The organism is Peribacillus glennii (genome assembly GCF_003429105.1).
GTDB classification, from domain to species: Bacteria; Bacillota; Bacilli; order Bacillales; family DSM-1321; genus Peribacillus; species Peribacillus glennii.
On record NZ_QVTD01000011.1, the window covers coordinates 115,075 to 171,740 of the forward strand.

Genomic DNA, 56,666 nt, shown 5'->3' on the forward strand with positions numbered 1-56,666 from the left:
GATTGATCGTCAATCTGATCCATCGCATACTTGATCATCGACATTAATATGGCAGCCGCCATCCCTTTTCCCGAGATGTCCGCGATGCCAAACCGGATTTGCTGGCCATTCGTTACTACATTATAGAAGTCACCGTTAAGCTTGCGGATCGGAACAGAGACTACGCCCAAATCGGTGCTTTCGGGCAAAGCAAGCTTTTGCACCTGTGTCAGCAATGTTTTTTGTACACGTGATGCGATGCTGAATTCAAGTTCTATTTGCGCATGCTCTTCTTTCATTTGTTCAAGCTTGAGTTTTTCCGTAATATCGGAAAACGTTACTACCGTACCAGTAATGATTCCCTGGTCATATAACGGGCTTACGGAATATTGAACGGGGATTTCCGTCCCGTCAGCCTGGTAAAAAATATCCATGTCCACAAATCGTGAAACACCATCGAGGCCGGTTTGTATAATCTTACATGTCTCCGGATTAAACTGTTCTATATCCCGTTTGCGATGAACAAGGAAATCCAGGTTTCCTGCTGAAATCTGATCCGGCTGATAGCCAAGGATTCTCCCCCCTGCCTTATTAAGAAACAGGATTTTGCCCTCAAGGTTCAACCCTAATATGCCTTCAGCAGCAGAATCAAGAATCAGCCTGTTTTGGTTGCTTAGCCTTTCAACCTGGGCCATATACCGCTTCCGGTCCGTTATATCCATGCATATCCCATACACGCCAACGATTTTATTGTCAACCATAATGGGCACATTTGCGACATTGACCTCTATTGCTTCGCCATTTTTGCGCAGGAGGGTCACATCATAATTTTGGGTTTTCCCAAGTGTGGCCTGTTCAAAAAACCAATCGGTATATTCAAGGTCATCAGGGTGAAGCAGCTCGGAATAATTCATTTGCAGCAATTCATCCTGTGTATAGCCTGTCATTGCTTCAAGCATCCGGTTTACCGACTTATAGTTTCCATGCAAATCAAAGGAGTAAACAGCAGAAGGGTTATAATCGAAAAGCGAGCGATAGCGCTGTTCGCTTTCTTTTAGCTGATTCTGCGCCCTTACTCTGTCCGAGATATCAAAGGCAATGCCATAGACGCCGACTATATCCCCTTCAACAATAATCGGGAGGTTTGAAACCTGTACAGGGCGGTGTTCTCCGCTTTTATCCACTAATGTTGTCTCGTAATGCTGGGGGGTTCCCTTCTTTGCCAGCTCAAAATGTTTTGCTGTTTTTGCTAAATCCTTGGGCGCTACGAATGGAACAAATGACATAGTCGGGATTTCTTCCTTCGAATAACCGGTTAACTTAAGGAAGTTTTCATTATGGCTTATAAAGTCGCCATCCATGTCAAAAGCAAAGACAGCAGCCGGGTTATAATCAAAAAGGGACCTGTACCATTGTTCATTTATCTTATATTTTTCCTCGATTTTTTTACGTTCCGTAATATCGCGTGAAACTGTAATCAACTCGGTAATTGTACTGCCGGTTTCATTCAGCAGAAAACGCCCGGTCGTTTCCATCCAGATATACTCGCCATTTTTACGTCTTATGCGATAAGTTAAATGGAATTCTTCTCTATTGTTTAAAGCCTGGTCATACTGTTCGTAAATAAAAGCGATGTCTTCCGGATGAAAATATTCGTATGGAGAATGCCCCAGAAGTTCCTCAGGGTTGAAGCCCAATAAACGTTTGGATGCCGGTGAAACATAAACATATTTCCCTTCTTCGGGACAGTGCAGGGCAATCATATCCAACGAGTTTTCAGAAAGAAGCCTGAATCGTTTTTCACTTTCCAGTATTTTATTTACGGTTTCTTTTTTTTCGGTTATATTTTTGGCGATTCCATAAACGCCGATTGTTTCATGTTCCTGGATAATTGGGATATATGTTACGGATGCAGTCCATATTTTCCCGTTTTTGTGTTTGAAAGTAATCTCATAGTCTTCCTTTGATCTTTGCCCAATATTCCGTAATATTGCAGCCCTGCTTTCAAACGAGCTTTTATCCATAATTTCTGCGGGCTCCAGGTGTATGAACTCTTCTTTCTCGTAACCGGTTAAATCCTTTATCGCAGAATTTGCATCTATATAATTGCCATCCAGGTCCATCACATAGATAGCGTCGGGATGGTTGTTGAATAATGAGAGGTGAGGTCCGTTCCCCAAAAATTCTTTCAGGTACTGTTTGTTTTCAATCATTTTAATCCTCAATTCCTTCTAATTTTTCTACATATATAAAGTATAACATGTGAAAGCTAAATAACTGCCTGCTCATCACTGATTTAATTAGGCAAAAAAGGGATATAGCTCGAAAAAATGTTATTTTCCATTACATTAATTTCTAATCCTTTTAAATAATAGAAGGGTACATATATTAATAATCACTATCCTTATATTATAATAAAATGACATATTATAAATTTTACCTTTTTTTCACAATAACGTGTAAAATGACGGTTTTTGCAGCGTAGGGGGTGTAACGATGGAGTATGGTATACATCCATTAGGCGATCATGCGATCATCATCGAACTGGGAAAAGATATTTACGAAGAAACGCAGCAAAAAGTCCAAGTGGTTTCTGCATTTCTGGATGAGCACCCTCCATGCTGGATGGTCGAATACATCCCGGCCTTTACTACAGTAACGGTTTTTTATGATCCGGTTTATTTCACAAATATCAATAAGGCAAAACTTCCTTATAACCAGGCCTGTGGGCAGCTTTCAGAAATGCTGGAAGGCCTTAAGGCAGGGAATGAAAAGGAACAGAGAGTGGTTGAAATACCTGTATGCTATGGGGGGGAGTTCGGCCCTGATCTTGAGCATGTTGCAACAATCAATGGGCTGACGGCTGAGGAAGTAATAAAAATCCATTCATCTGGTGATTATTTAGTGTACATGATTGGGTTTGCGCCCGGGTTTCCTTATGTTGGAGGCATGCCGGAAAACATTGCAGCGCCAAGGAGGGAATCCCCCCGATTAAAAATTCCTGCCAGATCAGTCGGCATTGCGGGTGAACAAACAGGAATCTACCCCATTGAAACACCCGGGGGCTGGCAATTAATCGGAAGGACTCCGCTGGAACTGTTCCAGCCTCAGGCAGAACCGCCAAGCCTTTTAAGGGCAGGAGACAAACTTAGGTTCAGGCCGATCAGCCATAAGGAATATTTAGAATGGGAGAATCACAAGGGATGATCACGATAATTAAGCCCGGCATCCTCACCAGCATTCAGGATTTGGGAAGGTACGGTTTTCAAAAATATGGGGTCATTGCGAGTGGCGCAATGGACCAGTCCGCCCATCGAATCGCCAATTTATTGGTCGGCAACGAAGAGAATGCAGCAACGCTCGAAATTACGTTGCTCGGGCCTGCAATTGCATTTAATGAAGACGCCCTTATTTCGATTTGCGGCGGTGACCTTTCTGCTACCATAAACGGGCAAGCTGTACGCAGGTGGCGGCCGGTTTTTGTGAGAGGCGGGAGCACTCTGAAATTTGGCCCGGGGAAGGCTGGCTGCAGGGCATATATTGCGGTAGCGGGAGGGTTTGACGTTCCCGTTGTCATGAACAGCAAATCAACCTATTTAAGGGCGGAAATCGGGGGTTTTTCCGGCCGGGCACTAAAAGAGGGAGATCAAATTGCTTGGAGTTCCCATGGGAATCTATCCGGAATAATGATCAAGCATTTAAAAAGTAATCTAAAAGATCATTTTTTCATGGAATGTGATTGGTCGGCAGCAGGTGATTTAATCGACTATACAAGCAGGCGTTCCATCCGGGTAATGGAAGGTCGACAATTCGAATTATTTACGAAAGGTAGCCAGGAAAAATTTTTTAGCGAGCCATTTACCGTTACTTCAGAATCAGACCGGATGGGCTATCGTTTAAAAGGTCCGCTGTTAACCATGGAAAAAGCGGAAGAAATGATTTCTGAAGCAGTGAGCTTCGGAACGATACAAGTACCGTCGGAGGGTAATCCGATCGTTTTGTTGGCGGATCGGCAAACGACCGGAGGATATCCTAAGATTGGCCAAATTGCAGCTGTTGATTTGCCATATCTTGCACAGGCCAAACCCGGGGATCGGGTTTATTTTACAAAAGTCACGCTTGATGAAGCCCAATCTCTGTATTTAGAACAGGAAACAAAGATAAAGCAGTTGAAAATAGGGGTTTCACTTAAGTTCAGATAGGAGGGAAATACGTTGCATAGAGTAGATATCAATTGTGATATGGGAGAGAGCTTCGGGACCTATATCATGGGCAGGGACGAAGAAGTCCTCGACTATATTACTTCCGCTAATATCGCATGCGGGTTTCATGCCGGCGATCCGGCGACAATGCGGAAAACGGTAAAACTGGCCCTCGAAAAGAATGTCGGGATTGGTGCTCACCCCGGACTTCAGGATTTAACCGGATTTGGGAGAAGGGAAATGCAAATATCCCCACAGGAAGCTTACGACCTTGTGGTTTATCAAATTGGGGCATTAAACGGTTTTGTAAAGGCAGAGGGGGGCCGGCTGCAGCACGTCAAGCCGCACGGTGCCCTTTTTAACATGGCTTCCAAAAGCGCGTCATTATCTGAAGCTATTGCCGAGGCTGTCTACAAGGTTGACCCTGACTTGATCCTTTTTGGATTGGCAGGGGGAGAGCTTGTAAAGGCAGGGAAGAAACTTGGCCTGCGTTCAGCAAGTGAAGTGTTTGCTGACCGGACTTATCAGGAAGATGGTACACTGACCTCCAGACTGGATTCCAATGCTCTTATACATAACCATGAAGAAGCTATAAGCCAGGTTATCAGGATGGTCATAGAAGGCAAAGTAACTTCCGTCCAGGGAGTGGATATCTCGATTGCTGCAGATACCGTGTGTATACATGGGGATGGGGAGAATGCATTGGATTTTGCCAAGTATATTTCCATAGCATTAAAAGAGGCAGGTATAACAATTGCTAAAATTGGTGACTTTTTAGGTAAAGGCTAAAGAAAATTTGGAGGAAATATGGAGAAAAACTCTAGATTAAGCATTTTGCTCGGAGCTGCTTTCCTGATGGCGACTTCTGCTATTGGACCCGGCTTTTTGACGCAGACAACCGTCTTTACCCAAGCACTTTTGGCAAGCTTTGGTTTTGTAATCTTGATTTCAATCATTATTGACATTGGGGCACAAATCAATATTTGGCGGATCATTGCGGTATCAGAAAAAAGGGCGCAGGATATTGCAAATGAGATGCTCCCCGGTTTAGGCACATTTTTAGCAATTCTAATTGTACTGGGTGGACTTGCTTTCAATATAGGAAATATTGCTGGAGCAGGCCTTGGAACAAATGTTTTATTCGGGATTTCCACGAAGATGGGTGCGTTATTAAGCGGAATTGTTGCGGTAGCCATATTCCTGGTTAAAGAAGCGGGAAAAGCAATGGACCGATTTGCCCAGCTGATGGGATTTGTCATGATTGGATTGACGATTTATGTAATGTTTAAGGCCCAGCCGCCTTATGGGGAAGCGCTTGTAAAAACTTTTATGCCGGACGAAATTGATCTGCTTGCGATTATCACGCTTGTCGGCGGAACGGTCGGAGGCTACATCACATTTGCCGGAGGGCACCGGTTGCTGGACGCAGGAATTAAAGGAAAAGCTGCAATTCCGGAAGTGACAAGGAGTGCAGTTAGTGCAATCGGGATTGCATCCATCATGCGGATTTTCCTCTTTTTAGCTGCGCTGGGCATTGTTATTCAAGGGGTTACGATCGATCCAGGAAATCCTCCTGCATCGGTCTTTAAGCATGCTGCCGGCAACTTTGGGTATAGGATCTTTGGGGTCGTCATGTGGGCAGCAGCTGTGACATCGGTTGTCGGTGCGGCTTATACATCTGTCTCATTTATCACAACATTAAGCAAAACCATCCATAAATATGAAAAATGGTTTATTGTCGGATTTATCACAGTGTCTACTTTGGTTTTTGTAGTAATTGGACAGCCTGTTAAAATATTAGTACTGGTGGGAGCATTAAACGGCCTGATCCTGCCGATTGCCTTAGGCGTCATGCTGGTGGCGGCGTATAAAAAAAGGATCGTAGGTGATTACAAGCATCCGCTATGGATGACATTGTTCGGCATTGTCATCGTCATAGCCATGAGCTATATGAGCATATACACCATCATGAAAGGCATTCCGAAATTATTTGGGTAGCTGGTAATGAGCCTCAGGAATGACGAAAAACCTCGTTCATCCGGTAAAAGTAAAAAGGCGTCCTCTCCTCAAAGGACGCCTTTTTGTGAATGATTAAATCGTCAATAATTCATAAACCGCATTCAGCTGTCTGGAGCGTTCATCATCCTTCTCTTGATTTGCATAGTCGATCGCTTCGGCCAATATGCTGTTTAAATAATACATTTCTTCCCCGCTTAAGCTTCTTACAAAGTATTCCTCTGTATCGTGGCCGGAATTGGTAAGCTTGCTGTATATTTCTTTGCCAAATTTACTTTCTGTATGCCCGGCCAATATTTCCCTGACATATAGTAAAGGCTGATTCATTTTCCTATCCCCTTCCTAAATAACATTTATCAAGTTGCTATTATTTTACCCGGAAAAACGTATTAGTATCTTGCCAGTAAAAATAACGGCCGCTCCACAATTGGGCGAATAACCGAAGCCGGAAAAAACATAATAAATGCGAAGGGCCATAAAACTGGGAGGGATTTTAAAATGTTTAACCAACAGGGACATTTACACGAAAATATGCATACAGGTTCAGTGCCGCAGCATTTCAATCACGGCGGCCATGAGGTATTGGATGTCAGGGAAACGCTTATGGGGTCTATAGCGGCCATGAACCAATACTCGGTATTGCGCCAATATGTCCGGGATCCGGAACTGCTTGACATCATGGATCGACAGTATGCTTTCATGCAGGAAGAATACAATATTACAGTGGACTGCTTCCAATCAGGACGGGATCCGTACAAGGAGACAGAAAGCTATGAAATGAACCAGGATAATGATTTCATTTATGGTTTAGAGGCCTCCCAGCCAGTCCATCCAATTCATTCCTCATCAGCAATGAATGAACAAACTGTGGCTGATTGCCTGAGGTCTTTACAGAAATCTTCTGCAATAATGAAAACCATGGCGGCTTTGGAATCGACAAACCCGGTCGTTCGCCGTGTGCTTGCTGATTCTGTACCAAACTGCGTGGAAATGGTGTATGAACTTTCCATTTACCAAAATAAACACCACTATTACCAAGTCCCGCAATTTACTGAACAGGATATGAGCCAAATGATGAATGAGTTTGCTCCAGCCCAAGCAATGCCAAACAACACATGGGGGCATTAATCCCCAAAACAATTTAATAAAAGAGGTGCAGAATGGTTAATTTGAATTTCGATAAATTCAATCGCATCCAAAAAAATCACAAATCACGTTATATCGGTGGCGATCAATCCCAGCAGCAGGGTGTGAACGACCATAAATATAACGATAACCAACATACGGACAAAAAACCTGGGGTAACCGGTCGGGATATTCCGTCCGGTAAAGAGTTTTAAATAAAATAGGTTTGATTTTTCAGTCAACATTTATGTTGGCTATTTTTTTGAGTTGAAATTTTACTTTTTAAGCGGATCTTTTAAAAGTTTTGAAATATCTCGTTGGAATATTCCGTGGGTATAGTATATAAACACAGGTAAAAATAAGGAAGGAGTTCCTAATATTAGTACACAAACGGTGTCTGTTCAACTATAAAAAGAAAAACTGGAGGGATAAAAATGAACAAGTGGGGAATTTCAGCGATTCTTTATCTGCTTTTAGTGATTGGAGGCTATACAGTATATTCCGAAGTGTTCCAAAACAATAAGGATAAATCAGCTGAAGCAAAAAATGCTGGGCATGGACATGAATCAGGTGCGAAGAAGGATTGAAGCCATGGTGAAGGCTCAGAGAATGACGCCCCTGGGCATGCTGATGGAGAGAAAAAAGAAAGCAGACATCAGCATGGTGATAATGATATATAAAAAAGTGAAGTAAAAACATTTTGAACTCGACACTACTGAGTTGGAACCAAATTTAGGAGCTATGGGCCATCTAGTCATTCTTGATGAAATGCGCAAAACTTTCTCCATGTCCATCCTGAAGGCGATGAAAAGTGGTGTCCGGGACCCAAATCGACCCATTCATGGTTGAGATCAAATAAGGGTCAAATAATTGAAGGCCCAATAACCCGACCGAGACCAGGGCACAAAGTTCCGGAAGAAAGCGTAATAATAAATTGGCATTTTTTAATATGAAACATAAATATTGCCTCCCTGGCTTTAAAATACCGAGTTGAAAGTAAAAAATTTTTGGTATGAAGACTACTTCCCTATCCTACACATTTATGCCTTTAGTTTCAGTGATATTTTGGAAAAAATTTATCAGCGAATATCAACGAGGTTTTTCCGGAACTCTCTTTTCGTCTGAATATGAAAAGTCTGATAAACTGGTGTTAAAAAACATGGGGGAAAACTATGGAGAATGAAGAGAAACAGAGTTATACAATAAGTAAAACGAAGCGAAATATCGCAATAGGGCTTGTCATTTTATCCACCATATTTTACTGCCTTATCCTGGTTATCCCGTTCCTGCCGTTTGCAGTGAAAACAAAGGTGATCATTTCTTCCGCTTTTGCTGTCATTGGGGAGATTACCTTTTGGATCGGCGGATTTATCTTAGGGAAAGAAATGGTAAGGAAGTATCGGAAAAAATTGAATCCTGCCAATTGGTTTAAAAAATAGAAAACTTTTTTCTGGTGAATTACATTGAAAAAAATTATGAAGTTAATATAGGGTTTGGTCATGATATGGAGATTGGAGTACCCGCAAACGGGCAATGCAGTGTAAGTGGACTGGTAATACATGATTTGTTCAAAGGTGAGACATTGAAAATGCCGCTACCGGATGGTTGGCATTTTAATAATAAAATAAAGCAGACGACATCAATTACTTCATTACAATTTCGGGGATTTTTGCTACTAGAATGTTCCCTAGATCATTCTGAAAACTAATACAAAGCAGTACGTTTATGTATATTACAGTGTACATTGGATAATTTGAGTCCGGGTGAAAGGTAAAATATAAAATTTAATTCTGCATAATGTTAATCGTACATACAAAAGGGAAAGAGTTAAAGTAAATGAAAAAGGGGGAGTAGCCATGAAATACAGGATTGAACGGGATACGATGGGGGAAGTGGAGGTCCCATACGAAAAGTATTGGGGGGCACAGACAGAAAGAAGCCGGCAAAATTTTAAAATCGGCAATGAAAAAATGCCGATCGAGCTGATCCGGGCTTTTGCCCATGTGAAGCAGGCTGCTTCGAAGGCCAATTATGAATTGGGAAGCCTTTCGGAGATGAAGCAAAAGGCAATTGAAAAAGTTTGCGGTGAAATTCTCAAAGGCGAACTTGACGGGCATTTTCCGCTTGTGGTCTGGCAGACGGGCAGCGGAACCCAAACCAATATGAATGTAAATGAAGTGATAGCAAATAAGGGGAACGAATGGCTGAAGGAGCAGGGAAGCAGGGAGATGCTCCATCCCAATGATGATGTCAATAAAGCTCAAAGCTCGAACGACTCCTTTCCAACTGCCATGCATATTGCCGCCTATATCGCCGTTACGGAGTCATTGCTACCGCAAGTTAAAGCGCTTAGAGATACATTTCTAGAAAAGGAAAATCAATTTGCTGATTTGGTGAAAATCGGTCGTACCCATCTCCAGGATGCCACGCCAATCACACTCGGCCAGGAAATTAGCGGCTGGAGGGCGATGCTGGATAAGGATTTCAAGATGATCCAGGAAAGCAGCAAGTATTTCTTAGATCTTGCAATCGGCGGTACAGCGGTGGGAACAGGGATAAACGCCCACAGGGAGTTTGGAGATAGGGCCGCGAAAGAAATTAGCAACGCTACAGGTCATGCATTCAAAGTTTCCGACAATACCTTCCATGCGCTGACCAGCCATGATGAAACCGTACATGTCCATGGGGCTTTAAAGGCGCTTGCTGCGGACTTAATGAAAATTGCCAATGACGTTAGATGGCTGGCAAGCGGTCCGCGAAGCGGGATCGGCGAAATTTCAATTCCGGCAAATGAACCGGGATCGAGTATTATGCCTGGCAAAGTAAACCCTACCCAAAGTGAGGCCTTGACGATGATTGCGGTCCAGGTTTTTGGCAATGATGCCACCATAAGTTTTGCCGCGAGCCAGGGAAACTTCGAGCTGAATGTATTTAAGCCCGTGATTATCTACAATTTCCTTCAATCTGTCAAGCTTCTTAGTGAGGGAATTCATTCTTTCAATGAAAACTGTGCAAAGGGAATTGAGGCCAATCAGGAGAAAATCGTGGAAAATGTCCACCGCTCTTTGATGCTGGTGACTGCCCTGAATCCTCATATCGGCTATGAAAAGGCAGCCGAAATTGCAAAACTGGCTTTCAAAGAAAACAGTACTCTTAAGGAAACCGCCCTAAAGTTAGGTTATGTCACTGAAGAGCAATTTGATGAATGGGTGAATCCGCAAAATATGGTAAATAGGAAATAAATAATCCCCTTCACAAGGTGTGGGGATACAAACTAAAGCTGCCATGAATTTTATTGTAAGGCAATCCGCTGTGGGTTGCTTTTTTTATTTAGTAAGATGAACGGGAACTTCACGGATGGCATAATCTATGTGGCTGTAAATTTGGTCGGCTTTATTTAACGGGCTAAATTCATTTATATCAGCCAATTCCCGGATTTTATGGGCGAATTCGAAAATTATGATTAAACTCTTAAGATGCTCCGAATTAAAACTTATATTTTCACTAACATCCATCCCAAATCAAAGAGCAACAGCCATCGACTGTTGCCCTCTGTATAGCATCATTTATGCACGGATCCGCACTTCTGTATCTTTATCAAAGAAGTGTGCCTTATTCATATCGAGAGCGAGCTGGAGAGTTTCACCTGGGTTGACGGTAGTACGTGCATCTACGCGCGCAATGAATTCCTGTCCGCCCATTGAAGAATAGAGCATGAACTCCGCGCCCATCAATTCAGCGACTTCGATATGGGCATCTATTTTTGTATCCTGCGAGTTTTCAAGGAACCCCGGCTCATCATGGAAATCTTCAGGACGGATGCCAAGGATGACTTCTTTGCCTACATAGCCTTGGCTGTGCAGCACCTTCATTTTTCCTTCTGGAACGGCAATAGTCTGGTCACCAATTTTAACCGTTCCATCTTGAAGCGTACCATAAAGGAAGTTCATGGCAGGTGAACCGATAAAACCGCCGACGAACACGTTTTCAGGCTTTTCATATACTTCCTTTGGTGCGCCGACCTGCTGGATGATGCCATCTTTCATGACAACAAGGCGTGTCGCCATTGTCATCGCTTCTGTCTGGTCGTGTGTTACATAAATCGTCGTTGTATTTAAACGTTTATGGAGCTTGGCGATTTCCGCGCGCATTTGGACACGGAGTTTGGCATCCAGGTTTGATAAAGGTTCGTCCATTAAGAATACTTTTGCATCACGGACGATTGCGCGGCCTAACGCAACACGCTGGCGCTGGCCGCCGGAAAGGGCTTTTGGCTTCCGGTCAAGGTATGCTTCCAGGCCGAGGATCTTCGCAGCCTCTTCAACGCGCCGCTTGATTTCATCTTTAGGCATCTTTCTGAGCTTCAAGCCGAATGCCATGTTGTCATAAACAGTCATATGTGGATAAAGCGCATAGTTTTGAAAAACCATTGCGATGTCGCGATCCTTAGGCGGCACATCATTTACGCACTTGCCATCGATATAGAAATCTCCTCTGGAAATATCCTCAAGCCCTGCGACCATCCGCAATGTTGTTGATTTACCGCAGCCGGAAGGCCCGACGAACACGATGAATTCTTTATCTTCAATTTTTAAGTTGAAATCTTCAACTGCTGTGACTTTATTATCGTAAATTTTATAGATATGATCCAATACCAATTCGGCCATCTCTAATGCCTCCTCAAGGTGAATTATCGATTCCTTATGAAAACATTGTATTAGATAAGCATGAAGATGCATATGTAAAGGGTGCACAAAAAAGTTAGCGTTCTGCTGTGCATGTTGCAAAAAAGTTATTTGTGCAACAGGATGATCAGGTAAGCAGTGAGGGCATGGCGAAAGGAACGGATATCCAGCCCCGTTTTTTCAGTAAATTTATCAATCCTGTACTGAAGGCTGTTGCGATGGATATAAAGTGCCTTGGATGCAGAGCTTGCATTTGAATTGTGTTCTACATAAATTTTTACGGTCTGAATCAATTCCTGGTCCTCCAGTGTTTCTCCAAGCAGTTGTTCCGCATACCATTCTTTATCGCCCGTTGATTGGCCCGTCAGAAATAGGAATGGAAATACTTCCGGCAAAGTACTTACTTTTAAATCGGGAAGGTGCAGTCTTGATTTGGCAAAACAATCACTCTCCATGGTGAAATGGTAGTGAAGCTGGTTGTTGACTGCATGGAAATTCCCTGAAAATATGTTCATTTTCACATAGAAATCTCCTTGCAGGGTACTAATGACAGGAATGAATTCATGGAGTCCCGGATTGTCATGTGTGTTTCCTTCGATTAAAACTCCAGTGAAATCGTTATTCCAGATCAAAAGTGTATCTTCGGGAACGAAGGATAAAAATGCTTCTTCGAACTCTTCATGTGGAAAGCCACCGCCGGATATCGTAAACTGAGTGAACCTGACTTGGTCCCAGCTTGTTAAGGGCAATTCCATGTGATCCTGATATAGGTAGTCGCTCCATTGTTTATTTGAAAAGGCAGTGTTTCGTTCATTCGGGGCTTCACCGGAAAACAATACTTGCAGCAGTTTGATTTCTTCTTGTGTTAAGTCGGTTTTAGGGATCCCAAGGCTGGTTCCATCATCGTCCTGAAACCAGATATACAGTTCAGGATTGCTGCAATCACCCTTATGAAAGACTGCGTCAGGAAATTTGTTTAAAAGATTTTTTAGCATAATCTGTCCTTTTATATGTCAAATGATTTACTTTTATTATAACCAAATAGCGATCGGGGAGAAAAATATGGGGATTGGTGAAAAAAAGTAACCTGCGCATGGAAGGTTACTTTTTTCATTTTATTTAAATGAAGTGAGCGGTACATCGAGGAGGGGATATTTTTCCCAATTGGTATCCTCGTAATGCCACCATTCATTGCTGATTGTTCTGAAACCATGTTTTTTCATGATGGATGTGAGGTAATCCATATTCTTTTTTGCCGTTTTATTCATGCCGGGGTTGTTTCTGTGCGCTCTTTTAGTGAAATCGTCAAAAGCTGATGGCATGAGGAGTTCTTTGCCTTTCCTGTCAACCAGGGTCAGATCGACGGCAGCACCGCGATTATGCCTTGAACCTTTAGAGGGATGGGCCACATAGCTTTTATTGGAGGCTGCATTATATAGGGTCCTCTGGGCCGAAAAGGGGCGGTAAGCATCCCACACCTTTATTCGGTATCCCTTTTTTGCTGCCTCATTATTGACTTTTACCAGCTTAGCCGCTGTTTCTTTTCTCAGTAATGGCACAGCTGCCGGGTAGATTTTCTTTTTTGTAAAGTTATTTTTTGTAGCGTAACGAAGGTCAATCACAATTGTTTTGTCAAGCTTTCGGATATCCACTAGTTTGCTTTTTTCCTTGCTTTTGATATAGCCGGCAGCAAAAATTTGTTCATAAGGGAGCAAACATAGCAGGAATGTAAGAAATAATATCAAATAAGATTTTTGTTTTGACATGGCCGCCTCCTCACGTGCGGATTTTTCCGCAACTAAAATAGTTTTTTGCAGCAAAGCTCAATTTTGTAGCAATTAAATTAAGTCTCGCAACAAACCTCTGTACTGTCGCAACTAAAAATAGGATTTTTCCACAAACCCCAGTAGTGTGGCAATAAAGTAAGGTTTGCCCAATAAACTTCCGTACCTCGCATACGTTTCGCAGCAAACTTGGCAGTTTTACAATATAATCATAGAGGTTATTACTCTTATAAGGAAGTATTTATTTCAAAAAGTGCCAAATTACTACATTTTTGGGGCTTGCTAAATAAATGCAGGATATATGATTTGAAATGTCGTGGAGGAGATGTAATGGGAAAGCTGTTGAGTTTTAGCCTAGAGTTAATCCGGATCGTGGTCCTTGGAGTAATTTTGCTCATTGGGTTAGCTGTGTTGGAACAATATATTTATGAAATGTTCGGAATCCAAAATATTTCATGGGGTTATGTACAGGCTGCCAACCTGATTCTGTTTTTTTTGATTTATCGAAGTAAGTGGCAGTTTTCCGGTTGGTTCAAGAGCAGAAAAAACACCAATCCATTGCCGCAAGGATTGGTGAAAGGGCTTATGATTATATCTATCTTATTATTGATTGCAGCGGCCGTATAGTTCGAAAGTGTGTTTGAGGCGTGTGCAACAACACGATTTTCGCCCGGAGTAAAACTGTTTCATTCATAAACATGGAACAGCATTAATTCATGTATCATGCTTTTAAGGCTGGATTCGTCCTCTGTATCAGGCTTTGTTCCACTCCATTCGATTTCCCCGCTTTTATGGTAAATTGCCTGGAAAGCCTGTTTTTTAAAATAGAAAGAAATCCTCCAGCCGGGAAGATTTTTGTCTTCGAATAATGGTTTCCACTGAAAGTGTGTGATCAAAACTAAGCCCCCTTTTTTCTCTCTACTTTTCAGTATAAAGGAAAAGGGGGATTTCTTGTACATGTAAAATCCTGATATGGGCGGCTGTTTTCATAGATTTTCATTGACAACCTCGCCGGAGCTCTGGAGGGATTGTTCTGCAAGGAAAACAGCATATTCCAGGCAAAGCTGCCTGGTCAGCACTTCAAATTCCCTAAGCTTCGGATGGGAGAAGATGGACCTGCCGGGTTTCGAGTTCGCTTCGAACATCCATACGTGCCCTTGTTTATCAAGTCCGAAATCAAAACCAATTTCGGCGATGACGCCATCTATCCTCCGGTCGATGCTTTTGCTTAAGATCAATGCTGCATTTGAAAGCTCCTCCTGTACAGTAACGGCCATGTCATTGTCAGGGAATAATTCCTCTATCGTCCTGACTTGCCCGCCACTGTTTACATGTGTGGTCACGCTTCCCGCCCCGGCAACCTTTGCGGCTATTGCGGTTACCTGCCAATCACCGTTATGGTTTTTATTGGTATGGACCCTGAAGTCGATTGGCCTCCTGTTTGATGTAATGAGGGCAATGCCTTGCTGAATGATCATATTGTGAAGCCGCTTATGCTTGAATATATGGTTGAAAAGATGTTCAAGGGAAGGAAACCTGGTTAATTTATTAATTTTTTGGTCGTCTTTATATCTGCAATAATAAACATTTTCATTTTTATCGTAGAGAATCTGGTGTATGCCGAGGCCGAGGCTGCCGTATATCGGTTTGATATAGACCTGGCGGAATTTAGACAGCAGCGTTTCGATTGCGGATAACGACCGGAAAGGATAGGTCTCGGGAAGATAAGGAACAGCATCATCTTCATCTGACAGACGTTCATGTATATCCCACTTATTAAAGAAACCGGGATTATACCATGGAATTGAATACTCATCCTGAAATCTGCGTTTTACTTCCTTGGGCCCTGTGCGGTTTTCGGTCCTGCGGTTCGGAAGCCGGTCATAGACCACATTCGGAAACGGAAAATCCCTTATATCCCATCGTTTGTTTCTGAAAATATATCCTTTTATTGTTTCTGTTTCCCAATCAATTTGGTGCTCCCCGAATAGGAAGGGAATGCATCCTGTCGTTTTATTAAGAGATAACAGTTTTGCAAAAAAGCTAGAGCGTTCCCCGACCGGTTTTTGCAAATTTGGGGTAATTCCGGACGTGAAAATTCCAACGAGTGGTCCGATATGGATACTGTCTTGATAAGTAAACAAATGAAGAGGTATGTCGCTTTCAGTAAATTGTATCGTTTCAGCCAAAGTCTGCGATAGAATTGCTTTTTCTTGATCATGCGGATTCTCTTTCATAATTGCGTTGCACGAATGCTGTCCGTACCAAATATGGTTAATGTTTTCCATTTCGCCGAATCCCCTGGGATAATAGAAAACATCTTCTTTTAAATCAGCAATTTCGACAGGGTAGGTTTTTTTCATTTAGTCACCAGCTTTCAGTAGTTCTCCCATCAGGAAAGTGGAATACAAAGAAGGGGCTTTATACAATGTATGCAGGTTTTCAGGATCAAGCCGTTCCATGATCTTTCTGCCAGGCTTTGAATTAATATCAAGAATCCAAACATCCCCTTTTTTATCGATTCCCAGATCAATTCCGAGCTCAAAAAGCCTATGAAACCTGGTTTCCAATTCATGGGGAAGGTGCTGGATGATATGTTCAATTGATTCCTGGATTTTATGCTGAAGCTGGGGGGAGAATTCGTTTAACATTTCATTAAAAGGGACAACTTCTGCTCCGGCGGCAAGGTTGGCAGTTATACAGTGTTTTCGGCCTATCCGGACACCCCGGATCCGTTCCTTCCACGCATTCGAGCTGTCTTTCTGTACCAGAATACGTACATCCCATGGTTCGTGCTGTACGTTTGACAGCTCAAGGAAACGCTGAGTCAAATAAGGGTAATGGGCGGTGAGGTAGCGGAGCCATTTATCAAGCTCTGTTTTCTTATCGAAAAGCCGTTCAAAGCCGCCTTCCTGTTTTGTCATACGGACGACCCATCCGTTTGCTTTACTCTCTATCAGATAAATCCCTGTTCCCCTCGAGCCGAACTCAGGCTTCAACATGATTTTACGGTCTGCGGCCAAATCCCGCCAGATATCTTCGGGGCTTGAAACTTTATTTACTGGAGGAAGAAACTCGATTAGCGTATCGACTTGTGTAAGGATTTGAAATACCTGATATTTTCCGGGAAGCCCATAGCCGAGGAATACCGTTTCTTTTTTTAGCCATTGAATTTTCTCATCGGATTGCCAGGTTAAACCGCGAAAATTACGATCATAAATCAAATCCGGAATTGGAATTTCCTTCGGTACCCATTGTCTTGACCGATAATCATATTCATCCCCGTAAACGGTTTTTTCCTGGATGTTTATTTGATCGGGACAAAACCTGAAGACTAAAATGCCAGCTTCTTCGGATGCCTGTGCAATCCTGGTGAAGTATAGTTCCTCAGCGTGAATTCGAGTTGCCATAATGCCTAGGGAGAGCAATTTAGCTTCCTTTCCGGCCAATTTTATTAAGGCCTTTTTATCATTTTATTTTGATATAGGGCATGCATATATCCAACGATTGCTTTAACGGAAGGGCGAAATTTATCATAGCTGCCTTGGTAAGCTTTTGAGGGCTTCGAATTGATCTCAATCAGCCATGGCTGCTTTTCAATGTCGAGCGCCACGTCGACCCCCAGTTCCCCAAAGATGCCGTTTCGGTGTTCCGATAAACAATTGGCTGATTGCAAGGCCAGCATACAAATCTGTTGAAACAGCCTCTTGGCCTCGATATGATCAAACGCAGAATGCAGAAATCCCAAACCATTTATCATTTCCGCGCCCCTGGACAGATTGGAAACAATATGCCCAGCATCGCCGATCCTTGCGACAACCGATGTAATTCTCCAGGCCTGTTTTTGGTTTTTATTCAGCAGGATCCGGAAGTCTACTTTTTTATTCTCGGTTTCAAGCAGGTCAATCGCATTTTGGACAATGTACGATTGTTTTTTTATATACTTTTTCAGGGCATTGAATAGTTCTAATGCATTTGAAAATAAATAGGTATCCTTGTTATTGGAAGAATGCTCCAACACCCATCCTTCGGCTGTTTTTGTTATCTTGCATATATTTCTTCCCTGGCTGCCGTTCGAGGGTTTCACATAAACAGCTTCATGGCTTACCAGGAAATTCGCGAAATCCTCTTCTTTCTGAAAAGGGATGGTTTTCGGCAAATACGGTAGCATCTGTTCATTTTCAATCAGGATTTCATGTACCTCCAGCTTAGAAAGGAAAGCGTCATTAAACATTGGAATTTCCATTGCATTCAAACGATCCAGATAGCGTTGGAAAACAGCAGATTTCTCCTTTGTTCGGGAATGGATCCTGTTATAGACTACGTCCGGGACTGGAAGGACAGTTTGTTCCCATTTTTCTCCTATAGGCAGATACCCATTTATTGCTGTTGTTTCTGTCTCCGACTGGAGCTGGTGCACATAAAAAGGAAGCCCTTTTTCTTGGCAAAAGGCCTGCATTTCCTGCAGGAATGGTTCCATTGAGCCAAATGGTTCTTCTGTTTTCCCGAAAGGGGTATCGGTTAGAACAGATAAAAATGGACCGATTGCAAGCTCTTTATTCTCCTTGCAATAGGTTATTTGAACGGGATAGGATAGTGCGGGTAATGATAAGTACTCTCCGGTATGCACAGAAAGGATGATCAAAGGCTGCTCAGCCGAAAACGGTCGCACCAGCAATGGAATCCGTTTTACACCTGCATTCAATATAATCTCTTCACCCGCCCGCATTTTCCATTTGGAAATCATTGATTGTTCTATTTGTATGGAAGGAGTTTCCTCCATTCCTGTTTCCTCGATTTTGATCAGCGCCTTGGCATTATAAACGTTCATATGCATTCCCCGTCCTGCGCTATGGTTGTAATATTTTTATCTTTGACTAGGATTAGATGGGCAAAAGCGGATATCTTATCGTATGTACGGCAGGTATGGAATGTGACAGATGGGACACCCCCTGAAAAAATGGTAAAGAACTTTTATGTTTCGGGATGCATATGGTGGGGATAAAGCGGAAAACGTTTAGGCAAAATGGCAATATTCCGCCGATTTATGTGTAAAGGTGTAATCAGGCACATGTTCTGTTATAGTTGAATGGAAAATTGATAAGGTGTAAGGAGGAAATAAAATGAACTCAAATCTATATAATACAGCATATGACATGGAAAGGGCCGTAAGGGGAAGCAAGGAATTTACAGAGTTGAAAAGCCTATATAATCAAGTAAACGTTGATCAGTCAGCAAGCAGGATGTTTGAGAATTTTCGCCAAATCCAGATGACTCTCCAGCAAAAGCAAATGAACGGGCAGGAAATCAGACCAGAGGAAGTTGAACAAGCGCAGAAAACCGTGGCCCTTGTCCAACAGCACCCGTTGATTTCAAGATTAATGGAAGCGGAACAAAGAATGAGCATGGTTATCGCGGAGCTTAACAAAATAATCATGAAGCCACTGGAAGAAATATATGGTGCGCCGGAACAACAATAAGCAACATTAGAAACACTGCCTAAAGGTGGTGTTTTTTTATTATCGGCTCGGGACCGATGAATTTCGGGCTGGACCAGATTATTCTCCGTTTGGCTGTTCTATCAAATCCAAAAGTTTCATAAAGATGAAATAGATACTACAGATGGGAGAGATCAGCATGGTCTACCGTATGCTTGCTGTCAATATTGACGGAACCCTGCTTCAATCAAATGGCCGTTTGAATAAATTGACTAAAGATGCGATTGAATATGTACATCAAAAGGACGTACATGTCGCACTTGTTACTTCCAGGAACTTTTATTCAGCCAAAAAGGTAGCGAAAGCATTGAAAATAAATCCGACCCTTGTAGCCCATCAAGGTGCTTTTGTTGGCACCTCCATCCAAAAACCGCTTTATGTGTCAAGAATATCGGAAAAACTTACTTTGGAAATCGTACAGATGCTTGAAAAGGTTGAATGCCAAATTCAACTTTCCCATGAAAAGTTTATCTTGGGCAATAGGGTCAACCTGCCGGAAAACTTGCTTGGCAGAGCGGTCTTGTTTATGAATGAACAAAATATCTTCTCGCAGCATTATGTCGATTCGCTAAGCGGAGAGCTGACAGAAAAGCCTGCAGCACCGCCCAAAATTGACGTTATGTTTAATAATGAAAAAGATAAAGAAGACCTGTACAAATTAATTGCCGATATGTTTCCGGAAGTATACCCTATCAGCCGGACGGGAAATCATTTAACCATTGTCGCAAAAGGGGAATCCAAATGGAATGGCCTGCTGTATCTGGCCAACCATCTAAAAATCAAGCCTGCGGAAATCGTTGCAATTGGGGATAGCCTGGATGATATCGAAATGATTAGGGAATCCGGGCTGGGTGTCGCAATGGGCAATGCACCGTTCGAACTCAAAAAAGCGGCAAAGTGGGTGACCCGCTCCAATGATGAACAAGGGGTTGCATATATGTTAAAAGAGTTTTTCCGGAGACAGCATCCAATTGCGTTTCTAGAAAAAATGAATATTTTAAAATGATAACTCTAGCCCTACCGGTCCATTTTCCGTTGGGGTTTTTTGATGGTTCGCAACATAAATTTACACTTATTGCCACAAACTATGACCATTCTAACTGAAAGGAATGGAGACGATGGATACGATTGATCCAAAGAATGCTAAAGCAGGCGATGAAGTATTTGTCATCTATAACAATCCACATACACCGACTGTTTCAAATGTCCGGCCAGCGGAAATTGTGCCACACCCGAAGGATCCTGATGCTTTGGCATTGTTTATAAATGACACATTCCATGTAATAGAGGATGACGATGCTTTATTTGCATCTGAAGCAGCTGCAGAACGGGCATTCCAAGAAATATATGATGAAGAGAAGTTTTAAGGTGAAACTCCAAGGCATGAGTCCGGAACAATACCGGACTCATGTTTTTGGAAGCTGACTAATATTTCTTTTTAACTTTTGGGCTTCAAATCAATGAGGGCCTGTTTTTTCAATGCTTATTTATTGATAACACGGGCCATTGCATGAATCTGGCCAAGGTGGTATGCCTCATGGTAAACAGCCATGTTGGCGAGTTCCCCAAAAGTCGACAGCCCTAAAAACGGCTTTTTTAACTCTTGCTGCAAACTGCTTGCAGGGATTTCCTTTAGCCGGGCAGCCTGTTCCTTTAGCTGTTCGGTCAGTTGCTCAAGTGATGGTACATCTCCCTGCCAGTCAGCAGGCTTTGTTCCATACCCAAATAAGGCAATGTAATTTTCTGGGATATTGCTAGATTTGTTGGGAAATCCAAACATGAACTGTTCTGTAGAGGTCAGTACATGGCCGATATGCCAGTGAATTGTATTATTGAATCCTTGAGGCTGGATATCAATAATTTCAGGGTTCAAACCGTTTAATTCCTTTAAGAAATTACTTCTTGTCAAATCGAATTGCTTGAATATAAGCTCACTCATTGTCATACATCCCCTCTCAATAATAGCAGTACCATTAAGTACTTCTATATGATTATAAAAAAACCTGCCAGGGACTTCCAACTATTAAGACTGTTTTCACTAATTCGATTGTTTCCAGTTTCACTAGTTAGTCTTTATAATTCGTAGTATAATACCGAAAGCTACATTAAAAAATCAAGCAGATAGGTGATTATTTTGCGTATTGAAATAAAAGGGCTGGAAGACGAGCGTTTTCACCGGCCACTTCAAAATATAGCCAACCTGTTTTTCGAAGAATCCGAAATTCTGCCGACTATTGGAGAGAAACCCGATTTACAGGTTGATTTTCATTGGGAAGCTTCAGAGACAGTGTTCGCCCGGGCTATGCTGCTCGTAAATGAATCGGGCAAAAAGTTTGAATCCAGCCAGGAGTTATGTGTTTCTCCTGAAATGAGTGAAAAAGAATTATTCAAACAAGTGAAACGGGCTGTATCCTATGTTTTTGTAAATGTACTCCAGGACATGACAGAAATTAATCAAAAATGGGGCATCTTGACAGGGGTCCGTCCGACAAAGCTTCTTCATCGGAAAGTTCAGCAAGGCATTCCTGCCAGCATTGCCCACAAACAACTGGCTGATGACTATATGATTTCCGAAGAAAAAGTAGAATTGATGCAAAAGGTCGTCGACCGCCAGTTAGCTGTTGTTCCTGACCTGTACTCCTTGAAAAATGAAGTAAGCATTTATATCGGAATCCCATTTTGCCCGACAAAATGCGCCTATTGTACGTTTCCGGCTTATGCGATAAACGGCAGGCAGGGTTCCGTGAATTCTTTCCTTGGGGGGCTTCATTATGAGATTCGGGAAATCGGCAAGTGGTTAAAGGAAAATGGTATAAACATCACTACAATCTATTATGGTGGGGGTACGCCTACAAGCATAACGGCCGAAGAAATGGATATGCTTTATGAGGAAATGTATGCTTCCTTCCCGAATGTTGAAAACGTAAGGGAAATCACGGTTGAAGCCGGCCGGCCGGACACAATTACCCCAGAAAAACTGGAGGTATTGTTAAAGTGGAATATTGACCGGATCAGCGTCAATCCGCAGTCATACATCCAGGACACCCTTAAGGCTATAGGCCGCCACCATACTGTAGAGGAAACAATAGATAAATTCCATCTGTCGCGAAGCATGGGAATGAATAACATTAATATGGATTTGATCATCGGGCTCCCTGGTGAGGAGCTGCCGGAATTCAGGACGACTCTGGAGGAAACAGAAAAGCTTATGCCGGAATCGCTCACGGTCCACACACTTTCATTTAAACGAGCCTCGGAAATGACAAGGAACAAACAAAAGTATAAAGTCGCTTCAAGGGAAGAAGTGGAGAAAATGATGAGTGCTGCCGAAGAGTGGACGGCCGCGCATGGTTACACTCCTTACTATTTGTACCGCCAGAAAAACATCCTGGGGAACCTGGAAAATGTAGGATACTCAATCCCCGGCCAAGAAAGCATTTATAACATAATGATCATGGAAGAACAGCAAACAATCATTGGATTGGGCTGTGGGGCATCAAGCAAATTTTTGCATCCGGTAACCGGAAAGATCATGCAATACGCAAACCCAAAGGATCCAAAATCATATAATGATAATTTTGAACACTATACACATAAGAAAATAGAAATACTTGGAGAGCTATTTACAAAAGAAAACTTCCAGCACTAAGCTTGGAAGTTTTCTTTTTCAACCGTTTTTAATTTAATGTGAGCGCTCTCGCAAAATAGGCATCGTACAGCAGCGGAATGAGCCGCCGGATTTAATGATCTCGGTAATATCCACTTCAATCACTTCATAACCGCGTTCCTTTAGCTTTTTATTCACATTTTTATTTACCGGAAGGCTTAACACCTTTTTATTGCCGATGGAAAGTACGTTGGTTCCAAGCGTGAATTGCTCTTCATCCGTCACTTCAATTAAGTTGTATCGCCCGGACAGGAATTCACGTTCATCCTTGCTGATCACGTCCGGGTAAATCAGGGCATCCTCAGAAGATAACACATTAAACACACAGTCCAGATGAAGATATTTTGCTTGGAACGGTACTGGGATCACCTTGAAATCCGGGAGCAATGTGTCCAGATGCCGGATCGATTCAATATGGGTACGGTTGCTAATGCCGACGAATACATGATCCCTGTCGATGATGACATCGCCGCCCTCGATCCGGTCTTTAACGAGATCCTTGTGCGGAATTTGGTTTTCCTCCAGCCATTTCTTTAATAATCCTTCTTCTCCCTGCCGGACCGGGCTTGCCATTTCCGCGACAAAAACGGTGTCTCCCAGCGTAAAACCGATATCCCGGGTAAATACCTGTTCCGGATATTTACTGAGAGGAGGAAGAAGAATGACATCAACTCCATGATCCTTTAAAACACTCGCAAAATTTTCATGTTGTTTCATTGCGGTTTCTATATGGATCCCTACATCTTTAAAATGTTCCTGGGTTTCATTGATTACTTCCCGGATCGTCATATGTTGCGGCGGGCACAGGACTACCCGTTTTAATTCATCGTATTCGCTGTAGCAGCGGGCCAGGGTTCCTTTATCTCGATATAAAGTCATAGTGTCCTCCTGAATACTTAATTCCCCTATACTATTTCCTTCTTTGCATGGAAAAAAACTTATTTCAATCGAAATTAAGGCTTTTCTGACGAAGGAAGACTTTTAAAAAAATTTCTAAAATAGTAAAAAGGAATTATGAAGAATGAATCGAATTGATTAAAGGAAGTACAACATAATTGAATGAAAGCGTTTACGAATAGGGGGAAGATGATCATGATGAATACTCCATTGGTGATGACACAAATGTTTGAACGGGCTGAAAAGTATTACCCAAAAAAATATGTAGTTTCGCGTACGGATGGCGGAATCAACAAATATGCCTACCGTGAAATTGCGGAGCGTACAAGAAGGCTGGCGAGTTCCCTGGAAAAACTGGGAGTGGATAGAGGCGACCGCATCGGGACGCTTGCCTGGAACCATCACCGCCACTTGGAGGCATATTTTGCAATCCCATGTTCCGGAGCTGTTCTTCATACAATAAATTTTAGGCTTTCACCCCAGCATGTTTCTTATATTGTGAATCATGCCGAGGATAAATTATTATTGATAGATGCAGATGTTGTTCCGCTTATTGAAGCGATTCAGGATACACTTCAAAACGTCAAGGGATATATCATCATGACCGATTCGAAAGAACTGCCAGAAACCAAGCTATCCCCTGTATATCATTATGAACAGTTAATCTCAGAAGGCAATCCTGCCCATCAGTTCCCGCAGGATCTGGATGAGAATTCGCCTGCAGGCATGTGTTATACTTCCGCGACGACCGGGAATCCGAAGGGTGTCGTTTATTCACATAGAGGAACAGTGCTTCATAGTTTAGGCCTTGGTCTTGCAGATAATTTGGGCATTGCTGAGAGGGATAACGCCATGCCGGTTGTACCGATGTTCCACGTCAATGCTTGGGGACTGCCTTTTGCAGCCGTATGGTTTGGCAGCAATCTCGTTATGCCAGGCCCGTATTTCACACCAAAAATCCTTGCGGAACTGATTCAGTCCGAAAAGGTTACGGTGACAGCAGGTGTGCCTACGATTTGGCTTGGTCTTTTAAAAGAGCTGGCTGAAAACGAATATGATACGTCGAGCCTCAGGGCTATTGTTTGCGGCGGCTCGGCTGCTCCGAAAAGCATGATTAAGACCTTTGAGCAAAAATACAATATCCCGTTTATCCATGCATATGGTATGACAGAAACAAGTCCGCTTGTTTTCACATCCAATCTCAAAAGCTATCATGATGAGCTGGCAGATGAAGAAAAATATGAATTGAAAGCCAAGCAAGGCATGACAGTTCCTTGCATCGATATTAAGGTTCTTGGCAAGGACGGCGAAGTGAAAAATGATGGCAAAGAAATGGGGGAATTGCTCATCAGGGGTCCGTGGATTGCCAGTGAATATTACCGGGATGAAAGAACAGAAGGTGCCTTTAAAGACGGCTGGCTTTATACTGGTGACGTCGTGACGGTTGATGAAGAAGGGTTTGTCAAGATCGTTGACAGGACAAAGGACTTAATCAAGAGCGGCGGGGAATGGATTTCCTCAGTGGATTTGGAGAATGCGTTAATGGCGCACGAAGCGGTGTTCGAGGCAGCAGTCATTGCCGTTCCCCACGAGAGGTGGCAGGAACGTCCCGTTGCGTGTGTAGTGCTGCATGAACCATATAAAGGAAAGGTTACAAAAGAGGAAATGATCGAATTCCTGGCGCCCCAGTTTGCAAAATGGTGGCTTCCGGATGATGTCCTGTTCCTTGAGGAGATCCCGAAAACCGGTGTGGGGAAATTCTTAAAAATGGCGCTGCGTGAACAAATTCAAGGTAAATACCTTGCACAATAAGTTTTGGGAAGGGGATGAATTGATCATCTCCTTTTTCTTGTGCCATAAAAAACATAACGGTAAGTTTTGTTAAATATTCTATTTTTTCTTTTTATTCTAATAGGAGAAACGGTATAATTAAAACGAATCAACTTTAGGGGAGGAACAATAATTGGGAATTGAATCTGCTTCCGCTCAGGAGACCGTCTTGGTCACATATTCAGGAAGAACGGCAACTGTGGAACTGAACCGTCCTGAATCGATGAATTCTATGAATGAAGGAATGCTCCGTGAGCTCGTGGGGGCCCTTAAGGAAATCACCATAAATGATGATGTGGATGTCGTTGTTTTAAAAGGAAAAGGGAAAGCGTTTTCTTCCGGCGGTGACATCAAAATGATGCTTTCATCTACAGGCGAAGAAGGGGAAGCTAACTTCAATTCTTTGATGGATTGCATCAGCGAATTGGTAACCACCCTTTATTTTATGCCTAAGCTTACGATCTGTGGAATCCATGGCGCAGCAGCAGGACTGGGCTTGAGCATCGCGCTGGCAACAGATTACATAATCGCCGAGCCTGAAAGCAAAATTGCCATGAATTTTATCGGCATAGGGTTGATTCCTGACGGCGGAGGACATTTCTTCCTTGAAAGAAGGCTGGGCGAAGTCCGTGCGAAGGAATTGATTTGGGAAGGAAAAGTAATGAGGGCGCCGGAAGCATTTGAAAAAGGCTTGATTCATGAAGTGGCTTCTGAAACATTGGATAACTCAATCGAAACCAAGCTGCAAAAATGGCTGTCGAGCCCGATCCAAGCCATGATCAAGACAAAGAAGATACTCGGTGAAAAAAATCGTCCGCTCCTCTTGAAAATGCTTGAACTTGAAAAAAATGCGCAAATGAAAATGCGTAAGACTAGCGACCACCAAGAAGGAATCCGTGCGTTTGTCGAAAAGAGAACGCCGAACTTTACCGGAAAATAATAAGGCGGCCGGCACATTCCGTGCCGGCTTTTTGGCTGCGCTTACATAAAAATGTCCAAGAATGCATTTTAGGGCTTAGCGATGGAAAAGAACCAGCTTCCCTGCGGGTGAGGTACAGCGATGTGTCATATCATGATATTCTTTTTCCTTGAGAAGGTTTTCCCCTAATTCCTTTGCTTGATCATCGTTTTCAGCCTGGAAGGACTCATCCAAAAGCTTTTCCCCGGATTGTTCAAACACAGTTAGCTTATATACTCGGCTCATATTCCTTACCCCTTTTTAATGTACTGTTCTTGCTATTATTTTTGCATAATATTCATTATGTTGTAAAGATATTAATATTTACAAAACGGTTGAAGAATTGGCAGTTTTTTACTATTATTAAATAGGTATGGCAGATTTTTTTTGATTGTGTCAAAAGTAGTCAGCATTTAAAGGGGGAAAAAAATTGGTACTTGAAATTAACAATGTTACAAAAAGATATGGCAATTTTACTGCCGTAAATTCATTGAATTTCACCATTCCCGAAAAGGAAATGTTTGGGCTTTTGGGGGCAAACGGTGCGGGCAAGACGACAACCTTCCGGATGATACTCGGGCTTATCGACCCGACAGAGGGGAAGATAAGGTGGGAAGGAAAGCGGATTGATTATTCAACCAGTCCGATCATTGGCTATTTGCCTGAAGAGCGCGGTCTTTACCCTAAATTGAAGGTACGGGACCAGATTGTCTATCTTGCGAGATTAAGAGGGATGGATAAAGCTTCTGCCTTGAAGGAGCTTGTAAACTGGCTTGAACGGTTCAAGGTTCCCGAATATCTGGATAAAAAAGTAGAGGAGCTTTCAAAGGGGAATCAGCAGAAAATCCAGTTCATCGCATCCGTCATCCATAAGCCCAGGCTTTTGATCCTCGATGAACCTTTCAGTGGCTTGGATCCTGTCAATGTAGAGCTTTTGAAGGATGCTGTCATCAATTTAAGGGATAACGGGACAACGATTGTCTTCTCCAGCCACAGGATGGAGCATGTCGAGGAACTGTGCGAGCACCTATGCATCATGCACAGGGGAAGCCCCGTTGTGGAGGGGAAATTAAAGGATATAAAAAGAAGCTACGGCAAGAAGAATGTTGCTGTGCATGCAGATTTTGATCTGGCTTTCCTTGATGGATTCCCGGGCGTCACAAAATCGAAAACCACAACCGAGGGCAGGATTCTTCAAGTGACCGGTGAGGATGCAGCCGAGAATATCCTGCGGGAGCTGGTACCCAGGGGATTTGTGAGGAAATTCGAGCTAATGGAGCCTTCCTTGAATGATATATTCATAGAAAAAGTTGGTGCCGCATATGAATAAATTTTTTATTGTCTTATTTCATACATACCTTTCCAAGCTAAAAACGAAATCATTTTTAGTTTCAACAGGCATCATGCTTCTTCTTGTCATGGCATTGGCCTTCCTCCCAAAAGCAATCGATTACTTTGATAAAGATAAAAAAGATACCATTGGAATCCTTGATAAACCCGGTACTGTCTATGAGCCTTTAAAAACCCAGGTACAGGCAATCAATAAGGATCTTAAGCTAGAGCAGGTTGAAAATGAAGCCGCTGCAAAGAAGCTCATTAGTTCTGAAAAAATGACAGGCTACCTGATTATCGAAAATGATGCGGATCAAAAAGTGAAAGGCATATATAAAGCGAATTCCATCTCGAATTCAACCATCCCGGGTGATCTCTCTCTAGGCCTTTCAGCGGTCAAAAGCAGCATAGCGGCAAGCGAGTTAAAGCTTACGCCAGAGCAGCTGGCCCAATTAAATACACCGGCGGCGGTTGAGCAAGTGGCACTGGAGAAAAACGCTAAAACGGAAGAAGAATTGAATCAGGCCCGCGGTCTTGTTTATATCCTGTTATTTGTCATTTATATTAACGTGATCATGTATGCGAGTATGATCGCAACGGAGGTGGCCACGGAAAAAACATCAAGGGTAATGGAAATTCTTGTTTCCAGCATTTCGCCCGTCCAGCAGATGTTTGCGAAAATATGCGGAATCGCCTTGTTAAGCATCACTCAGTTGGTGCTTTTCTTTTCCGTAGGCTATTTCGCCGTTAAGCAGAATGAGGATGCTATGAATGGCAGTTTTTTCTCCTTTCTAGGTTTTGGAGAAACGAGTATTACTACCATTGTATACGCGTTTGTCTTTGCTCTTTTGGGATATTTCCTGTATGCTACCCTCGCAGCCTTCCTAGGCTCCATGGTCAGCAGGGTGGAAGATGTCCAGCCGATGATCATGCCAATGACGATGCTGGTCATGATTGGGTTTTTCATTGCCGCTTTTGGTTTGACTAACCCTTCCGCAAGCTTTATAACAGGTACCTCTTTCATCCCGTTTTTCAGCCCAATGATCATGTTTTTGCGGGTCGGGATGTTGTCCGTACCGGTCTGGCAAACCGCCTTTAGCATTGGGCTGCTCGTACTTACCATTGTTTTGTTGGGGGTTTTTGGCGGAAAAGTGTACAGGGGCGGTGTGTTAATGTACGGAAGTTCCAAATCCTTCAGAGACATTAAGAAAGCACTGCAAATCTCAAAAAATGCATAAATGATGTATGCCGGGGACCCGCAAATTTTTTGCTGGTTCCCGGCTTTTTTAAACAGAAGCTGCACATATTTTCAGTGAAATAATAATACAACCTCTAATATAGGAAAATGTTTTTGAACATTGGCGATCTAGCAAGGAATTCCTGAGGAGGTCATGGGAATGGCAATTTTAGTTACCGGAGGGGCAGGATATATCGGAAGCCATACAGTTCTGGAGCTGGTAAATCAAGGAGAAGAGGTAGTGGTGATTGATAATCTTCAAACCGGGCATCAACAGGCGGTGAGGGGAGCAGCGTTTTATACGGGAGACCTGTGTAACCGTTCTTTTCTTGATTCTGTTTTTGAAACGCATACGATTGAAGCGGTGATTCATTTTGCCGCTAGTTCATTGGTTGGGGAAAGTGTGCAGAACCCGCTTCTTTATTATGAAAATAATGTAATTGCATCTCACAATCTTGTTTCGGCACTGCTTGCCCATGGTGTAAAAAAAATGGTCTTTTCATCGACAGCAGCGGCCTATGGGGAGCCAAAACAAATTCCCGTTCAGGAAGGTGAAATCACTAACCCGACAAACCCATATGGGGAAACGAAACTTGCCATGGAAAAAATGTTTCGCTGGTGTGACCAGGCATATGGATTGAAATCGGTTTCGCTGCGATATTTTAATGCTGCAGGTGCCCATCCTGAAGGAATTATTGGAGAGGATCACACTCCTGAAAGCCATTTAATCCCGATTATTCTTCAGGTCGCGCTGGGCCAAAGAGAATCGATTAGCATTTTTGGAGATGATTATCCAACTAAGGATGGAACGTGCATCCGTGATTATATCCATGTCATGGACCTTGCGAATGCCCACTGGCTTGCATTGGAGCATTTGCGAAAAAATAATCTCAGTGATGTTTTCAATCTCGGAAATGGGACCGGGTTTTCAGTGAAAGAAGTAATTCAGACAGCACGGGAGGTTACCGGACTTCCCATTCCTGAAACAATAAGCGCAAGAAGAGCAGGAGACCCTGCCGTGTTGATCGCTTCCTCTAAAAAGGCGCAAACAGCGTTAGGCTGGAAGCCCAAGTACAATGACTTGAAAACCATAATTCAAACAGCGTGGAAATGGCATAAGGAGAATCCGACCGGGTTTTCAAATGATCAATAAAACAGCTGCCGGATCATGTCCGGCAGCTGTTTTGCATTTCTTTCAGATCAAAAACGGCAGATGGATTTAATTCTCCCACCTACCACACGTATGTTCTGTTTGTGGTAAAATAAAGGATGTTGATGGTTAAATTTAGGGGGGGGATACAATTGGGTAAAATTGTCTTTATACATGCCGCTGATCTGCATTTGGACAGCCCTTTTGCGGGACTTAAAAATGTACCTTCTTTTATAAAAGACAGGCTGAGGGAAAGTTCGTTTCAGTCCTTCCAAAGGATCGTTGATATTGCGATATTTCGACAGGTAGATTTTGTGTTGTTGGCCGGCGATATTTATGACAGTGAAAATCGCAGCCTGCGCACTCAGATACGCTTTAGGAAAGAGTTGGAGCGTTTGGGAGAGGCCGGGATACAGGTATACATGATCCACGGAAACCACGACCATTTGGATGGTTCCTGGATCACAGTGAATCTTCCTGAAAATGTACACATATTCCAGGCGATCCCGGAAGTGAAGCGATTCCGGAAGGAGGGAGGCACCGCTGTAAACATTTATGGTTACAGTTATCCGCGAAGGCATGTGACCGAACGAATCATTTCCCGATATGAAAAGCGGCCTGATGCGGAATATCATATCGGGCTCCTGCATGGAAATCTCGAAGGGCATACGGAACACAGCCCGTATGCTCCTTTTTCCAAAAGTGAATTGGCGGAGAAAGAATTTGACTACTGGGCTTTGGGCCATGTCCATAAAAGGCAGGTAATTTCCGTGGACCCGCCTGCCGTTTATCCGGGGAACATACAGGGCAGGAACAGAAAAGAAACAGGGGATAAAGGCTGTTATATGGTTACGTTGGATAATGGTGCAGCAAACTATGAATTTTTAGAAACCAGTACCGTACTGTTTGATTCCATCATGATTAAGCCAGAGGCCGAGAGCGGGTTTGACAAAGTTTATACTGATTGCCGCCGATCTATGGAAGAATTCCACATGGATAAGAAGTCCTTTTTACTGGAGATAGTGTTGGACCTAGAAAAGCACTCCAGCCCCTCTATATTTACAGATGAGTTTATCTGGGGAATCCTGGAAAGCCTGCAGGAAGAAGCGGAAACAGGAGAAGGCTTCGCTTGGCCCTATCGGATTAAAGTGGAAAATGGATGGCGTAAAGATATGGACGGCGTTATGGAAAATCCCTTTCTAAATGAATTACTTTCCCTTGAAACAGATTCCAATGGCGTCAATGGGGCTTTGGAACAATTGTATAAGCATAGGGAGGCGCGCAAGTTTCTTGCTCCGCTGGAAGATGAGGAAACCAAAGAGCTGTTAAGTGAATCACAAAGGTTGATCCTGCAACTCTTTCATTGATCGGCCCGCCACCTAAATTTCTTGAGAACGTTGAATCAGGGGATTCATGCCAACACCAGTGTAACAACAAGTTGAAGTGGAAGTCTTCGAATAATCCCTGATAAATCATATGTATAGAGGGAGGGAAGAGCAGTGAAGATCAAAGAACTGCATATATATGGGTATGGCAAGTTTGAAAATAAAAAATTCACGGAGTTCGGGCAGCTGCAGATTTTTTTTGGGGAAAACGAATCCGGCAAGTCTACAGTTATGTCGTTTATCCATAGTATATTATTCGGCTTCCCGACAAAAGTCCAAAATGAGAAACGGTATGAACCAAAACTGAATGCTAAATACGGCGGAAAAATCATCATCCTATCGGAAAGATACGGTGAAGTAAGCATTGAAAGGGTAAAAGGAAAAGCTGCCGGTGATGTTACGGTCGGATTTGAAAACGGAACGGTTGGCGATGAAGGAGACCTGCGGGATCTGCTGCAGGGTATAGATAAGCAATACTTCCAATCTGTTTTTTCATTCGATTTGCAAGGGCTTCATGGTGTCCAGAACGTGGGTGAAGCAACGCTGGCCAAATACCTGCTGTCAGCAGGGATGGTTGGCAGTGATTTGATTGTGGAAGCCGAAACAAAGCTGCAAAAGGAACTGGATGCCAGGTTTAAGCCATCCGGGCAAAAGCCAGAATTAAATGTAAGGCTAAAGCACTTAAAGGAGCTGCAGGCAAGGCTGAAAAAGTCAGAGGAAGAAGAACGTGCATATAAAGAGCTGCAAAAGACGCGATCAAAAACGGAAGATCAGCTTTCCAAATTAAAAATGGATATTTCTGCGAATGAGGAAAAACTGTTCCAATATCAGGAGTTTTTAAGAATTCGGCCGATCATTGAACAAAAACAAATCTTAAAAGAAAGACTTGATGAACTCGACAATATATCTTTTCCGGCGGACGGAATCAAGCGCCTAGACCAGCTGAATGCCTTGAAGATTCCTAATGATGCCCAGCTTTCAGCGATGCACAAGAAAAAACAAAAGATTGATGGAAAAATCGCGGAACTAACTATTTCGTCATATATAGAGGCCAACAGGGAAAAAATAGCTTCTACTCTTGACCGGACCCCTTATCTGGAACAGCTGGAATCGGAAAAAAGCAGGTTGGAGGAATTCTTCCGGTCAAAAGAGAAGGAAAAAAGTAAATACAAATTGGATTTATTCCTTGATAAGCCTGAAGAAGAAATTGCTGGTTTGGATACAAGCGTTTTTACGGCAGAAAAGATCAAGCAGCTTGAACAGGAAAAGCATCGTTTGAAAAGTGATCGTCTCCGGCTGGATGAAAAATATAAACATGAAAAAAGCAATCTGGAAGCTGTGGAAACGAGAATAGCGGGGCTAAAGGAAAAACAACTCCCTGACGAAGAGCGGAAACGGCTGGAAGAGGCATACCAATCAAACAGCAACGAAAAATTCGCTAGAGTGAAGGCAGAATTCCTGGAGGAACAGATTCGTGAACTGAAACAAAGATATTCAAAGCTATCTGCAAAAGAGCAAACAAATAAAAAGAGAACCGGAATCCTGGTTATCATTCTGACAGCAATTTGCATAGCGATGTCGCTGTATGCCTGGAATCACGGGCAATCCTTTGTAGCAGTTGCTGCTGTATTGTTCGCAGGGGCTGTATTGCTTGTACAGTTCTATTTCAAGGGAAATAACATGCTGGAAGACCTAAAGAAACAACTGAATGAAGCCGAAGATAAAAAGAAACAGCATGAAAGGCAAGCAAATTCCGGACAGGCAATGGATTTATCCTCGATACGAAATCTTCTGCAAAATGAGGAAGACATCCAGCGCCAGTATATCGCTGAAGAAGTTAAGCGAAAAGAGAGGTCCGCCGCTTTTGACTCAGTAATTAAGGAGTCAGAGAAATGGGAAGTAAGTTGGAATCATCTCACAGAAGAAATCAAGTCGATCCACAAAAAGTGGGGTATTGCTGTTCCTTCGACAGACTACAGCACTGAGGTAATCCTTGATCAGCTGATCCTTTTAAAACAAGCCATCCAGGAATCAGACCAAGCAAAAAAGGAAATTCTGAAGCTTGATAAAAAGATCACTAACCATAAGGAAGAATTGCTTGCGATTTCTAAAGAAATTGGTGCATCCACATCAACATGGCATGAAGCCCTGGTATCAATCAAACAACTGGTTGCACTCGATTCCCGCAATCGAATGCAGCTGGACCAGATTCATGTTGAGAGGCAGCAAATTGACGAAGAAATTGCCCGGCTGCAATCAGAATCAGCGTACTTGTCAGCGGAAATAGGACAGCTTTTTGAAGGTGCCGGTGTGCAAAATGAAGAGGAATTCAGAAAAAAGGCAATGGATGCCGAGGAACAAGAAAACCTGAAGAGCAATTACCACATGGTATCGCTTCAACTTTCCAATACTTCTTTCAACCTGAATGAATTGCTAATGCTTTCAGATGAAAATGTAAGTAAATACACCATTGAAGCACTGGAAACGGAAAGAAGGGAGTTGCTTACGCGTCAATCGGGGTGCTTTGAGCGATTATCGGATTTGAAGCATAAAATTGAACGCCTGGAAGAAGGCGGCAGTTACATCCGTATTCTTCATCAATTCCATGAAGAGAGAGCCGCTTTTAATGAGGAAGCAAAAGAGTGGGCCAAATATGCCTTAGCCAAAAGAATGCTAAACGATACCATTGCAGCCTTCAAGCGGGAGAGACTTCCGAAGGTGATCGAGAAAGCGCAGGAATATCTATCATTCTTAACAGATGGGGAATATAAAAGGATTATTCTTCGTCCAACATCAGAAGGGCTTGATTTGGAAAGAAGGGATGGGCTCCGGTTTGAGGCTTGGGAGGTCAGCCGGGGTACTGCAGAGCAGGTGTATGTTTCACTGCGATTGGCGCTTGCCGGCAGTATGCTGGACGGGGACGGGTTCCCGATCATCATCGATGATTCCTTCGTTAACTTTGACCGAAACCGGACGTTGAAGGTAATCCGGTTATTGAAAAAAATTTCAGGGAAAAGGCAGGTTATCTTTTTCACCTGCCATGAGCATTTGCTTTCGTTTTTTGAAAACACTTCAATAACAGCATTTGGAAAGGAATCAATCCAGAGCTAAGTGATGCTCTGGATTTACATATAGGTCCTTTCGGCTATGTACGTCGCAATGTTTTCCTAATATAATTTGCTTTCATGCATGTAATAGGTTAATCAACATATAGTAGAAGTAAATTCTTAGATAAAAGAGAGTGTTTCTCATGGATTTATATTCTTTCCTTACCCAATATGATGCCACTTTAAACCTTGTTATTGAAAATGAATTTCCCGGTACAAGATGCGTTGGCGGAAAGTATTCGGCTGATAAACATCTCATAACTTTATATAGAAAAGATATAGAGATTCAGTGCGAAAGATTACTGGGCTCGCTTGATCGCCTCGAGGAGTATACATGGATCGTGTTTGCCCATGAAGTCGGCCATGCACTAGATCTCGAGCTCCCATCGTTAAGCGGGGAATTGTCGATTACAAATAATATGGAAACGTTATACAAAATTGAAGTGAATGCCTGGGATATTGCCGAAAAGCTGGTTCCTTTCATCGACCGGGAGCTCGTTCAGAAGGTGCGGGCAGAATCCCTTGCCCATTGTTTCAACAGGCCGCTTGTCAGTTAATATTCACACTAGAAACGGTCCGAAAGTACGGACTGTTTTTTTTCGTAAGAAAGAGTATAACTTGGCAGAGGATTATCTTTACACTTATAGGATAGTGAAAATGTGTTATAGAGAAGATAACATTGTTTTAGAAATGTGAAAATTTATATAATTGCATATATGGTTTAATCATATCTTCCACTAACTTTTGGTTTTTGCAAATTTATTTGGGTGACATTATGCGGACATACTTGACAGCATCTGATATCGAAAAAGCTCTTGGAGAGTATTACGATGGTTCTAAACAGGGTTGGAATTTAATGTTCATTGGAGTAAAGGAATTAGTTGAAACAGGGAAAATTAGTTATAAAGGTTAGAATTTTTTTGAGGAATCAAAAGTTATCTGGGAGACTTGATGTGGAATAGAACAACGCGATTCTCATATGGAAAAGCGTTATTTTTGTGTTTGTCTAAAATATAAAAAGCATGAAAACATTAAGTATTAGCAAAAGTACAGGACAACATGTTGGAGAAATAAGGGTAGCTGAAAATTTGCGCGATGAATGATGGAATTTCAAAAGAGATGCCGTAAGTATCTCTTTTTTTTACTTTCCCCAAAGTTTCAAACTGATATGTTATAATATTTTTAGCAAAATAACGGAGGTAGCCGTATGCAAAAAGGGATTATTCACTATGGCATTGGTGATTCAATAGATACATATATGTATATAAAAAGCAGTACCAAAGCAGTCGCAAGCAATGGAAAGCCTTTTTTGACCCTGATTCTTTCTGATAAGACAGGGGAAATCGAGGCTAAGCTTTGGGACGTTTCGGAAGATGACGAGAAAAGCTTTGCCTCCGAAAAAGCCGTGAAAATCATGGGGGAAATACAGAATTATCGCGGCAGAAGCCAGTTGAAGATCAGAAATATCCGATTGACAACCGACTTGGATGCTATTAATATATCAGATTTGATTCAGACGGCTCCCATCGGCCAGGAAGAAATGATGGGCAAGATCACGCAATACATCTTTGAAATGAGGAATCCCAATATACAGCGGATTACGCGCCACTTGCTTAAAAAATACCAATCTGAATTCATTACATTTCCTGCTGCAACCAAGAATCACCATGAGTTCCTGTCAGGGCTTGCTTATCATGTCGTGTCCATGCTTGACCTGGCTAAGGCAATTGCCGGCTTGTACCCCAAGCTTAATAAGGATTTACTTTACGCGGGCGTGATTCTTCACGACCTTGGAAAGGTGATGGAATTGTCAGGGCCTGTTTCGACCGTGTATACAGTTGAAGGAAACTTGCTTGGACATATCACGATCATGGTAAGCGAAATCAGCAAGGCAGCTGATGAGCTGGGCATTGACGGTGAAGAAATCATGATTTTAAAGCATTTGGTCCTATCCCATCATGGGAAGGCAGAATGGGGCAGCCCGAAGCCGCCGCTTGTCATGGAAGCCGAAGTCCTTCATTATATCGATAATATCGATGCCAAGATTAATATGATGGACCGGGCCCTCGAAAGAGTAAAACCTGGCGAATTCACGGAGAGGGTCTTTGCCCTCGAAAACCGTTCGTTTTATAAACCGCAGCTATAACGAAGAAATGCTTCTTCTCGAACAAGGGAGGAAGCATTTTTTTACTTTTTATGATGCATGTATGATGATAATCCATGTAAATATGCTAATCGGAAGAACAAGCATATTGCTGTGGGAAGAAGCATATTTTTTTAGCTGACGGCATATTTTCTACTAATGTTAAGGGACCAGCTCCCCGAAAGGAGAAAGTTTTATGCCGATTTGGATTTGGCTTGTTTTGGCCGGTATTATCGTAAGCGCGGTGATGACTGTACGAACAGCGAAACAGGAGCGGAAAGAGGACGAATTATATATTGAACAAGAAGGGCAAAAGTATATCGACAGGATGAACGAAGAAAAGGAAAAGAAGAAGAGTGGAGTGCAGCCCGGGACATGAACGGAAAGGAAGCGGCAGAGTGGTCAATGAAAACCAATAGAAGACCCGGTGATTGGCGACCCTGTTGAGGCTTAGAAAAGGGGAAAGCCTGCGAATATGTGTTAGGACAGTTGTATCTTTCCTATAAAAGGCCATAAATGTGGACTGCCCCAAAGTGGGACAGTCCTATTTGTTATTGCTGTTGAGCTTCTTGAGGCTTCAATGCCTTTTCTAAGTCTTTATCCTTAATATCAACATCAGCCTTTTTCAATTCCCTGTCCATTGCTTTTTGGACGGTTGCTTCATCAAGCTTCGCAGATTTTAAATCTTTTTCAATTTGTGTTTTCATTTCAGCATATGGCTTTAGCTCTTTCTTATCCATAAGCTGGATGATATGGTAACCGTGCTGGGATTTAACTGGCGCGCTGATTTCATTTTTCTTTAATGCATACGTTGCATTTTCGAATTCAGGAACCATTTGTCCAGCTCCGAACCAGCCTAAGTCGCCGCCTTTTTCAGCAGAACCCGGATCCTGGGAGTATTTTTTGGCAAGGTCCTCAAATTTTTCACCCTTGTCCAGCTTTTGCTTCACTTCTTTAGCCGTTTTTTCATCTTTAAGCAGGATATGGCGGGCTTTTACTTCAGGCTTCAACGTATTATAATGCTCTTTCATTTCCTTTTCTGAAACCTTTACGTCTTTAAGGGCCGCTTGTTCCCGCATCATCATCACTTTTATATAGCGCTTAAACGCCTTCTCGTCTTTAAAGCCTTCCTGGGCAAGGACCATATCAAAGCTTTGGCCCATCTGTTCCATCTGTCCTTTGATTTCGTCTACCCTTTTATCCACTTCTTTATCAGAGACCTTATAATTCTCGGAAAGGACTTCTTCATAAACAAGCTCCTGGATGACCTGGTTGCCGTGTCTTTCCTTCATGGCATTATATAGTTCTTCTTTTGAAATATCCCCGGCTTTCGTTTCGACAACAGCTTCTGAATCCGCGCCGTTGTTGCAAGCAGTAAGGCCAATCAGACCGGCTGCAACTGCAATCGATAATGCCCATTTCCTCATTAAAAAACAACTCCTGTATATATATTCGTGTTCGTTTACTTAATCCACAAATCTTACTATAACATATAATGGGACTTTTACAAAAAATAATATCATGAATTTCTTTCCCTGAAATTTATGAAAACTGGGTAAATGACCTACCCAAAATAATAGCCCTTACATATGATGTAACGAAAATAACAAAGGAGGCGGGAAATATGACAGATGGCGGTTATGCCGGCGGCGGTTTTGCTTTTTTGGTGGTACTGTTTATCTTATTGGTTATCGTAGGGTGCGCTTGTTCTTGGTAAGCTTTAATCATAATATGTAAGAAGAAGCCCAAACCCCTTAAGGATATGCAGAATAAGATAAGATAGCTGCAGTGTCGGGATATATAACGAATTGCAGCTGATTTCTCCATAAGAAAGGAGGAAAATCAATGTCTGGAGGATATGCTGGAGGTTTCGGCAACGGTTTTGCTTTACTCGTTGTTCTTTTCATCCTATTGGTAATCATCGGATGTTCCTGCTGGTACTAATTTTGTTACGAAAAAAGAGAAGCGCATTTTCGCGCTTCTCTTTTTTAACTTATCCTGTTTTCCTTAGTTGATTCGAATGTTCCTATGTATAGAGTATTTCGAGATAAGAAGATAAGAGCAGGATCGTAATTAGTATGTTAATTGTTCGAAAAACCTTGGGCTGCCGGTCTTCAGGAATTTCTTTTTGCAGACATAAAGCATTTGTCATGCTGTTCACGTTGTATAAAATTACGATCGAGAAGAGAATAAAAAATAACGAAATCACTTCCTGAATCCCTCCTTGAAGCATTCATGTATATTTACGATACCAAATATTATCCAAAAAAGATAGACTAAAAGTTTGGGATTGTATGAGGAAGGGATTCTCGACAATTGAAAGGATGGATAAGGGAGAGGTGATACCAAAGTATTTTTGTGAAGAGATGAGCATGCGTATGGAAACAAGAAGCGGAGGTTTCTAACCATAGTCCGCTTAATGGAGATTGGCAGCGTTTTAGAGCCTGCAGGGTTTGATCCAATGCCATGGGGTTGAATAGAAATCATCCTGCTCAGACAGGCTCAGCCTCTTTTTCTATCTTTTTTTTTGTGATTTTTCCCTCTTCGACTTCAAATTGCTTATCGATATTGGCAAATGACCGTTCGAATATTTCCATAAAGTCTTCTCCGTAAATATTTCGAATTACCGCCATCATTTCAATCATATCAGGGAATTTGCCATACAAATCACGCAGCGGAAGCGCGCCGGAGAATACAGCATTATTGTCCGGGTTATATGTTTCCATCAGGCTTAGCAAGATATTTTCGCCTTTGTCGGTGATTTGAATGTAAGTATTTCTTTTGTCATTTTCTTTTTTTGAGAACCGTAACAGCCCCCGTTCTTCCAGCTTTTTTGAAAAGTTGAAGGCGGTTGACACGTGCATTACACCGAATTTGGCAACATCGGAAATGGATGCACCGTTTAAATGATAGGCGATCCATAAAATATGATGCTCATTAATATTGAGGTCAAACGGTTTGATCCATTGCTGCCAATCCTTCTCAATCGATTTCCACAGGGCCTTGCTTAATTGGGCGACCCGCTGGCTGAAAAGCAAGGCGTCTTTCATAGAATAATTTTTATCCTGCATGTACTGGCTCACCTACTTTTATAATTCTCTATATTTATTATGACAATAAAATAAAAATTAATAAAGATAAAAATTAACAAAATTTTTAGAAACTTCAAGAAGCAATAGTTTCCTACTGGAAAATCCAAATGGGTTTCCACATGGCTGCCATAAATAAAATATAGAGAAATTGTAATAAATTCGCGGATTTCCCACACGCATTAATCATACTTCAGCCCGCATGCTGTGGATGGACCTGCTCAAACCTGACTGGAAAATGAAGATGAAATCCGGGCATTGAGGCATACAGCCTCCTGTATGCACCGGATGTTTAACTAGTTAGTTTGTTTTAAGATTGGTGAAGCCGTTGCAGTGTTCTCCAATTCACTAATTGAAGATTCAATTTCCTGGATATGGCTTGTCAGCTCCTGCTTATTGGGTTCTATGTCCTGCTTCCAGTTTTCAATAAGTATCTTAACATCTGCGATAAAAGAGTTGATGGAATCTTTGCTTACTTTCGATGCTTGAGCTGTTTCATCTTTGATATCTATAAGACGCTCCTTAACTTCCGCAAGTGTTGCCAAAATTTCATCCTTATTATCTTTTATTTTTGTTCTCAGCTCTTTCCCGGATGTAGGTGCATTAAGCATAGTTGCAGCACCAGCGATAACGGTGCCCGTGAGGAATCCGACAATAAAAGACTTTGCATTCATATTGATCACCTCGTGTTCAAATTTTTTAAAAAGGTTGTGTAAAGACCAGAAAAACAGGAAGGATGCTTTGCATATAGGAATAAAGAGGTTGGCCTTTTTTAAAAAGTACCATAATTTTCATGTATTTGAAAGTGAATCATTCATTATATCTTTATATCACAAAAACTTTCATCTAAACATAAAAAAGAAAATATTTAGTATTTAAAAATAGTGTGGTTCCAGAATAGAGGAAAGGGAATAATCCGTAGACAAGCGGCATAAACATGTAAGCAGTAACACTCGATCAAAAGGAGGGGACATTCTTGGTGAAAGTGATGTATGTAATCTTTACGTTGGGCGCCCTATGCCTTGCAGGAATGCTGTACTTTCTGGGCCAATCAAGGCAACCAGGGGTTTATCCTCCTAAACAGCATATGAAAAAGCGCGCATTGAAGCTTGGACTCGCAGGGGCAGTCCTGTTCTTTATTGGATTCATCATTCAGTCATTCAAGTAACTGAACAAAATATAGAAAAACACCGGAAAGAAATCCGGTGTTTTTTGCGATTTAAACCTGTGCTGTAATATTTGACTTTTTTAGGATTCCGCTGATGATTGGGTAAAGGATTGCCACAGCCACAGTGTTCAGGGCAGCAGCCGGCAATACCGCAGCTGTAAACATACCTACGAAAGCCCCAGGCAGCCCGACAATAAAATAGGCGGATGTCAGAAAGACAATGCCGGAAATCAATGTCCCGACCGCGGTCAAAACAGCGATCGTAACGGTTGAGCCAGCATACTTTTTAAATACTGTCAGCATCAAATAAAAAACAAATGCAGTAATGAATTTATCTATGATATTTGGGATGAATCCGCCGGGAAAGGATGAAGTCAGGCCGGATATAATCCCGCTCGCAATTGCAACGAGGAATACACTTTTTTTGTCGGGAAACAGGACAATGGCCAAAAATGTCATGATAAGCATCATGTCCGGTTTCATTCCAAGGACAAAGCCAGGGATTATTATGTGCAGGGCTGCTCCTATCCCCACCATCAGGGATAAAGCCGCAAGCATTTTCGTATTCATTTCTCATCTCTCCTATTCTCTTCTCACTCTTTTTATTTGGCTTCCCCAGCAGTGCGCTAATTGCCTGATGCGGAAAGTTTCCATCAGTATACCATGCCTTCTGTATTTTTTGAAGGATTTCTTTAAAACTTTACGCTTTAATAGCTGCAGAAGAATACGATTCCTTGAAATTCTTCATGAATCCGACAAGCTTCTCGCAGTGTGATAAAGGTACTGCATTATAGATGGAAGCCCGGCATCCCCCGACAGATCGATGGCCATTCAAGCCAACAAAACCGGCCAGTTTTGCCTCTTCCAGGAATTTTTTTGTCGCAGCCTCATCAGGAAGAGTGAACGTAACATTCATATGTGAGCGGCTTTCTGGCTGGGCGTGACCTTTGTAAAAGCCTTCACTGTTATCTATCGCGTCATAAATGAGTTTTGCCTTGGCGGTATTGTTTTCCTGAAGCACTTCTACGCCCCCCTGATCCTTTACCCATTCTAAAACAAGGGAGAGCAGATAGATCGCTAAAGTTGGCGGTGTATTATAAAGCGAATTGTTTTTTATATGTGTTTCATAATTCAGCATCGTTGGCAGGTTTGTAAGAGAGCTGTTAACTAAATCTTTGCGGATAATGACAACCGTTACCCCGGAAGGACCGAGATTTTTTTGGGCACCAGCATATATCAGTCCAAATTTACTGATATCGATTTTCTTGCTCAATATATCGCTTGACATATCAGCAACGAGCGGCACTTCTTCCAATACCGGGTAATTGTTCCACTGCGTACCAAAAATTGTATTGTTCGTCGTGATGTGGACATAGGCTGCATCTTCGCCAAAAGAAATTTCATCGGCTGAAGGAATGTAGGTATAATTAGTGTCCTTTGCAGAAGCGGCGACTGCAGTATCGCCGATTTTTCCAGCTTCGTTCAGCGCCTTTTCTGACCAGGAACCTGTGAGCACATAGTATGCCTTTTTGCCAGTGCTAAGCAAATTCATCGGTACCATAGAGAATTGGAGGCTGGCACCGCCCTGTAAAAACAGGATTTCATAATTATCCGGAATATCCATAATTTCTTTCAGCAACGAAATCGCCTTGTTATGGATGTTTTCGAATGTTTGGCTTCTATGGCTTAATTCCATAACCGACATGCCAGTGTCCTCGATATTCAGCCATTCTTGCTGGGCCTTTTGTAAAACTGCCTCAGGCAATGCGGCAGGTCCGGCGTTAAAGTTTAATGCACGTTTCATTGGGCTTCCTCCTTTACAGTGATGCGCTAAAGTGAAAATTTTATATCTATCGTACCAGAAATGTTCGACAAAATGGAACATAATTTTGAATTTTCCCTTAAATAATTTTGAGCGTAATCCAGTAGTATAAACTTTCCCATTTGCAAAAAAACCAGGGAAGAATATGTCCCTGGTCCTTCAAACTGTTTAGTTGTTTATTTTTTAATATGCTTAGAAATCGAAGCTGCGATATTTTGCAGGTCTTCCGGTGAATATTCACTGGTGTGTGTCTTCCACATGGCCCCGAAGCCGTCTCCGTCCCCATGGCGCGGGATGAGGTGCATATGGTAATGGAAAACGGACTGTCCCGCTGCTTCCCCATTGTTGTTGAGAATGTTCAAGCCGATTGGATTGAACTCCTCTTTGATGGCTTTGGCAATTTCCGGAACCGCTTCGAATAAATTTTTCGCAATTTCAGGTGTTAATTCATAGATGTTTTCTTTATGTGCTTTTGGAATGACCAATGTATGTCCTTTTGTTACCTGGCTGATATCCAGAAAGGCGAGGACATGTTCATTTTCAAATACTTTTGCCCCGGGGATATCCCCGTTTATGATGCTGCAGAATATGCAATCACTCATGAAAACCCATCCCTTCAATTAAAATTTTTCATAAACATGGATGTTTTTTCTATCGTATCATAGCTTGTTCGAAAAGGGGAATCTGAAAAATGGAGGGGTGTGATGTAAATTTTATAAAAAGTCGGCACCAGCTGAATCGTTGATATAGCCCCCGGAATTATTGAAAAATCAATCTGGATTGTAACATGTATAACTCACGTGAATTATTGAAAATTCAATCTCAATTGTGGATATAGGTTGTCATTATTATATGGGATTATCACATGTAGTTACAGCGTAGTAAATTGTTGAAGCAGAGATTTGAAGGATTGATATGTCCGTTCAATTATTGATAAGAAACCGGCCATCCTTGAAATGTTTGCCAGGAAACATGTTTCCTAATTTGGCAAATGCAGCGGCTTGACATCATGGTGACAGGGTTTATTTTTTTGTGCAAAGTAAAACAGGATGCAACCGAAAGTTGCATCCTGCCCAGAAAAAGGGGTTCAGCTTCTTATTGAACGTTTATTACTGTAGAATTCTCTTTGATCAACACCTCATTTACAAGAGTTGTAATTGGGTTATGATGTTAGAGGAATTTCATTCAATCTAACCATCTCCTATATCTTCAAAGTTTCATCAACTTGAAAAGCATATTCGACAGTTTCTGAATGATTGTTCTGCCAGTAGGTGCAAAGCGATCATCCCCTTGCGTTGAAACGTGTTTTGAAGCCTTATTGGTTTTCAGCTAATACGTCTTTAACTGACACCCCATTTACAGTATGATGTTGTTTCAATCATTTGTAATGAAGAACCCCTTCTTCACTAATTATCATCTGTTTTAAGTCTTTAATTTATTTATGGTTAATAATGGTATTTCGCAGAAGCCTTTTAATGCATTGGCGGTTAGTTATTTGCTAAAATGAATGTAAGGAAACAACATACATATAGAAAGGATTGTTGACATGTCCTTATTAGAAATAAATGAACTCGTTGGTGGATATACAAAGACACCCGTTTTGAAAGGGATCAGTTTTTCTGTGCAGCCGAAAGAACTTGTGGGACTAATCGGGTTAAATGGTGCCGGGAAAAGTACCACGATTAAACATATCATCGGACTGATGGAACCAAAATCCGGGAGTATTTCGATAAGCGGAAAGTCGTTTGAAGATGCCCCTGAAGAATACAGGAAGAAATTTACATTTGTGCCGGAAACGCCAATCCTTTACGACGAATTGACGCTGGAAGAGCATCTTAGGTTAACCGCCATGGCTTATGGATTGGATGAACAGACCTATAAGGCCAGAAGGGAAGTGCTTCTAAAGGAATTCAGGATGGAAAAAAGGCTTTCCTGGTTTCCGGCCCACTTTTCAAAGGGGATGAAGCAGAAGGTCATGATTATGTGCGCTTTTTTGGTCCAACCTTCCCTTTATATTGTAGATGAGCCTTTTGTCGGTCTGGATCCGCTCGGCATCCAATCACTTTTGGACCTCATGAAAAAGATGAAAGAAGAAGGTGCCGGCATCCTGATGTCCACACACATCCTCGCCACAGCCGAAAGATATTGTGATTCCTTCATTATTTTGCATAACGGTGAAATTAAGGCCAAAGGCAATCTGAAGCAGCTGCAAGAGCAGTTTTCGATGCCGGGCGCCACCCTCGATGATTTATATATTCAACTTACGAAGGAAGATCACCATGAATAGTGAAGGGCTATGGGCCGAGCGATTTAGAAGCTTCAGCAAGGAAATGCAAAAATATTTGAGATACATCTTTAACGGGCACCTCTTGTTTGTGCTGGTTTTTGCGGCTGGCGGGCTTTCTTTTTACTATAGCGAATGGGTAAAAACTTTGAACAGCCATTTCCCTGCCGAAATCATCATGGGTGTGGTGCTGGGGATCCTTGTGGCAAAAAGCCCGATTTATACGTTTTTGAAAGATGCGGATATCGTTTTTTTTCTTCCGCTGGAAACAAGACTGGGCAGCTATTTTTTTAAGTCTATTTTATTAACCCTTGTGATTCAGGGTTATATAATATTGATGGCATTTGCCGCTTTTATGCCAATGTATGCAAAAGTAACCGGAGCAGGTCTGGGAGAATTTGCTTGGATGCTTGCCATCCTTCTGGTTCTTAAGTATATCAACTTGCAGGTCCATTGGCATGCATTGAAATTCCAGGAGAATTCGGCACCCTTGATGGATGGGTTTGTCCGGCTCGTCATAGATATTCTATTACTGTATTTTCTTTTTTCAGGTTCAGCTCCCGCGTTTCCGATTGTAACAGGCCTGCTTCTTATCCTTCTTTGGATATATTACCGGAAAACTGCAAGGAAAAAGGGGGTTAAATGGGAGAGGTTAATTGAACTTGAAGGGAAGCGGTTAATGTCCTTTTATCGGTTTGCCAATCTATTCACCGATGTTCCGAAATTCAGGGACAAAGTTTCAAGGAGGAAATGGCTTGACCCGCTGCTGCGTTTCATTCCATATAGCCAAAGCTCATCTTATCAGTTTTTATACGCCCGTACGATGCTTAGGGCTAATGATTATGTCGGCCTGTTATTCCGCTTAAGTGTGATCGGGTCTTTTGTACTTGCAGCATTGCCGGGATTGTGGGCGAAACTTCTCGTAACGGTTCTGTTTCTGTACATAACAGGCCTACAGCTGCTGCCTTCCTGGAAACAGCACGAGCTGAAAATATGGGTGTCTCTCTACCCGATTAAGGACGATTTGCGGAGACAGGCAGTCATCCGGATAATCACGATTTTTTTAATGGTCGAAAATGTTGTGTTTTTAGCAACAGCAATTTTTAGCGGCGGCTTGCTTGCCGGTATTCTCTCCTTTGTTGCAGGATTGGTCTTTATCTTGCTATTTCAAGCATATGCAAAAAATAAGATAGAGAAATTTTAGCTATCCCTGTTTGATAACAGGGATTTTTCACAATATCAAAATCCGCGGCAATATTTCAAAGCTGCCGGCCAAATCATAAAGAGCGTTTTATTGAATGGTCCGTAACCTAATGGAGAGAGAGGAGGGAACCGAATGGATAAGTATGAACAGAATGCTTTGGCAGAGGTAGAGGCGTGGAAAAAGAAGCTTATGAGAAAGCCCGGACGGTTTAACAGATTGTCAAGAAAAGCCCAACAGAAAGTGAATGATTTTATTCCCGAAAAAGCTCATGAAATCATAACAGAAAGTATAAAAGGTTTTGTAAATGGGGTCCTTGCGGGTTCTGAGTATATGACAAAGCAGAAGGATTTTACGACCATCACACTTGAAGAGAAAGAAGAACGGGTCAGGGAAAAATTAGAGACATTTAAGAAAACGGCGACAGTAGAAGGGGCGGGAACCGGTGCTGGAGGTATTTTTCTTGGTTTGGCGGATTTTCCCCTATTGCTGAGCATTAAGATGAAATTCCTTTTTGAAGCGGTAAGCCTTTACGGCTTTAATGTTAAGGAATATACAGAACGGCTTTTTATTCTGCATGTGTTCCAGCTGGCTTTTTCAAGTGAGGAAAAAAGGCAGGAAACCTTAGAAATCCTGGAAAATTGGGATGAACGAAAACTTACACTTTCTCAATTGGATTGGAAGACTTTCCAACAGGAGTACCGGGACTATATCGATTTGGTGAAAATGTTTCAGCTTGTACCCGGCATCGGGGCAGTTGTCGGAGCCTATGCAAATTATAACCTGCTGCAACTTTTGGGGGAAACGGCCATGAATTGCTGCAGGATGCGCCTGCTCGGTGGCAAAATCAAGGAGGAATAAATAACTTTAATCACTATTCCCCCTTAACTCGGCATGGGTACCTTATTTACGTCCCTGTTGAGACTTTGGAATCAACTTGATATGTGATAGCAGCTGTTCCAAGTGTTTTTGCTGCAATCAGCATCGCTTTTTCATCAAAATCAAACTTTGGATGATGGTGGGGGTAAATCACTTCAACACCTGCTGCCTTTGCCCCAGTAAAGAAGAAAGTGCCCTTTACATTTTGCAGATAATAAGCGAAATCCTCGCCCCCCATATCCGGCTCCATTTCTTCAATTGACGTAACTTCCGCTACCATTCCGGCACTTTCGACCACATGTTTTGTTTGTTCGTCATGGGGGACCACTGCCGGATATCCCCGTGTATACGTATATTCATAGGAACAGTCGGAAGATAGGCAGATTCCTTTTACGACTTTTTCGATCTCTGATTCGATGAAGTCCCTTACATCATCATTAAATGTGCGGACTGTACCGATGAGATTGGCTCTATCGGCAATAATGTTAAAAGCATTTTCAGCCACAAACGAGGCTACCGTGACAACTGCGGGCTCTATCGGGCTTATCCGTCTTGAAACAATCTGCTGGAGTTCGAGTACCAGCTGGGAAGCAGCCACAATGGCGTCCTTCGTTTTATGGGGCTGTGCACCGTGGCCGCCTCTTCCCTGGATTTTGATTTCAAACCGGTCGGCAGCAGCCATGATCGGGCCAAAACGATATTGGATTGTACCGGTGGGCACCGTCGCCCATAAATGGGTGCCGAAAATGGCATCTACACCTTCCAGACAACCATCCTCAATCATTGGTTTCGCCCCGCCGGGTGCGTATTCTTCAGCATGCTGGTGAATGAAAACATATTCCCCTTCCAAGTCGTCCTTTAAAGCATGAACTGCATTTGCCAGCATCAGAAGGGCAGAGGTATGCCCGTCATGTCCGCACGCATGCATCACTCCGGGGACAGTCGATTTATATGGAACATCTTTTTCGTCCTGGATCGGCAATGCATCAAAATCAGCCCTGAGCGCAACCGTCCTGCCGGGCCTGGATCCTGAAATTCTTGCCACGACACCATTTCCTCCTACACCGGTGCGTGTTTCGATTCCGAGCTGCCGATAAAAATTCGCGATGTAAGCCGCTGTTTTTGTTTCCTGAAATGATACCTCAGGATGCTGATGCAGGTATCTGCGGATCGAAACCATCTCCTCAAAAGATTCCTCCAAAAGCGTATGTAGCTTATGAATCAACACAGAGTTCCCCCCTAAACGGTAATTATGTAAATTTTAAGACAATTATAACATAAGGAGCGGGGAAATAACGGTGTTTTTCAGGGACTCAACTGATGTGCTATAACAAAGTCTGGTGTTCTTGGAATGATTTTAAAAAAGACTCGAAACCAGGCGATTCATTCAATGCACGGATTATTGTTTAACTAATTTTTTAAATTGAGTTAAGGAAGTATCATAGGAGACACGTATTCTATTCAATTCATATCGATTTTTTAAATCGGCAAATCCTGGTTTTGTGGTTACCGCATAGTCATAGTATTTCTTTGTTTCAGAAATGACTGTCGAATTATAATGTCCAATCGGATAACATAGTGTGTTTATCTTTTTACCAGTAATTGTCTCAAGAATCCTTTTTGAATCGACAAGCTCTTTTTTGTAATTTTTAGTTGTTGTTAAAGAAGGGTGTGAATAGGTATGTGACTGAATAGACATAATGCCGGAATCACTGATTGTTTTTAACTGCCTGGGTGAGAGACCGTTTTTTGTGCCTACTTTATTTGCGATCATAAAAATGACACCTTTGGAGTTGAACTTAGAATCCCGCAATTCTTTTAAAATGGCAAATGCATTGATATTGTTTTTATAGCCGTCATCGAATGTTATTATTATTGGCTTTTTTAGTTTCTTCAATCTTGCTAAATCATCAAACGTAATCGGGGTAAATCCACTGGCCGTCAAATATTGAATTTGTGAGCGGAAAATTTTTGGAGTTACGTATAATCCTTTCAATCCATTGCCTTCATAATCCGCTATAGCGTGATACATAAGTATCGGGATTTTTGAGGGGATTTTTCGCTGTAAATCAGCATTCGATTGTAAAATGCTTGCTTTAGCAATCGTTCGATTGGAGGCTGTTGATGCAAGGATCGATTTATTAACATGTTTTTCGGACCTGAGGCTCGATTCTGGTATGAGACTTAGAGTTAAATAAGTTGCTAATGCAATAAGCAAAATCCTTTCTATGAAACTGCCGGTTTTTGTTTTCATCTTTTCTCCCTGCGTTCTATTTCTCTGTTTATCATAAGAAAAAATCGTTTATACAAAATATTCCAAAATTTACTTCTTATGTAAATGTTGTTAAAAAAGCGATTAGCAAGCTGATTTTATTTACCTGCAACGATAGTGGGGAAAGGTGAAGCTTATCGTTATTATATTGATACGTGTGGAATGTATTGAAAGAATTCAGGGGAGGGGGTTCCCGTTAGTGTTATTACCTGAAAAATACACGCAACAACATAAAAAAGGACCCACTCTTTTCGTTGCTCGAGTGAGCCTTCTCTTGCCTATTATTCTTTTTTCGATAAGGTATATTGGGTCACATAAGATGGACCGGAGAAGATCTTTTTCGTTGTATCCACTTTTTCACTATCTTTTTGTGTGTGGGCTTGCTGAAATGAACCGGAAGACTGCCAGGTTTTGAATGCTTCATGGCTTTCCCATTCTGTAAAAATCACATAAGTGTCTGAATTCAACGGACGCAGAACCCGTATGGCGATGAAACCGGGCTCACCCTCTATCAGGCCTGCCCTGTTCTTAAATCGGTATTCGAAAATCGGGCGCCCTTCCGCAGTAACGGGGATATTATTCATCACAACGAATCCATCCTCCCGTATTTCTCCCTTCGAATCGATCACTTCGAATTTCCGGGGCGATTGGAAGACAGTTTTCCCATTCGTCTCATGAAGCAAAAGAGCATTGTCGGCATTTTCCATCAAAAACAATTTTTCTTCCTGCAGTTTTTCTTTTTTCGTTTTCAAAAAATCATAAGTTCCCGTTGTCATGTATATATTCATTGGTTTCTCTCCTCCCGAATAATTTCTATAAAAATAGTTTACCCTAAATTCCTTTTAATTTTCAGTTTCGGGCCCTATTTTCTGAAATAACAAAAAACAAGGAAAAGAGGCGATTTTTTGACAAATGGAAAGGTTACCTATACATACATAGTAGAAAAGGCTATAGTGAAAACAGATTACATTTGAAAAAAATCGTCCTCATGCTATTCTATGTAAGGAAATAATATAACTTTGTTTGCATGACCCCTAATGCTATAAAGCGTTAAAGCTGTGGGGGTCAGACCCATGGTGCAGTTCAGCGTTAACGTGCTGGGGTCAGCTCTGAAAGGTGGATATGAATGACAAGGGAATTTAACGATACTTTTTTAAAGGCTGCCAGAGGTGAAAGGGCCGGCCATGTGCCAGTTTGGTATATGCGCCAGGCGGGAAGGTCCCAGCCGGAATATCGGGCGTTAAAAGAGAAATATTCTTTATTCGAAATTACGCACCAGCCTGAATTATGCGCTTACGTAACCCGTTTGCCCGTAGAACAGTATGATGTCGACGCGGCCATCCTATACAAGGATATCATGACACCGCTGCCGGCAATTGGTGTGGATGTCGAAATAAAAACAGGAATCGGCCCTGTCATTTCAAATCCGATCCGCTCCATAGACGATGTGGAGAAATTGGGCGAATTGTCCCCCGAAGATGACATTCCTTATGTACTGGAAACAATTAAATTGTTAACAACTGAACAATTATCCGTTCCTTTGATTGGTTTTTCCGGCGCTCCATTTACGATTGCTTCTTATATGATCGAGGGCGGGCCATCGAAAAACTATAACAAAACAAAGGCGTTTATGTATACAGAACCTAAAGCGTGGTTTGCGTTAATGGACAAGCTTGCCGATATGATCATTGTTTATGTGAAATCTCAAATCCAGGCAGGCGCAAAAGCCATCCAGATTTTTGATTCGTGGGTAGGCGCATTGAATGTTGAAGATTACCGTTCCTTCATAAAACCGGTAATGGCCCGGATTTTATCTTCCTTAAAAGAAGAAAATGTACCATTGATTATGTTTGGAGTAGGAGCAAGCCATCTGGCGCTTGAATGGAATGACCTTCCGCTGGATGTTGTCGGCCTAGATTGGAGATTGTCAATCTCGGAAGCACGCCATTTGGGAATCAATAAAACTGTCCAAGGTAACCTGGATCCCGCTATCCTTCTGTCTTCTTGGGATGTTATTCAAGAAAGGGCGGCAAAAATCCTTGATATGGGAATGGAACAGCCGGGTTATATCTTTAACTTGGGCCATGGGGTATTTCCGCAGGTAAATCCAGAGACATTAAAGCGGCTGACTTCTTTCATCCATGAATATTCTGCCGGCAAACGATAACCTCTTTCCCGAACCAACCGAGTGGACTGCTTGCAAAATTGTGTCCGTTTTAGGCAAAATATAAGGATATTCTATAAATGAGGAGCAAGGTTAATGTTACGAAAAAAAATGGGCCTATTGGTAATGGCTTACGGTACACCATATAAAGAAGAAGATATTGAACGGTATTATACACATATCCGACACGGGAGAAGGCCGACTGATGAACAGCTTCTTGATCTTAAAAACAGATACGAGGCGATCGGCGGCATTTCCCCATTGGCGAAAATTACACAAGCACAGGCAGAAGAGCTGGAAAAACGCCTGAATGAAACTCAGGGTGAAATAGAATTCAAGGCTTATCTTGGATTGAAGCATATAGAACCTTTTGTGGAAGATGCTGTTAAGCAAATGCATGATGACGGCATTACTGAGGCTGTAAGCATCGTACTGGCTCCTCACTTTTCAACGTTCAGCGTAAAGTCATACAATGGACGGGCCAGGGAAGAAGCTGAAAAGCTCGGCGGCCTCAAAATTAATTCTGTTGAGAGCTGGTATGATGAACCAAAATTTATCCAGTACTGGACAGACCAATTGGAGAAAACATTTTCAAAAATGACGAAAGAAGAAAAAGATCATTCGGTTTTGATCGTTTCTGCGCACAGCCTACCTGAAAAAATCTTGCAAACGGGAGATCCTTACCCAAACCAGCTAAAAGAAACAGCCGAGCTGATAGTTAAGGCAGCAGGCGTGAAGAATTTTGCAATCGGCTGGCAAAGTGCGGGCCAAACGCCGGAACCATGGCTCGGGCCGGATGTTCAGGACCTGACAAGGGATTTATTTAATGAAAAAGGGTACAAAGCATTTATTTATATCCCGGCAGGCTTTGTTGCCGAGCATTTAGAGGTTCTTTATGACAATGATTATGAGTGCAAAGTGGTTACGGAGGAAATTGGAGCCTCTTACTACCGCCCCGAAATGCCGAATGTCCATCCGGCTTTTATCGATGCCCTTGCGACCATTGTATTGAACAAAGTTAAAGAATAATCAGGTTACATTATGAACACGGCCCTTAAGGGACCAATCTTGTAAATCAGCAAATAAAAAAGAAGGCGATGTACCGTGAATCAGTCAAAAAGAAAGATAGCTGTCATCGGTGGCGGCATAACCGGATTAGCTTCTGCTTTCTACCTTCAAAAAAAAGCAAAGGAAGAAAGTCTTCCTTATGAAATCGTGTTAATCGAAGCATCCCCTCGTTTGGGAGGGAAAGTGCAGACCGCAGTCCGTGACGGCTTTGTCATTGAAAAAGGTCCTGATTCTTTTGTTGCACGTAAATTAAGTGCATCTAGGCTGGCGCGGGAAGTCGGAATGGAAGACAAGCTGGTGTACAATACGGCAGGGAAATCGTATGTGCTTGTTAAAGACCGCCTCCACCCGATGCCAGGCGGGTCGATCATGGGCGTTCCGACTGAAATTGGGCCATTTATTACGACTGGCCTATTCAGCCCGATGGGGAAATTGCGGGCAGCCGCGGATTTTGTCCTTCCCCGTTCAGAGAAAAAAGGAGACCAATCCCTAGGGGAGTTCTTCCGCCGCCGCCTGGGTGATGAAGTGCTGGAGAACCTAATTGAGCCTTTATTATCGGGAATTTATGCAGGAGATATTGACAAATTAAGCCTGATGGCAACGTTCCCGCAATTTTACGAGGTGGAACAGCAGTACCGGAGCCTGATTTTCGGAATGAAAAAAACGACTCCCGCCTCTCCGTCAAAGCCACCCAAAAATGCTCCGAAAAAAGGCGGGTTCCTGACCTTTACAACCGGTCTTCAATCTTTCATAGATGCAATCGATGCACATCTCGAAAGCGGATCTGTCTTGAAAGGCGTCAGGGTGGAACAAATCAAGAAAGAAGATAACAACACCTATCGCCTTCGGTTGAATAATCACGAAGTGATGTACGCAGATGCGGTAATTGTATCCACGCCCCATCGCGCTATACCGGGCATGTTTCCAAACCAAACGTTTTTTGAACCGCTCAGGGAAATGCAAGCGACCAGTGTGGCAACTGTGGCAATGGCTTTTGATCAATCAGCCATCACCCAGGATATCGACGGGACTGGATTTGTCGTTTCCCGGAACAGTGATTACACGATTACGGCATGTACATGGACCCATAAAAAATGGCCTCATTCCACGCCAAAGGGCAAGGTGCTGATTCGCTGCTACGTCGGGAGGGCCGGTGACGAAGCGGTGGTGGATTTATCCGATGATGAAATAAACAACATTGTTCTTGAAGATTTAAATAAGACGATGTCCATTACATCTAAGCCTGATTTTTCAATCATAACACGCTGGAAGGATTCTATGCCTCAATATACTGTTGGCCATAAGCAGCGGATCGAAAGTGTCAAAAAAGGCGTAAAAGCAGAATTTCCCGGTGTGTTTCTAGCGGGCAGTTCATTTGAAGGACTTGGCCTTCCTGATTGTATCGATCAGGCTGAACGGGCTGTGGAACACGTGGTACAATATTTGAAGTACAAGCAAGGATCCATAACAGAAACTGTCCATTAACCATGGGCAGTTTTTTTACAAAAATGCCGTTAAAGCAGGAAACATATCATTATGTGGAGAATATAGAATCATTCGCACATGGAAAGGGTAACAGCAAATGCAGACGCCAGCAGAAGGAATGCTTCCAAGACATATTTCGGCCAAAAAGTTCTTGATTTTTTTGGCGGCATCCTGTGCAAGTTAGGGGGACCAACATGTTTATAACAAAAATCCAGCCGCGTGTTTCCGAAACGGACGGGGCCGGCCATATCAATAATACGACGATTCCTATTTGGTTTGAGGCAGGGCGTGAGGACATTTTTAAATTGTTTACCCCAAGCTCAAGCTTTAAGGATTGGAAGCTCGTGCTTGTGAATATGAACATTGATTTTACCCATGAAATTTTCTACGGGACCGAGGCCGTCGTCAAGACGTGGATTGACCGCCTTGGCACTTCCAGTTTTGTGATAAAGGAAGAGATTTACCAGGATGATATTTTGTGTGCAAAAGGGACGTCGGCCTATGTTAATTACAATTTTCAAAAGAAACAGCCCGAGCGGATACCGGATAATCTGCGTGAACAGTTAACAACACACATCGAAGATCAACCAACAGTGTAATTGGCAAGTCCGGCCTGTACAAAAAAAGAACCAGTCGCGATTGTAGCGGCTGGTTTTTTGCATACAGCAAACAATAGGGAAATGCGCCTGTGAGATAAATGACGCATGTTATGGAAGCAATCTGCTTTGGTGAGAAGCAGATGGTGAAACCTGGATTAATTTACGGATACATTGAGGCAATGGCTGCATGTACTGCCATAGCACTCATGCTGTTCTTCAATTTTTTCGCCGCATTCTGAACATTGCTTGGCTGGTAGGTTTTTAAAAAATTCAACGCTGCTTTGGATCATCTTTTTCAACCTCCAATTTAGTATTGTTTTCTGAATATTTTTAACTTACCTTGATTGTATTATAACAGTTTTGTTCTGTCAACAATGTTTTATAACAAAATTCAAAAAGGTGAAAAAATAGGCAGAATGAATTATAGTATGGAAAGAAAACTATACTGAAACGGACAAGGAGAGTGAATGGCATATGAAGATAACTGTGATTGGATGCTGGGGTGGATATCCCGCAAAAAATGAGGCAAGCTCGGGATATTTACTGGAATACGGGGATTACCGGATCCTGCTCGATTGTGGCAGCGGAGTGCTTTCACAGCTCCAAAATCATATGAAACCTGAAGATCTGGACGCCGTTGTTCTCACACACTACCATCCTGACCACGTGGCAGATATCGGAGTACTCCAGCATGCTGTCCTAATACAGCAAATGTTAGGGGGAACGAAGAAAACAATGCCCATATATGGACATGCCCTTGATGAAGCGGAATTTAACAAGCTTACTTATAAGGAAATTACTAAAGGCATTGCTTATACAGATGAGCAGCCGCTTCAGATCGGTCCGCTTACCTTTACGTTTTTGAGGACGAAGCATCCCGTTCCTTGCTTTGCGATGAGAATAGAGGCGGAAGGCCAAACGATTGTGTATACCGGAGATAGCGCCTATATGGATGAAATGGCCGAATTTGCACGGGATGCGAATGTATTACTTTGCGAAAGCAATTTTTATGGAGATATGGATGGCTCGGGTGCGGGCCATATGACGGGCAGGGAAGCAGGCAAGTTAGCCGGGAAAGCAAATGTACAGCTGTTGCTTTTGACGCATTTACCGCATTTTGGAGACCATTCACAGTTAAAAAAGGAAGCAGGGGAAACCTTTAAGAGAGGGATTGCTGTCGCTTCCAGCTCAATGGAATACCAGTTATAAAAGAATGCTGCGTCATACGATGCTGTTGATTCTTGAAGAGGCTAGGGGGACTTTGGAAAGATGTTATTCATAGATAATAAAGGAATTACCGACCCGGCGATCAATTTGGCAATCGAGGAATATGCCTTGAAGAACCTGGATATCAATGAAACCTATTTGTTGTTCTATATAAACGGGCCTTCGATCATCATCGGGAAGAACCAGAATACAGTAGAAGAAATCAATACGGAGTACGTAGAAAAGAATGGAATCAAGGTTGTCCGCCGGCTGTCGGGCGGCGGGGCGGTTTACCATGACCTTGGCAATTTGAATTTCAGCTTTATCACCAAGGATGACGGAGAAAGTTTTCACAATTTCCAGAAGTTCACTGAACCGGTAGTCAAGGCACTTGGAAAGCTTGGAGTTACGGCAGAGTTAAGTGGACGGAATGA

At 42.4% G+C, this 56,666-nt stretch carries 61 protein-coding genes (2 of these 61 only partly in view); 38 read left to right on the plus strand and 23 right to left on the minus strand.

Annotation, left to right across the window (positions count from 1 at the left end):
• Positions 1-2,192: the 5' portion of a PAS domain S-box protein gene (locus D0466_RS15955; RefSeq protein ID WP_117323533.1), read on the minus strand. Its footprint begins 466 nt before the window's first position; 2,192 of the gene's 2,658 nt are visible here — the first part of the coding sequence; the start codon lies at positions 2,190-2,192; the stop codon falls past the left edge of the window.
• A 283-nt stretch (positions 2,193-2,475) separates the two neighbouring features.
• Between D0466_RS15955 and pxpB the strand changes: the two genes are divergently transcribed.
• From pxpB to D0466_RS15975, 4 genes are read left to right on the plus strand one after another with little or no spacing between them, the layout of a single operon-like run.
• The gene (gene pxpB / locus D0466_RS15960; protein WP_117323534.1) at positions 2,476-3,186 is read left to right on the plus strand and encodes a 5-oxoprolinase subunit PxpB; all 711 of its coding nucleotides are present in this window, start codon (positions 2,476-2,478) and stop codon (positions 3,184-3,186) included.
• The gene (locus D0466_RS15965) at positions 3,183-4,181 is read left to right on the plus strand and encodes a 5-oxoprolinase subunit C family protein (RefSeq protein WP_117323535.1); all 999 of its coding nucleotides are present in this window, start codon (positions 3,183-3,185) and stop codon (positions 4,179-4,181) included. The genes pxpB and D0466_RS15965 overlap by 4 nt, the downstream gene beginning before the upstream one ends.
• A gap of 12 nt (positions 4,182-4,193) precedes the next feature.
• Positions 4,194-4,970 (plus strand): LamB/YcsF family protein, encoded by a 777-nt coding sequence (locus D0466_RS15970; RefSeq protein ID WP_117323536.1) that lies wholly within the window; start codon positions 4,194-4,196, stop codon positions 4,968-4,970.
• A gap of 18 nt (positions 4,971-4,988) precedes the next feature.
• A complete protein-coding gene (locus D0466_RS15975; protein WP_117323537.1) occupies positions 4,989-6,179 on the plus strand; it encodes an NRAMP family divalent metal transporter in 1,191 nt (396 codons plus the stop codon).
• A gap of 93 nt (positions 6,180-6,272) precedes the next feature.
• Here D0466_RS15975 and D0466_RS15980 read toward each other — a convergent pair whose 3' ends face one another.
• Positions 6,273-6,524 (minus strand): sporulation protein, encoded by a 252-nt coding sequence (locus D0466_RS15980; RefSeq protein WP_117323538.1) that lies wholly within the window; start codon positions 6,522-6,524, stop codon positions 6,273-6,275.
• A 171-nt stretch (positions 6,525-6,695) separates the two neighbouring features.
• On the opposite strand from D0466_RS15980, the gene D0466_RS15985 reads away from it, so the two are divergent.
• The 6 genes from D0466_RS15985 (at position 6,696) to fumC (ending at position 10,564) form a co-directional block, all read left to right on the plus strand.
• Positions 6,696-7,325, plus strand: coding sequence for a spore coat protein (locus D0466_RS15985; protein ID WP_117323539.1), 630 nt, complete (start codon positions 6,696-6,698; stop codon positions 7,323-7,325).
• A 32-nt stretch (positions 7,326-7,357) separates the two neighbouring features.
• Positions 7,358-7,537, plus strand: a complete 180-nt coding sequence (locus D0466_RS15990) for a hypothetical protein (RefSeq protein ID WP_117323540.1) — start codon at positions 7,358-7,360, stop codon at positions 7,535-7,537.
• A 219-nt stretch (positions 7,538-7,756) separates the two neighbouring features.
• Positions 7,757-7,909, plus strand: coding sequence for a hypothetical protein (locus tag D0466_RS22275; protein WP_158555922.1), 153 nt, complete (start codon positions 7,757-7,759; stop codon positions 7,907-7,909).
• Between the two features lie 585 nt (positions 7,910-8,494).
• Positions 8,495-8,761: a transporter suffix domain-containing protein gene (locus tag D0466_RS15995; RefSeq protein WP_117323541.1), complete on the plus strand. Its 267-nt coding sequence runs from the start codon at positions 8,495-8,497 to the stop codon at positions 8,759-8,761.
• A 65-nt stretch (positions 8,762-8,826) separates the two neighbouring features.
• Positions 8,827-9,030 (plus strand): YunG family protein, encoded by a 204-nt coding sequence (locus D0466_RS23770; protein WP_456107148.1) that lies wholly within the window; start codon positions 8,827-8,829, stop codon positions 9,028-9,030.
• A gap of 148 nt (positions 9,031-9,178) precedes the next feature.
• Positions 9,179-10,564 carry a class II fumarate hydratase gene (fumC, locus tag D0466_RS16000; RefSeq protein WP_117323542.1) on the plus strand — a complete coding sequence of 462 codons (1,386 nt, stop codon included), beginning with the start codon at positions 9,179-9,181 and terminating at the stop codon, positions 10,562-10,564.
• 324 nt (positions 10,565-10,888) lie between these two features.
• On the opposite strand, the gene D0466_RS16010 is transcribed toward fumC, so the two are convergent.
• From D0466_RS16010 to ddpX, 3 genes are all read right to left on the minus strand, one after another.
• A complete protein-coding gene (locus D0466_RS16010; RefSeq protein WP_117323544.1) occupies positions 10,889-11,989 on the minus strand; it encodes an ABC transporter ATP-binding protein in 1,101 nt (366 codons plus the stop codon).
• Positions 11,990-12,114: 125 nt separating this feature from the next.
• Complete coding sequence (locus tag D0466_RS16015; protein ID WP_117323545.1) at positions 12,115-13,002, minus strand: PucR family transcriptional regulator; 888 nt, start codon at positions 13,000-13,002, stop codon at positions 12,115-12,117.
• A gap of 120 nt (positions 13,003-13,122) precedes the next feature.
• Entirely contained in the window at positions 13,123-13,773 is a 651-nt protein-coding gene (gene ddpX, locus D0466_RS16020) for a D-alanyl-D-alanine dipeptidase (protein WP_117323546.1), read from the minus strand.
• A gap of 348 nt (positions 13,774-14,121) precedes the next feature.
• Here ddpX and D0466_RS16025 point away from each other — a divergent pair, with 348 nt between their 5' ends.
• Positions 14,122-14,418 (plus strand): hypothetical protein, encoded by a 297-nt coding sequence (locus tag D0466_RS16025; RefSeq protein WP_117323547.1) that lies wholly within the window; start codon positions 14,122-14,124, stop codon positions 14,416-14,418.
• Positions 14,419-14,477: 59 nt separating this feature from the next.
• Here D0466_RS16025 and D0466_RS16030 read toward each other — a convergent pair whose 3' ends face one another.
• The 4 genes from D0466_RS16030 to D0466_RS16045 all read right to left on the minus strand — a co-directional run bounded on the left by D0466_RS16030 (position 14,478) and on the right by D0466_RS16045 (position 18,622).
• On the minus strand, positions 14,478-14,687 hold the full coding sequence (locus D0466_RS16030; RefSeq protein ID WP_117323548.1) for a YheE family protein: 210 nt from the start codon (positions 14,685-14,687) through the stop codon (positions 14,478-14,480).
• A 90-nt stretch (positions 14,688-14,777) separates the two neighbouring features.
• Positions 14,778-16,154 (minus strand): YheC/YheD family endospore coat-associated protein, encoded by a 1,377-nt coding sequence (locus D0466_RS16035; RefSeq protein ID WP_117323549.1) that lies wholly within the window; start codon positions 16,152-16,154, stop codon positions 14,778-14,780.
• Positions 16,155-17,201, minus strand: a complete 1,047-nt coding sequence (locus tag D0466_RS16040) for a YheC/YheD family endospore coat-associated protein (protein ID WP_142919939.1) — start codon at positions 17,199-17,201, stop codon at positions 16,155-16,157.
• 44 nt (positions 17,202-17,245) lie between these two features.
• Positions 17,246-18,622, minus strand: coding sequence for a YheC/YheD family endospore coat-associated protein (locus D0466_RS16045; RefSeq protein WP_158555923.1), 1,377 nt, complete (start codon positions 18,620-18,622; stop codon positions 17,246-17,248).
• A gap of 292 nt (positions 18,623-18,914) precedes the next feature.
• Here D0466_RS16045 and D0466_RS16050 point away from each other — a divergent pair, with 292 nt between their 5' ends.
• The 3 genes from D0466_RS16050 to D0466_RS16060 all read left to right on the plus strand — a co-directional run bounded on the left by D0466_RS16050 (position 18,915) and on the right by D0466_RS16060 (position 20,656).
• On the plus strand, positions 18,915-19,271 hold the full coding sequence (locus D0466_RS16050; protein WP_117323552.1) for a YlbF family regulator: 357 nt from the start codon (positions 18,915-18,917) through the stop codon (positions 19,269-19,271).
• Positions 19,272-19,428: 157 nt separating this feature from the next.
• Complete coding sequence (locus D0466_RS16055; protein ID WP_117323553.1) at positions 19,429-20,295, plus strand: Cof-type HAD-IIB family hydrolase; 867 nt, start codon at positions 19,429-19,431, stop codon at positions 20,293-20,295.
• Positions 20,296-20,398: 103 nt separating this feature from the next.
• On the plus strand, positions 20,399-20,656 hold the full coding sequence (locus D0466_RS16060) for a transcriptional regulator SplA domain-containing protein (protein ID WP_233522675.1): 258 nt from the start codon (positions 20,399-20,401) through the stop codon (positions 20,654-20,656).
• 116 nt (positions 20,657-20,772) lie between these two features.
• Here D0466_RS16060 and D0466_RS16065 read toward each other — a convergent pair whose 3' ends face one another.
• Positions 20,773-21,228, minus strand: coding sequence for a DinB family protein (locus tag D0466_RS16065; RefSeq protein ID WP_117323555.1), 456 nt, complete (start codon positions 21,226-21,228; stop codon positions 20,773-20,775).
• Between the two features lie 195 nt (positions 21,229-21,423).
• On the opposite strand from D0466_RS16065, the gene D0466_RS16070 reads away from it, so the two are divergent.
• Entirely contained in the window at positions 21,424-22,938 is a 1,515-nt protein-coding gene (locus tag D0466_RS16070; RefSeq protein ID WP_117323556.1) for a coproporphyrinogen III oxidase, read from the plus strand.
• A 33-nt stretch (positions 22,939-22,971) separates the two neighbouring features.
• Here D0466_RS16070 and D0466_RS16075 read toward each other — a convergent pair whose 3' ends face one another.
• The gene (locus D0466_RS16075) at positions 22,972-23,835 is read right to left on the minus strand and encodes a dimethylarginine dimethylaminohydrolase family protein (RefSeq protein WP_117323557.1); all 864 of its coding nucleotides are present in this window, start codon (positions 23,833-23,835) and stop codon (positions 22,972-22,974) included.
• A gap of 213 nt (positions 23,836-24,048) precedes the next feature.
• On the opposite strand from D0466_RS16075, the gene D0466_RS16080 reads away from it, so the two are divergent.
• On the plus strand, positions 24,049-25,665 hold the full coding sequence (locus D0466_RS16080; RefSeq protein WP_199484577.1) for a long-chain fatty acid--CoA ligase: 1,617 nt from the start codon (positions 24,049-24,051) through the stop codon (positions 25,663-25,665).
• A gap of 157 nt (positions 25,666-25,822) precedes the next feature.
• Positions 25,823-26,623 (plus strand): enoyl-CoA hydratase, encoded by an 801-nt coding sequence (locus tag D0466_RS16085; protein WP_407675643.1) that lies wholly within the window; start codon positions 25,823-25,825, stop codon positions 26,621-26,623.
• A 75-nt stretch (positions 26,624-26,698) separates the two neighbouring features.
• Here D0466_RS16085 and D0466_RS16090 read toward each other — a convergent pair whose 3' ends face one another.
• Positions 26,699-26,887: a YhzD family protein gene (locus D0466_RS16090; RefSeq protein WP_117323559.1), complete on the minus strand. Its 189-nt coding sequence runs from the start codon at positions 26,885-26,887 to the stop codon at positions 26,699-26,701.
• Positions 26,888-27,071: 184 nt separating this feature from the next.
• Between D0466_RS16090 and D0466_RS16095 the strand changes: the two genes are divergently transcribed.
• The 9 genes from D0466_RS16095 (at position 27,072) to D0466_RS16135 (ending at position 37,374) form a co-directional block, all read left to right on the plus strand.
• The gene (locus tag D0466_RS16095; RefSeq protein WP_117323560.1) at positions 27,072-27,971 is read left to right on the plus strand and encodes an ABC transporter ATP-binding protein; all 900 of its coding nucleotides are present in this window, start codon (positions 27,072-27,074) and stop codon (positions 27,969-27,971) included.
• The gene (locus D0466_RS16100) at positions 27,964-29,211 is read left to right on the plus strand and encodes an ABC transporter permease (protein ID WP_117323561.1); all 1,248 of its coding nucleotides are present in this window, start codon (positions 27,964-27,966) and stop codon (positions 29,209-29,211) included. Before D0466_RS16095 ends, D0466_RS16100 begins: the two co-directional genes overlap by 8 nt.
• 159 nt (positions 29,212-29,370) lie before the next feature.
• The gene (galE, locus tag D0466_RS16105; RefSeq protein ID WP_117323562.1) at positions 29,371-30,363 is read left to right on the plus strand and encodes a UDP-glucose 4-epimerase GalE; all 993 of its coding nucleotides are present in this window, start codon (positions 29,371-29,373) and stop codon (positions 30,361-30,363) included.
• A 149-nt stretch (positions 30,364-30,512) separates the two neighbouring features.
• Entirely contained in the window at positions 30,513-31,727 is a 1,215-nt protein-coding gene (locus D0466_RS16110; protein WP_158555924.1) for a metallophosphoesterase family protein, read from the plus strand.
• Between the two features lie 132 nt (positions 31,728-31,859).
• Complete coding sequence (locus D0466_RS16115) at positions 31,860-34,856, plus strand: ATP-binding protein (RefSeq protein ID WP_117323564.1); 2,997 nt, start codon at positions 31,860-31,862, stop codon at positions 34,854-34,856.
• A gap of 139 nt (positions 34,857-34,995) precedes the next feature.
• On the plus strand, positions 34,996-35,409 hold the full coding sequence (locus tag D0466_RS16120) for a hypothetical protein (protein ID WP_117323565.1): 414 nt from the start codon (positions 34,996-34,998) through the stop codon (positions 35,407-35,409).
• Between the two features lie 218 nt (positions 35,410-35,627).
• On the plus strand, positions 35,628-35,765 hold the full coding sequence (locus tag D0466_RS16125; RefSeq protein WP_117323566.1) for an ATPase: 138 nt from the start codon (positions 35,628-35,630) through the stop codon (positions 35,763-35,765).
• Between the two features lie 294 nt (positions 35,766-36,059).
• Positions 36,060-36,998, plus strand: a complete 939-nt coding sequence (gene yhaM, locus D0466_RS16130) for a 3'-5' exoribonuclease YhaM (protein WP_117323567.1) — start codon at positions 36,060-36,062, stop codon at positions 36,996-36,998.
• Positions 36,999-37,191: 193 nt separating this feature from the next.
• The gene (locus D0466_RS16135; RefSeq protein ID WP_117323568.1) at positions 37,192-37,374 is read left to right on the plus strand and encodes a sporulation YhaL family protein; all 183 of its coding nucleotides are present in this window, start codon (positions 37,192-37,194) and stop codon (positions 37,372-37,374) included.
• Positions 37,375-37,546: 172 nt separating this feature from the next.
• Here D0466_RS16135 and D0466_RS16140 read toward each other — a convergent pair whose 3' ends face one another.
• A complete protein-coding gene (locus tag D0466_RS16140; protein WP_117323569.1) occupies positions 37,547-38,422 on the minus strand; it encodes a peptidylprolyl isomerase in 876 nt (291 codons plus the stop codon).
• Between the two features lie 197 nt (positions 38,423-38,619).
• Between D0466_RS16140 and D0466_RS16145 the strand changes: the two genes are divergently transcribed.
• Positions 38,620-38,712 (plus strand): YjcZ family sporulation protein, encoded by a 93-nt coding sequence (locus D0466_RS16145; RefSeq protein ID WP_117323570.1) that lies wholly within the window; start codon positions 38,620-38,622, stop codon positions 38,710-38,712.
• 128 nt (positions 38,713-38,840) lie between these two features.
• On the plus strand, positions 38,841-38,939 hold the full coding sequence (locus tag D0466_RS16150) for a YjcZ family sporulation protein (protein ID WP_117323571.1): 99 nt from the start codon (positions 38,841-38,843) through the stop codon (positions 38,937-38,939).
• A gap of 82 nt (positions 38,940-39,021) precedes the next feature.
• Here the strand turns inward: D0466_RS16150 and D0466_RS16155 are convergent, their stop codons facing one another.
• The 3 genes from D0466_RS16155 to D0466_RS16165 form a co-directional block, all read right to left on the minus strand.
• Positions 39,022-39,204 carry a hypothetical protein gene (locus D0466_RS16155; protein WP_117323572.1) on the minus strand — a complete coding sequence of 61 codons (183 nt, stop codon included), beginning with the start codon at positions 39,202-39,204 and terminating at the stop codon, positions 39,022-39,024.
• A gap of 283 nt (positions 39,205-39,487) precedes the next feature.
• Entirely contained in the window at positions 39,488-40,066 is a 579-nt protein-coding gene (locus D0466_RS16160; RefSeq protein ID WP_117323573.1) for an HTH-type transcriptional regulator Hpr, read from the minus strand.
• A 314-nt stretch (positions 40,067-40,380) separates the two neighbouring features.
• Positions 40,381-40,758, minus strand: coding sequence for a YtxH domain-containing protein (locus tag D0466_RS16165; RefSeq protein WP_117323574.1), 378 nt, complete (start codon positions 40,756-40,758; stop codon positions 40,381-40,383).
• A 302-nt stretch (positions 40,759-41,060) separates the two neighbouring features.
• On the opposite strand from D0466_RS16165, the gene D0466_RS16170 reads away from it, so the two are divergent.
• Positions 41,061-41,252, plus strand: coding sequence for a hypothetical protein (locus D0466_RS16170; protein ID WP_407675641.1), 192 nt, complete (start codon positions 41,061-41,063; stop codon positions 41,250-41,252).
• 51 nt (positions 41,253-41,303) lie between these two features.
• On the opposite strand, the gene D0466_RS16175 is transcribed toward D0466_RS16170, so the two are convergent.
• The 3 genes from D0466_RS16175 to D0466_RS16185 form a co-directional block, all read right to left on the minus strand.
• Positions 41,304-41,822: a tryptophan transporter gene (locus D0466_RS16175; RefSeq protein ID WP_117323575.1), complete on the minus strand. Its 519-nt coding sequence runs from the start codon at positions 41,820-41,822 to the stop codon at positions 41,304-41,306.
• A gap of 130 nt (positions 41,823-41,952) precedes the next feature.
• A complete protein-coding gene (serC, locus tag D0466_RS16180) occupies positions 41,953-43,056 on the minus strand; it encodes a 3-phosphoserine/phosphohydroxythreonine transaminase (RefSeq protein ID WP_117323576.1) in 1,104 nt (367 codons plus the stop codon).
• A gap of 194 nt (positions 43,057-43,250) precedes the next feature.
• Entirely contained in the window at positions 43,251-43,676 is a 426-nt protein-coding gene (locus D0466_RS16185) for an HIT family protein (protein ID WP_117323577.1), read from the minus strand.
• Positions 43,677-44,620: 944 nt separating this feature from the next.
• Here D0466_RS16185 and D0466_RS16190 point away from each other — a divergent pair.
• From D0466_RS16190 to D0466_RS16200, 3 genes are all read left to right on the plus strand, one after another.
• Positions 44,621-45,361, plus strand: coding sequence for an ABC transporter ATP-binding protein (locus D0466_RS16190; RefSeq protein ID WP_117323578.1), 741 nt, complete (start codon positions 44,621-44,623; stop codon positions 45,359-45,361).
• Positions 45,354-46,562 carry an ABC transporter permease gene (locus D0466_RS16195; protein ID WP_158555925.1) on the plus strand — a complete coding sequence of 403 codons (1,209 nt, stop codon included), beginning with the start codon at positions 45,354-45,356 and terminating at the stop codon, positions 46,560-46,562. Before D0466_RS16190 ends, D0466_RS16195 begins: the two co-directional genes overlap by 8 nt.
• A 132-nt stretch (positions 46,563-46,694) precedes the next feature.
• The gene (locus D0466_RS16200; protein ID WP_117323580.1) at positions 46,695-47,420 is read left to right on the plus strand and encodes an EcsC family protein; all 726 of its coding nucleotides are present in this window, start codon (positions 46,695-46,697) and stop codon (positions 47,418-47,420) included.
• Positions 47,421-47,466: 46 nt separating this feature from the next.
• On the opposite strand, the gene D0466_RS16205 is transcribed toward D0466_RS16200, so the two are convergent.
• The 3 genes from D0466_RS16205 to D0466_RS16215 all read right to left on the minus strand — a co-directional run bounded on the left by D0466_RS16205 (position 47,467) and on the right by D0466_RS16215 (position 50,498).
• The gene (locus D0466_RS16205) at positions 47,467-48,663 is read right to left on the minus strand and encodes a M20 family metallopeptidase (protein WP_325048734.1); all 1,197 of its coding nucleotides are present in this window, start codon (positions 48,661-48,663) and stop codon (positions 47,467-47,469) included.
• A 174-nt stretch (positions 48,664-48,837) separates the two neighbouring features.
• Positions 48,838-49,692, minus strand: coding sequence for a polysaccharide deacetylase family protein (locus D0466_RS16210; protein WP_117323581.1), 855 nt, complete (start codon positions 49,690-49,692; stop codon positions 48,838-48,840).
• 299 nt (positions 49,693-49,991) lie between these two features.
• Positions 49,992-50,498 (minus strand): antibiotic biosynthesis monooxygenase family protein, encoded by a 507-nt coding sequence (locus D0466_RS16215; protein WP_117323582.1) that lies wholly within the window; start codon positions 50,496-50,498, stop codon positions 49,992-49,994.
• 338 nt (positions 50,499-50,836) lie between these two features.
• Between D0466_RS16215 and hemE the strand changes: the two genes are divergently transcribed.
• The 4 genes from hemE to D0466_RS16235 all read left to right on the plus strand — a co-directional run bounded on the left by hemE (position 50,837) and on the right by D0466_RS16235 (position 55,026).
• Positions 50,837-51,877: a uroporphyrinogen decarboxylase gene (hemE, locus tag D0466_RS16220; protein ID WP_117323583.1), complete on the plus strand. Its 1,041-nt coding sequence runs from the start codon at positions 50,837-50,839 to the stop codon at positions 51,875-51,877.
• A gap of 93 nt (positions 51,878-51,970) precedes the next feature.
• Positions 51,971-52,903: a ferrochelatase gene (gene hemH, locus D0466_RS16225; protein WP_117323584.1), complete on the plus strand. Its 933-nt coding sequence runs from the start codon at positions 51,971-51,973 to the stop codon at positions 52,901-52,903.
• Positions 52,904-52,978: 75 nt separating this feature from the next.
• On the plus strand, positions 52,979-54,427 hold the full coding sequence (gene hemY / locus D0466_RS16230) for a protoporphyrinogen oxidase (protein WP_117323585.1): 1,449 nt from the start codon (positions 52,979-52,981) through the stop codon (positions 54,425-54,427).
• Positions 54,428-54,621: 194 nt separating this feature from the next.
• Positions 54,622-55,026: an acyl-CoA thioesterase gene (locus tag D0466_RS16235; RefSeq protein WP_117323586.1), complete on the plus strand. Its 405-nt coding sequence runs from the start codon at positions 54,622-54,624 to the stop codon at positions 55,024-55,026.
• A gap of 155 nt (positions 55,027-55,181) precedes the next feature.
• On the opposite strand, the gene yhfH is transcribed toward D0466_RS16235, so the two are convergent.
• Positions 55,182-55,316 (minus strand): protein YhfH, encoded by a 135-nt coding sequence (gene yhfH, locus D0466_RS16240; protein WP_117323587.1) that lies wholly within the window; start codon positions 55,314-55,316, stop codon positions 55,182-55,184.
• Between the two features lie 184 nt (positions 55,317-55,500).
• Between yhfH and D0466_RS16245 the strand changes: the two genes are divergently transcribed.
• Both D0466_RS16245 and D0466_RS16250 read left to right on the plus strand, forming a co-directional pair.
• On the plus strand, positions 55,501-56,235 hold the full coding sequence (locus tag D0466_RS16245; RefSeq protein ID WP_117323588.1) for an MBL fold metallo-hydrolase: 735 nt from the start codon (positions 55,501-55,503) through the stop codon (positions 56,233-56,235).
• A 60-nt stretch (positions 56,236-56,295) separates the two neighbouring features.
• Positions 56,296-56,666: the beginning of a lipoate--protein ligase gene (locus D0466_RS16250; protein WP_117323589.1), read on the plus strand. The gene runs 619 nt beyond the window's last position; the window shows 371 of its 990 coding nt (coding positions 1-371); its start codon is at positions 56,296-56,298; its stop codon lies off the right edge, out of view.

What these genes read in the sequence shown, in the direction of transcription:
- D0466_RS22275 (WP_158555922.1), top strand. Translation starts at nt 7,757, where the DNA reads ATGAACAAGTGGGGAATTTCAGCGATTCTTTATCTGCTTTTAGTGATT.
- D0466_RS15990 (WP_117323540.1), top strand. Translation starts at nt 7,358, where the DNA reads ATGGTTAATTTGAATTTCGATAAATTCAATCGCATCCAAAAAAATCAC.
- D0466_RS16060 (WP_233522675.1), top strand. Translation starts at nt 20,399, where the DNA reads ATGGAGACGATGGATACGATTGATCCAAAGAATGCTAAAGCAGGCGAT.
- D0466_RS16050 (WP_117323552.1), top strand. Translation starts at nt 18,915, where the DNA reads ATGAACTCAAATCTATATAATACAGCATATGACATGGAAAGGGCCGTA.
- D0466_RS16160 (WP_117323573.1), bottom strand. Translation starts at nt 40,066, where the DNA reads ATGCAGGATAAAAATTATTCTATGAAAGACGCCTTGCTTTTCAGCCAG.
- D0466_RS16190 (WP_117323578.1), top strand. Translation starts at nt 44,621, where the DNA reads ATGTCCTTATTAGAAATAAATGAACTCGTTGGTGGATATACAAAGACA.
- D0466_RS15985 (WP_117323539.1), top strand. Translation starts at nt 6,696, where the DNA reads ATGTTTAACCAACAGGGACATTTACACGAAAATATGCATACAGGTTCA.
- D0466_RS16100 (WP_117323561.1), top strand. Translation starts at nt 27,964, where the DNA reads ATGAATAAATTTTTTATTGTCTTATTTCATACATACCTTTCCAAGCTA.
- yhfH (WP_117323587.1), bottom strand. Translation starts at nt 55,316, where the DNA reads ATGATCCAAAGCAGCGTTGAATTTTTTAAAAACCTACCAGCCAAGCAA.
- D0466_RS16035 (WP_117323549.1), bottom strand. Translation starts at nt 16,154, where the DNA reads ATGAAAAAAACCTACCCTGTCGAAATTGCTGATTTAAAAGAAGATGTT.
- hemE (WP_117323583.1), top strand. Translation starts at nt 50,837, where the DNA reads ATGACAAGGGAATTTAACGATACTTTTTTAAAGGCTGCCAGAGGTGAA.
- D0466_RS16090 (WP_117323559.1), bottom strand. Translation starts at nt 26,887, where the DNA reads ATGAGCCGAGTATATAAGCTAACTGTGTTTGAACAATCCGGGGAAAAG.
- yhaM (WP_117323567.1), top strand. Translation starts at nt 36,060, where the DNA reads ATGCAAAAAGGGATTATTCACTATGGCATTGGTGATTCAATAGATACA.
- D0466_RS16215 (WP_117323582.1), bottom strand. Translation starts at nt 50,498, where the DNA reads ATGAATATATACATGACAACGGGAACTTATGATTTTTTGAAAACGAAA.
- pxpB (WP_117323534.1), top strand. Translation starts at nt 2,476, where the DNA reads ATGGAGTATGGTATACATCCATTAGGCGATCATGCGATCATCATCGAA.
- D0466_RS16200 (WP_117323580.1), top strand. Translation starts at nt 46,695, where the DNA reads ATGGATAAGTATGAACAGAATGCTTTGGCAGAGGTAGAGGCGTGGAAA.
- D0466_RS16080 (WP_199484577.1), top strand. Translation starts at nt 24,049, where the DNA reads ATGATGAATACTCCATTGGTGATGACACAAATGTTTGAACGGGCTGAA.
- D0466_RS16140 (WP_117323569.1), bottom strand. Translation starts at nt 38,422, where the DNA reads ATGAGGAAATGGGCATTATCGATTGCAGTTGCAGCCGGTCTGATTGGC.
- D0466_RS16125 (WP_117323566.1), top strand. Translation starts at nt 35,628, where the DNA reads ATGCGGACATACTTGACAGCATCTGATATCGAAAAAGCTCTTGGAGAG.
- D0466_RS16145 (WP_117323570.1), top strand. Translation starts at nt 38,620, where the DNA reads ATGACAGATGGCGGTTATGCCGGCGGCGGTTTTGCTTTTTTGGTGGTA.
- D0466_RS16175 (WP_117323575.1), bottom strand. Translation starts at nt 41,822, where the DNA reads ATGAATACGAAAATGCTTGCGGCTTTATCCCTGATGGTGGGGATAGGA.
- D0466_RS16135 (WP_117323568.1), top strand. Translation starts at nt 37,192, where the DNA reads ATGCCGATTTGGATTTGGCTTGTTTTGGCCGGTATTATCGTAAGCGCG.
- ddpX (WP_117323546.1), bottom strand. Translation starts at nt 13,773, where the DNA reads ATGTCAAAACAAAAATCTTATTTGATATTATTTCTTACATTCCTGCTA.
- D0466_RS16040 (WP_142919939.1), bottom strand. Translation starts at nt 17,201, where the DNA reads ATGGCAACTCGAATTCACGCTGAGGAACTATACTTCACCAGGATTGCA.
- D0466_RS16165 (WP_117323574.1), bottom strand. Translation starts at nt 40,758, where the DNA reads ATGAATGCAAAGTCTTTTATTGTCGGATTCCTCACGGGCACCGTTATC.
- D0466_RS15980 (WP_117323538.1), bottom strand. Translation starts at nt 6,524, where the DNA reads ATGAATCAGCCTTTACTATATGTCAGGGAAATATTGGCCGGGCATACA.
- D0466_RS15995 (WP_117323541.1), top strand. Translation starts at nt 8,495, where the DNA reads ATGGAGAATGAAGAGAAACAGAGTTATACAATAAGTAAAACGAAGCGA.
- D0466_RS16210 (WP_117323581.1), bottom strand. Translation starts at nt 49,692, where the DNA reads ATGAAAACAAAAACCGGCAGTTTCATAGAAAGGATTTTGCTTATTGCA.
- D0466_RS16055 (WP_117323553.1), top strand. Translation starts at nt 19,429, where the DNA reads ATGGTCTACCGTATGCTTGCTGTCAATATTGACGGAACCCTGCTTCAA.
- D0466_RS15975 (WP_117323537.1), top strand. Translation starts at nt 4,989, where the DNA reads ATGGAGAAAAACTCTAGATTAAGCATTTTGCTCGGAGCTGCTTTCCTG.
- D0466_RS15965 (WP_117323535.1), top strand. Translation starts at nt 3,183, where the DNA reads ATGATCACGATAATTAAGCCCGGCATCCTCACCAGCATTCAGGATTTG.
- D0466_RS23770 (WP_456107148.1), top strand. Translation starts at nt 8,827, where the DNA reads ATGGAGATTGGAGTACCCGCAAACGGGCAATGCAGTGTAAGTGGACTG.
- serC (WP_117323576.1), bottom strand. Translation starts at nt 43,056, where the DNA reads ATGAAACGTGCATTAAACTTTAACGCCGGACCTGCCGCATTGCCTGAG.
- D0466_RS16185 (WP_117323577.1), bottom strand. Translation starts at nt 43,676, where the DNA reads ATGAGTGATTGCATATTCTGCAGCATCATAAACGGGGATATCCCCGGG.
- galE (WP_117323562.1), top strand. Translation starts at nt 29,371, where the DNA reads ATGGCAATTTTAGTTACCGGAGGGGCAGGATATATCGGAAGCCATACA.
- hemH (WP_117323584.1), top strand. Translation starts at nt 51,971, where the DNA reads ATGTTACGAAAAAAAATGGGCCTATTGGTAATGGCTTACGGTACACCA.
- D0466_RS16045 (WP_158555923.1), bottom strand. Translation starts at nt 18,622, where the DNA reads ATGAACGTTTATAATGCCAAGGCGCTGATCAAAATCGAGGAAACAGGA.
- D0466_RS16195 (WP_158555925.1), top strand. Translation starts at nt 45,354, where the DNA reads ATGAATAGTGAAGGGCTATGGGCCGAGCGATTTAGAAGCTTCAGCAAG.
- D0466_RS16015 (WP_117323545.1), bottom strand. Translation starts at nt 13,002, where the DNA reads ATGCTAAAAAATCTTTTAAACAAATTTCCTGACGCAGTCTTTCATAAG.
- D0466_RS16120 (WP_117323565.1), top strand. Translation starts at nt 34,996, where the DNA reads ATGGATTTATATTCTTTCCTTACCCAATATGATGCCACTTTAAACCTT.
- D0466_RS16235 (WP_117323586.1), top strand. Translation starts at nt 54,622, where the DNA reads ATGTTTATAACAAAAATCCAGCCGCGTGTTTCCGAAACGGACGGGGCC.
- D0466_RS16010 (WP_117323544.1), bottom strand. Translation starts at nt 11,989, where the DNA reads ATGGCCGAATTGGTATTGGATCATATCTATAAAATTTACGATAATAAA.
- D0466_RS16025 (WP_117323547.1), top strand. Translation starts at nt 14,122, where the DNA reads ATGGGAAAGCTGTTGAGTTTTAGCCTAGAGTTAATCCGGATCGTGGTC.
- D0466_RS16150 (WP_117323571.1), top strand. Translation starts at nt 38,841, where the DNA reads ATGTCTGGAGGATATGCTGGAGGTTTCGGCAACGGTTTTGCTTTACTC.
- fumC (WP_117323542.1), top strand. Translation starts at nt 9,179, where the DNA reads ATGAAATACAGGATTGAACGGGATACGATGGGGGAAGTGGAGGTCCCA.
- D0466_RS16245 (WP_117323588.1), top strand. Translation starts at nt 55,501, where the DNA reads ATGAAGATAACTGTGATTGGATGCTGGGGTGGATATCCCGCAAAAAAT.
- D0466_RS16065 (WP_117323555.1), bottom strand. Translation starts at nt 21,228, where the DNA reads ATGAGTGAGCTTATATTCAAGCAATTCGATTTGACAAGAAGTAATTTC.
- D0466_RS16075 (WP_117323557.1), bottom strand. Translation starts at nt 23,835, where the DNA reads ATGACTTTATATCGAGATAAAGGAACCCTGGCCCGCTGCTACAGCGAA.